Source organism: Chromatocurvus halotolerans (genome assembly GCF_004340525.1).
Classification (GTDB): Bacteria; Pseudomonadota; Gammaproteobacteria; order Pseudomonadales; family Halieaceae; genus Chromatocurvus; species Chromatocurvus halotolerans.
The window spans coordinates 1-57,671 of the sequence record NZ_SLWX01000017.1; the positions used below are offsets into that span (position 1 = coordinate 1).

Annotated in this window: 54 protein-coding genes and 1 tRNA gene (1 of these 55 running past the window's edge); 25 read left to right on the forward strand and 30 right to left on the reverse strand. The window is 60.2% G+C overall.

Annotated features, from left to right (window positions below):
• Positions 1-1,120: 1,120 nt before the first annotated feature.
• The gene (locus tag EV688_RS14595; protein WP_117319244.1) at positions 1,121-2,470 is read right to left on the reverse strand and encodes a sigma-54 interaction domain-containing protein; all 1,350 of its coding nucleotides are present in this window, start codon (positions 2,468-2,470) and stop codon (positions 1,121-1,123) included.
• Positions 2,471-2,728: 258 nt separating this feature from the next.
• Here EV688_RS14595 and EV688_RS14600 point away from each other — a divergent pair, with 258 nt between their 5' ends.
• The 3 genes from EV688_RS14600 to EV688_RS14610 are packed head-to-tail and all read left to right on the forward strand — an operon-like array spanning position 2,729 to position 7,088.
• On the forward strand, positions 2,729-3,664 hold the full coding sequence (locus EV688_RS14600; RefSeq protein ID WP_117319243.1) for an MBL fold metallo-hydrolase: 936 nt from the start codon (positions 2,729-2,731) through the stop codon (positions 3,662-3,664).
• Positions 3,661-5,358: a bifunctional protein tyrosine phosphatase family protein/NAD(P)/FAD-dependent oxidoreductase gene (locus EV688_RS14605; RefSeq protein WP_117319242.1), complete on the forward strand. Its 1,698-nt coding sequence runs from the start codon at positions 3,661-3,663 to the stop codon at positions 5,356-5,358. Before EV688_RS14600 ends, EV688_RS14605 begins: the two co-directional genes overlap by 4 nt.
• Entirely contained in the window at positions 5,355-7,088 is a 1,734-nt protein-coding gene (locus EV688_RS14610; protein WP_117319241.1) for a SulP family inorganic anion transporter, read from the forward strand. The genes EV688_RS14605 and EV688_RS14610 overlap by 4 nt, the downstream gene beginning before the upstream one ends.
• Here EV688_RS14610 and sohB read toward each other — a convergent pair whose 3' ends face one another.
• Together sohB and nudC are read right to left on the reverse strand one after the other, a co-directional pair.
• Complete coding sequence (gene sohB / locus EV688_RS14615; protein WP_117319240.1) at positions 7,089-8,174, reverse strand: protease SohB; 1,086 nt, start codon at positions 8,172-8,174, stop codon at positions 7,089-7,091. It lies immediately after the preceding gene.
• A gap of 37 nt (positions 8,175-8,211) precedes the next feature.
• On the reverse strand, positions 8,212-9,030 hold the full coding sequence (gene nudC, locus EV688_RS14620) for an NAD(+) diphosphatase (protein WP_117319239.1): 819 nt from the start codon (positions 9,028-9,030) through the stop codon (positions 8,212-8,214).
• 203 nt (positions 9,031-9,233) lie between these two features.
• Between nudC and EV688_RS14625 the strand changes: the two genes are divergently transcribed.
• From EV688_RS14625 to EV688_RS14665, 9 genes are read left to right on the forward strand one after another with little or no spacing between them, the layout of a single operon-like run.
• On the forward strand, positions 9,234-9,707 hold the full coding sequence (locus EV688_RS14625; RefSeq protein WP_117319238.1) for a Na+/H+ antiporter subunit E: 474 nt from the start codon (positions 9,234-9,236) through the stop codon (positions 9,705-9,707).
• Complete coding sequence (locus tag EV688_RS14630; protein ID WP_240624432.1) at positions 9,708-9,980, forward strand: MrpF/PhaF family protein; 273 nt, start codon at positions 9,708-9,710, stop codon at positions 9,978-9,980.
• A 3-nt stretch (positions 9,981-9,983) separates the two neighbouring features.
• Positions 9,984-10,307 carry a monovalent cation/H(+) antiporter subunit G gene (gene mnhG, locus EV688_RS14635; protein ID WP_117319237.1) on the forward strand — a complete coding sequence of 108 codons (324 nt, stop codon included), beginning with the start codon at positions 9,984-9,986 and terminating at the stop codon, positions 10,305-10,307.
• Entirely contained in the window at positions 10,304-11,305 is a 1,002-nt protein-coding gene (locus tag EV688_RS14640) for a Na(+)/H(+) antiporter subunit B (protein ID WP_117319236.1), read from the forward strand. The genes mnhG and EV688_RS14640 overlap by 4 nt, the downstream gene beginning before the upstream one ends.
• Positions 11,302-11,649 carry a cation:proton antiporter subunit C gene (locus EV688_RS14645; protein ID WP_117319235.1) on the forward strand — a complete coding sequence of 116 codons (348 nt, stop codon included), beginning with the start codon at positions 11,302-11,304 and terminating at the stop codon, positions 11,647-11,649. Before EV688_RS14640 ends, EV688_RS14645 begins: the two co-directional genes overlap by 4 nt.
• Positions 11,649-13,124: a monovalent cation/H+ antiporter subunit D family protein gene (locus tag EV688_RS14650; RefSeq protein WP_240624431.1), complete on the forward strand. Its 1,476-nt coding sequence runs from the start codon at positions 11,649-11,651 to the stop codon at positions 13,122-13,124. Before EV688_RS14645 ends, EV688_RS14650 begins: the two co-directional genes overlap by 1 nt.
• Positions 13,121-14,587 (forward strand): proton-conducting transporter transmembrane domain-containing protein, encoded by a 1,467-nt coding sequence (locus EV688_RS14655; protein WP_117319233.1) that lies wholly within the window; start codon positions 13,121-13,123, stop codon positions 14,585-14,587. The genes EV688_RS14650 and EV688_RS14655 overlap by 4 nt, the downstream gene beginning before the upstream one ends.
• A 5-nt stretch (positions 14,588-14,592) precedes the next feature.
• Complete coding sequence (locus tag EV688_RS14660) at positions 14,593-14,886, forward strand: hypothetical protein (RefSeq protein WP_117319232.1); 294 nt, start codon at positions 14,593-14,595, stop codon at positions 14,884-14,886.
• Positions 14,879-16,591: a Na(+)/H(+) antiporter subunit D gene (locus tag EV688_RS14665; protein ID WP_117319231.1), complete on the forward strand. Its 1,713-nt coding sequence runs from the start codon at positions 14,879-14,881 to the stop codon at positions 16,589-16,591. Before EV688_RS14660 ends, EV688_RS14665 begins: the two co-directional genes overlap by 8 nt.
• On the opposite strand, the gene dnaQ is transcribed toward EV688_RS14665, so the two are convergent.
• A complete protein-coding gene (gene dnaQ, locus EV688_RS14670) occupies positions 16,556-17,305 on the reverse strand; it encodes a DNA polymerase III subunit epsilon (protein ID WP_117319230.1) in 750 nt (249 codons plus the stop codon). The genes EV688_RS14665 and dnaQ overlap by 36 nt on opposite strands.
• 40 nt (positions 17,306-17,345) lie before the next feature.
• Positions 17,346-18,128, reverse strand: coding sequence for a class I SAM-dependent methyltransferase (locus tag EV688_RS14675; RefSeq protein ID WP_117319229.1), 783 nt, complete (start codon positions 18,126-18,128; stop codon positions 17,346-17,348).
• 74 nt (positions 18,129-18,202) lie between these two features.
• On the opposite strand from EV688_RS14675, the gene gloB reads away from it, so the two are divergent.
• The 3 genes from gloB to EV688_RS14690 all read left to right on the forward strand — a co-directional run bounded on the left by gloB (position 18,203) and on the right by EV688_RS14690 (position 21,515).
• A complete protein-coding gene (gene gloB / locus EV688_RS14680) occupies positions 18,203-18,976 on the forward strand; it encodes a hydroxyacylglutathione hydrolase (protein WP_117319228.1) in 774 nt (257 codons plus the stop codon).
• Positions 18,973-20,316, forward strand: a complete 1,344-nt coding sequence (locus tag EV688_RS14685) for a LysM peptidoglycan-binding domain-containing protein (protein WP_240624430.1) — start codon at positions 18,973-18,975, stop codon at positions 20,314-20,316. Before gloB ends, EV688_RS14685 begins: the two co-directional genes overlap by 4 nt.
• Positions 20,317-20,414: 98 nt before the next feature.
• Positions 20,415-21,515, forward strand: a complete 1,101-nt coding sequence (locus tag EV688_RS14690; RefSeq protein WP_117319226.1) for a 3-deoxy-7-phosphoheptulonate synthase — start codon at positions 20,415-20,417, stop codon at positions 21,513-21,515.
• A 44-nt stretch (positions 21,516-21,559) separates the two neighbouring features.
• Here EV688_RS14690 and nfuA read toward each other — a convergent pair whose 3' ends face one another.
• A complete protein-coding gene (gene nfuA, locus EV688_RS14695) occupies positions 21,560-22,135 on the reverse strand; it encodes a Fe-S biogenesis protein NfuA (RefSeq protein WP_117319225.1) in 576 nt (191 codons plus the stop codon).
• Between the two features lie 140 nt (positions 22,136-22,275).
• On the opposite strand from nfuA, the gene metH reads away from it, so the two are divergent.
• Positions 22,276-25,980, forward strand: a complete 3,705-nt coding sequence (metH, locus tag EV688_RS14700) for a methionine synthase (RefSeq protein WP_131917687.1) — start codon at positions 22,276-22,278, stop codon at positions 25,978-25,980.
• 12 nt (positions 25,981-25,992) lie between these two features.
• Positions 25,993-26,265, forward strand: coding sequence for a DUF2970 domain-containing protein (locus tag EV688_RS14705; RefSeq protein WP_117319223.1), 273 nt, complete (start codon positions 25,993-25,995; stop codon positions 26,263-26,265).
• 31 nt (positions 26,266-26,296) lie between these two features.
• Here EV688_RS14705 and EV688_RS17605 read toward each other — a convergent pair whose 3' ends face one another.
• Positions 26,297-26,413 (reverse strand): methionine synthase, encoded by a 117-nt coding sequence (locus EV688_RS17605; RefSeq protein WP_205686708.1) that lies wholly within the window; start codon positions 26,411-26,413, stop codon positions 26,297-26,299.
• Positions 26,414-26,610: 197 nt separating this feature from the next.
• Between EV688_RS17605 and EV688_RS14710 the strand changes: the two genes are divergently transcribed.
• Positions 26,611-28,281, forward strand: a complete 1,671-nt coding sequence (locus EV688_RS14710) for a nitrite/sulfite reductase (protein ID WP_117319222.1) — start codon at positions 26,611-26,613, stop codon at positions 28,279-28,281.
• Positions 28,259-28,726 (forward strand): DUF934 domain-containing protein, encoded by a 468-nt coding sequence (locus EV688_RS14715; RefSeq protein ID WP_117319221.1) that lies wholly within the window; start codon positions 28,259-28,261, stop codon positions 28,724-28,726. Before EV688_RS14710 ends, EV688_RS14715 begins: the two co-directional genes overlap by 23 nt.
• A 34-nt stretch (positions 28,727-28,760) precedes the next feature.
• Here EV688_RS14715 and EV688_RS14720 read toward each other — a convergent pair whose 3' ends face one another.
• Both EV688_RS14720 and EV688_RS14725 read right to left on the reverse strand, forming a co-directional pair.
• Positions 28,761-29,690 (reverse strand): electron transfer flavoprotein subunit alpha/FixB family protein, encoded by a 930-nt coding sequence (locus EV688_RS14720; protein WP_117319220.1) that lies wholly within the window; start codon positions 29,688-29,690, stop codon positions 28,761-28,763.
• Positions 29,687-30,439 carry an electron transfer flavoprotein subunit beta/FixA family protein gene (locus EV688_RS14725; RefSeq protein WP_117319219.1) on the reverse strand — a complete coding sequence of 251 codons (753 nt, stop codon included), beginning with the start codon at positions 30,437-30,439 and terminating at the stop codon, positions 29,687-29,689. Before EV688_RS14725 ends, EV688_RS14720 begins: the two co-directional genes overlap by 4 nt.
• 235 nt (positions 30,440-30,674) lie before the next feature.
• Here EV688_RS14725 and EV688_RS14730 point away from each other — a divergent pair, with 235 nt between their 5' ends.
• The 5 genes from EV688_RS14730 to EV688_RS14750 all read left to right on the forward strand — a co-directional run bounded on the left by EV688_RS14730 (position 30,675) and on the right by EV688_RS14750 (position 36,700).
• On the forward strand, positions 30,675-31,802 hold the full coding sequence (locus EV688_RS14730) for a sulfotransferase (RefSeq protein WP_162883978.1): 1,128 nt from the start codon (positions 30,675-30,677) through the stop codon (positions 31,800-31,802).
• Positions 31,799-32,941: a glycosyltransferase gene (locus EV688_RS14735; RefSeq protein ID WP_117319217.1), complete on the forward strand. Its 1,143-nt coding sequence runs from the start codon at positions 31,799-31,801 to the stop codon at positions 32,939-32,941. Before EV688_RS14730 ends, EV688_RS14735 begins: the two co-directional genes overlap by 4 nt.
• Entirely contained in the window at positions 32,938-33,678 is a 741-nt protein-coding gene (locus tag EV688_RS14740) for a DUF2334 domain-containing protein (protein ID WP_276309897.1), read from the forward strand. Before EV688_RS14735 ends, EV688_RS14740 begins: the two co-directional genes overlap by 4 nt.
• Entirely contained in the window at positions 33,675-34,931 is a 1,257-nt protein-coding gene (locus EV688_RS14745; RefSeq protein WP_117319215.1) for a valine--pyruvate transaminase, read from the forward strand. The genes EV688_RS14740 and EV688_RS14745 overlap by 4 nt, the downstream gene beginning before the upstream one ends.
• Positions 34,932-35,041: 110 nt before the next feature.
• Positions 35,042-36,700, forward strand: coding sequence for an electron transfer flavoprotein-ubiquinone oxidoreductase (locus EV688_RS14750; protein ID WP_117319214.1), 1,659 nt, complete (start codon positions 35,042-35,044; stop codon positions 36,698-36,700).
• A 30-nt stretch (positions 36,701-36,730) separates the two neighbouring features.
• Here the strand turns inward: EV688_RS14750 and EV688_RS14755 are convergent, their stop codons facing one another.
• From EV688_RS14755 to EV688_RS14855, 21 genes are all read right to left on the reverse strand, one after another.
• On the reverse strand, positions 36,731-37,267 hold the full coding sequence (locus EV688_RS14755) for a DUF1285 domain-containing protein (protein ID WP_117319213.1): 537 nt from the start codon (positions 37,265-37,267) through the stop codon (positions 36,731-36,733).
• Positions 37,268-37,353: 86 nt separating this feature from the next.
• On the reverse strand, positions 37,354-39,231 hold the full coding sequence (locus EV688_RS14760) for a SurA N-terminal domain-containing protein (protein WP_117319212.1): 1,878 nt from the start codon (positions 39,229-39,231) through the stop codon (positions 37,354-37,356).
• 167 nt (positions 39,232-39,398) lie between these two features.
• Complete coding sequence (locus EV688_RS14765) at positions 39,399-39,674, reverse strand: HU family DNA-binding protein (RefSeq protein ID WP_117319211.1); 276 nt, start codon at positions 39,672-39,674, stop codon at positions 39,399-39,401.
• A 127-nt stretch (positions 39,675-39,801) separates the two neighbouring features.
• Positions 39,802-42,216, reverse strand: coding sequence for an endopeptidase La (lon, locus tag EV688_RS14770; RefSeq protein ID WP_117319210.1), 2,415 nt, complete (start codon positions 42,214-42,216; stop codon positions 39,802-39,804).
• Between the two features lie 101 nt (positions 42,217-42,317).
• Positions 42,318-43,607: an ATP-dependent Clp protease ATP-binding subunit ClpX gene (gene clpX, locus EV688_RS14775; protein ID WP_117319209.1), complete on the reverse strand. Its 1,290-nt coding sequence runs from the start codon at positions 43,605-43,607 to the stop codon at positions 42,318-42,320.
• An 84-nt stretch (positions 43,608-43,691) separates the two neighbouring features.
• Positions 43,692-44,330, reverse strand: coding sequence for an ATP-dependent Clp endopeptidase proteolytic subunit ClpP (gene clpP, locus EV688_RS14780; protein ID WP_117319208.1), 639 nt, complete (start codon positions 44,328-44,330; stop codon positions 43,692-43,694).
• Between the two features lie 59 nt (positions 44,331-44,389).
• A complete protein-coding gene (gene tig, locus EV688_RS14785; RefSeq protein WP_117319207.1) occupies positions 44,390-45,715 on the reverse strand; it encodes a trigger factor in 1,326 nt (441 codons plus the stop codon).
• A gap of 86 nt (positions 45,716-45,801) precedes the next feature.
• Positions 45,802-45,886 (reverse strand) — tRNA-Leu (locus EV688_RS14790).
• A gap of 180 nt (positions 45,887-46,066) precedes the next feature.
• A complete protein-coding gene (locus EV688_RS14795) occupies positions 46,067-47,134 on the reverse strand; it encodes a beta-N-acetylglucosaminidase domain-containing protein (RefSeq protein WP_117319206.1) in 1,068 nt (355 codons plus the stop codon).
• A gap of 296 nt (positions 47,135-47,430) precedes the next feature.
• Positions 47,431-47,781: a PilZ domain-containing protein gene (locus tag EV688_RS14800; protein WP_117319246.1), complete on the reverse strand. Its 351-nt coding sequence runs from the start codon at positions 47,779-47,781 to the stop codon at positions 47,431-47,433.
• 34 nt (positions 47,782-47,815) lie between these two features.
• A complete protein-coding gene (locus EV688_RS14805) occupies positions 47,816-48,805 on the reverse strand; it encodes a DNA polymerase III subunit delta' (RefSeq protein WP_117319205.1) in 990 nt (329 codons plus the stop codon).
• A complete protein-coding gene (gene tmk / locus EV688_RS14810) occupies positions 48,802-49,452 on the reverse strand; it encodes a dTMP kinase (RefSeq protein ID WP_117319204.1) in 651 nt (216 codons plus the stop codon). Before tmk ends, EV688_RS14805 begins: the two co-directional genes overlap by 4 nt.
• A 1-nt stretch (position 49,453) precedes the next feature.
• Positions 49,454-50,479: an endolytic transglycosylase MltG gene (mltG, locus tag EV688_RS14815; protein WP_117319203.1), complete on the reverse strand. Its 1,026-nt coding sequence runs from the start codon at positions 50,477-50,479 to the stop codon at positions 49,454-49,456.
• Positions 50,467-51,309: an aminodeoxychorismate lyase gene (gene pabC / locus EV688_RS14820; RefSeq protein ID WP_117319202.1), complete on the reverse strand. Its 843-nt coding sequence runs from the start codon at positions 51,307-51,309 to the stop codon at positions 50,467-50,469. The genes mltG and pabC overlap by 13 nt, the downstream gene beginning before the upstream one ends.
• 24 nt (positions 51,310-51,333) lie before the next feature.
• Complete coding sequence (gene fabF / locus EV688_RS14825) at positions 51,334-52,575, reverse strand: beta-ketoacyl-ACP synthase II (RefSeq protein ID WP_117319201.1); 1,242 nt, start codon at positions 52,573-52,575, stop codon at positions 51,334-51,336.
• 113 nt (positions 52,576-52,688) lie between these two features.
• Positions 52,689-52,925 carry an acyl carrier protein gene (gene acpP, locus EV688_RS14830; protein ID WP_117319200.1) on the reverse strand — a complete coding sequence of 79 codons (237 nt, stop codon included), beginning with the start codon at positions 52,923-52,925 and terminating at the stop codon, positions 52,689-52,691.
• A gap of 108 nt (positions 52,926-53,033) precedes the next feature.
• Positions 53,034-53,786, reverse strand: a complete 753-nt coding sequence (fabG, locus tag EV688_RS14835) for a 3-oxoacyl-ACP reductase FabG (protein WP_117319199.1) — start codon at positions 53,784-53,786, stop codon at positions 53,034-53,036.
• A gap of 1 nt (position 53,787) precedes the next feature.
• The gene (gene fabD / locus EV688_RS14840; RefSeq protein WP_117319198.1) at positions 53,788-54,750 is read right to left on the reverse strand and encodes an ACP S-malonyltransferase; all 963 of its coding nucleotides are present in this window, start codon (positions 54,748-54,750) and stop codon (positions 53,788-53,790) included.
• A 121-nt stretch (positions 54,751-54,871) separates the two neighbouring features.
• Positions 54,872-55,054, reverse strand: coding sequence for a 50S ribosomal protein L32 (rpmF, locus tag EV688_RS14845; RefSeq protein ID WP_117319197.1), 183 nt, complete (start codon positions 55,052-55,054; stop codon positions 54,872-54,874).
• 18 nt (positions 55,055-55,072) lie between these two features.
• Complete coding sequence (locus EV688_RS14850) at positions 55,073-55,618, reverse strand: YceD family protein (protein ID WP_117319196.1); 546 nt, start codon at positions 55,616-55,618, stop codon at positions 55,073-55,075.
• Between the two features lie 103 nt (positions 55,619-55,721).
• Positions 55,722-56,675 carry an RluA family pseudouridine synthase gene (locus EV688_RS14855; protein WP_240624429.1) on the reverse strand — a complete coding sequence of 318 codons (954 nt, stop codon included), beginning with the start codon at positions 56,673-56,675 and terminating at the stop codon, positions 55,722-55,724.
• Between the two features lie 550 nt (positions 56,676-57,225).
• On the opposite strand from EV688_RS14855, the gene rne reads away from it, so the two are divergent.
• Positions 57,226-57,671, forward strand: the 5' portion of a protein-coding gene (rne, locus tag EV688_RS14860; protein ID WP_117319195.1) for a ribonuclease E. It continues 2,533 nt past the right edge of the window; 446 of the gene's 2,979 nt are visible here — the first part of the coding sequence; its start codon is at positions 57,226-57,228; the stop codon falls past the right edge of the window.

The window sequence follows — 57,671 nt, forward strand, 5'->3', positions numbered from 1 at the left end:
TCGGTCACGATAAAACGGAATGGGCGGTCACGATCACCCGGAACAGGCGGTCACGATGAAACGGAATGAGTGGTCACGTTGGTCCGGAATACGCAACGGTGCGAGGTGCAGCGCCGCCACTGCCTGCTATGGCGGAACACCAAACAAACCCAACCTAGAAGTACTTACCCTGACATCAGACACACCAGCGCGGCGAAGCGCGTCATGAGCGGTGGCGAAGTTACCCGGCGATGCACCGATTCCGATTTGAGCAGAGTTGAGCTTTGTCGTGCGGCAAAATGTTGTAAAAAAAGCGCGGAAACTGCCGGCAAAGAAATGACCAATCCGAAATTTTCTTAGTCTCGCCGGGGCAGGCTGGACGTCGGCCGGGAAAAGAAGATGCGTAAAAAAATCAATAGGATAGGGGGTTTTCCCGTCGTTTCATGGGTGGGTTCTGCTGAATCTCACCGTTGCATGTAGTCCCACAATAACTGCTGTTTGACACACAGGCTGTGGATACTTTCGTGATAAATCTCATATTTAACATAATATATATTATACGCACTTGTGGATAAGACAGCGGATTAGCCTGGAGCCTATGCCCATAGGGGAAATCATCAAACAGGTCTGCTGCGTCTATTCCCCGGTCAGGACCGTGCTGTCCTCAAGGCCGTATTCAGAGGCCGCGCAGGCGCTCGGAACTGCTGCAAACGTTATCGCGCTGAGCGATGCTATCGCTGGGACGTGCAGCGCGCTGACCGATGTCGTTGCTGGCATCCATAATTCGAGTCTCCGCGGCTCCTCTGTCCCGTGCGGCGTTCCCAGTGATGGATCTGGATCCCACGCGAAGGCAAGGCGATGCGCACGGCTCTCGCTATGAATGACCGGGCTCGGCAATTAAATGCTGCATCGAAGGGGTGCTGGTTGCTCTTCGAGCAGTCGTCAACCAGCGCCGCCTGAGAACCTTGATGAGCTTTATAAAAAAGGTATTTAACAGAGGGTTGGCGATTATAGGTGATGTGCTATCTAGATAAGCCTTCGCCGGCCCATGACCTGCCGCTCCATCGTCGAGCTGCTGTCTGCGCCGTTAATAATAACAATATGTTAAATAGATAGCGTAAAGAATGAGCGCATCCTCCCGCTAGCCCTTGGCCGCCAGTCTGCGATAAAGGCTTCTTACGCTGATCCCCGCGGCCTGTGCCACGGCATCCTTGTTGCCGGCAAACTGTCGCATCAGAAAATCGAGGTGCTGACTTTCGACTTCTTGAAGCGTCTTCACGCCAGCTCCGGAGTCCGGTGCCTGCTGTAGCGATGCGGCGCCGGATGCAACGGCGTCGGCCTGCAGCGCCTGGCCAGTAATTGCCCGCTCTACCACGCTGCGATCGATCACGTTCGAGTTGCCAATAATGGAGCAGCGGGTGACGATGTTGCGCAGTTCCCGGACGTTTCCTGGGTAATCGTGGCTGCGCAAGCGCTGGATTGCCGATTCGGTGAAGTGCATGCCGATACCCTGCCCCGTCGCCCTCAGAAACGTGTTGGCCAGCAGCGGTATGTCTTCAGGTCGCTCCCGTAATGCGGGTACCCGTACCGGAAAAACATTGATGCGGTAGTACAGGTCCTGGCGAAAGCGTCCTTCCGCAACCATGCCGTCGAGGTCCTTGTGGGTGGCGCACACCAGACGAAAATCTGCGTGACGCACATCGGTGCTTCCCACTTGCCGATAGGTGCCCGTTTCTATCAGGCGGAGCAGCTTTACCTGCAGCGGCAGTGGGACATCTCCGATTTCGTCCAGGAAAAGGGTACCGCCGTTGGCCGCTTCAACCAGTCCTGCCTTGTGATAGTTGGCCCCGGTGAAGGCGCCGCGGACATGGCCGAAGAGCTCGCTTTCAAACAGGGTTTCCGTGAGGCCGGCACATTCCAGCGTGACCATCTGTGCCCGATGGCGAAGGCTGTTGCGATGCAGCGTGTGCGCTGCAAGCTCCTTCCCTGCCCCGGACTCGCCCGCCAGCAGCACTGCTACGTCCGAACGTGCAACCCGGGAAATCACGGAAAGCATGGCATTGAACGCCGGCGATTGTCCGGCCATATCCTGGCTGGCTGCCTGTTCGCCCGCCGTGGGCAGTGGCCGCAGCAGCTCAATGAAGAACGCCAGCTCTCCCGTTTCGTCCGCGATGGGGAGCATCTCGACATCGACATGCTCGCGCCCTTTCGGTGTTTCGTGAATATGAAGCACCCGCTCCCGCTCGCCCGAGGCGGTCGCGGCGGCCAGTGGGCAGGTCTCTCCCGCCTCGTCGCAGGGACGGTCGTAGCCATGGGAAACCGCATAGCAACGTGGCAGTGTGGCGGCGGTTTCGGGAAGCCCGAAAGCCTCGCGGTACAGGTCATTGGTCGCCAGGATCTCATAGTTGCGACTTACCAGAATTGCCGGGCTCTCGTAGCCATCGAGCATTCGGGCATAAGTGGGATCTATGTCACTGGCAATCAGATTCATCTTGTCATTACTGGCAAGCGTGGCTGTCAATTATGGCGGGAAACGCCGGGAGTCGCCACAATCGTGACCCACCAGCCCCCCGGACAGCCCCGGGGATTCTGAAATAACCAGCGATATTACAATGGGATACGATCGATTACGGGCTTTCTTTTGTCCGCTGGCACAGAGGTTGCAGGTGCTCACTATGAGCACTTTTGCATATGCAGCCCGTTGTTGAGATCGAGACATGATGGCTGCCCACAGAGGAGACAGATGTCCATGACTCAGACACACGCAAGCGCTACCGGGATTCCCGCCGTGATTCCCTTCTTTGATGAACCGACCAACACGCTCACCTATATCGTACGCGACCCGGGCAGCAAGCACTGTGCGCTGATCGATTCCGTGCTGGACCTCGATTACGCGTCAGGCACGATCAACTACGAGGGAGCGGACCGTGTTATCGCCTACGTCCGTGAACACCAGCTGACACTGGACTGGATTCTCGAGACCCACGTTCACGCGGACCACCTCTCCGCCGCACCCTATGTCAAGCAGGAACTCGGTGGACGCATCGCGATCGGCAACCACATCTGCACAGTACAGGAGACTTTTGGCAATATTTTTGATGCGGGGCCAGGTTTTCGGGATGACGGTTCCCAGTTCGATGTGCTGCTCGCTGAAGGTGATGCGATCGAGATTGGGGGGGTTACCGGGTATGCCATGCACACGCCTGGACACACGCCGGCCTGCATGAGCTATGTGATCGGTGATGCGGTTTTTGTCGGCGATACCCTCTTCATGCCTGACTACGGGACCGCGCGCTGCGATTTCCCGGGGGGTGATGCCGGGACGCTGTATCGCTCCATCAAGCGCATACTGGCGCTACCCCCGGAAACGCGCATCTTTGTCTGCCATGACTACCTGCCCAACGGGCGCGAGCTGGAATTCGAGACAACGGTGGCGGCAGAGCGGGAGAGCAATATCCACGTCAGGGATGGGATAAGCGAGGCAGAGTTTGTCGACATGCGGGAAAAACGCGATGCGACACTTGGCATGCCAAAGCTCATACTGCCGTCATTGCAGGTCAACATGCGAGCGGGGCATATGCCGCCACCGGAGACGGATGGTCGGTTTTTCCTTAAAGTACCGCTGAATGCCTTCGGCGGTCCGGCACTGTCCAGGCTCGCCCCGGATCAGGAGACAGGCGTATGAGCATGAACGTTATCAAGGTCAGTGACGAGTTTTCCGTATCCCCGCAAATCCAGCTGCAGGACATCGAGACACTGGCGTCCATGGGCGTCAAATCACTGCTGTGCAGTCGACCCGACGGGGAGGCCAACGACCAGCCCACCTTCGCCGAGGTCGAGTCGGCGGCACGCAGGTTCGGTCTTGAGGTGGCGCACGTGCCGGTCATTTCCGGCAAGGTCAACGAGGAGAATGTGGATGAATTCCTGTCGGCGTTCGAAGCGCTCGACAAGCCCGTGCATGCATTCTGCCGGACCGGAACGCGCTCCATGACCCTCTGGAGTCTCTATCAGCGACGTCTTGGCGTTAGCGACGAGGTGCTGCTCTCGCGTGCCCGTGACCATGGCTTTGACCTTGCCGAAGCTCTGGGTATTGCCGTAGATGCGCCATCGGCCGAGGGTGTCGGTCGACGCAGGGATCATTTCGATGTGGTCATCGTGGGAGCCGGCGCCGCAGGGATTTCTGTCGCCTCCAGTCTGCGTGCCCGAACCCAGGACCTGTCCATTGCCATTATCGACCCCGCGCAGGTGCACTACTACCAGCCGGGCTGGACGCTGGTCGGCGCCGGGGTGTTCACCCAGGAGGAAACCGTCAAGACCACGGCATCGCTGATTCCCCATGGCGTCACCTGGATACAGGCTGCAGTGGGGAACTTCGAGCCGGAGGAGAACCGGGTTCTGCTCGAGGATGCCCGTCCTATTTACTACGACCGCCTGGTTGCCGCACCGGGAATCAAGCTCGACTGGAACGGCATTGACGGACTGGTGGAAACCCTGGGGCAGAACGGTGTCACCTCCAATTACCGCTTTGATCTGGCGCCCTATACCTGGGAGCTGGTGAGTTCACTGCGCCGCGGTCGTGCAGTGTTCACGCAGCCGCCGATGCCGATCAAGTGCGCCGGCGCACCGCAGAAGGCGCTTTATCTGTCCGCGGACCACTGGAAGCGCAGCGGTGCGCTGCAGGATATGGAAATCGCCTTCTATAATGCTGGCCAGGTTCTTTTCGGGGTGAAGGAATACGTACCGGCCCTGATGGAATATATGGAAGCCTACAACGCAGAGCTTAACTTTGGCTTCCGCCTTGTCCGCGTTGACGGGCCCGGGCGCACGGCCTGGTTTGAAACAACGAACGACGCGGGCGAGACCGTAGAGGTATGCACCGAGTTTGATATGCTGCACGTCTGCCCCCCCCAGGTTGCCCCCGACGTGGTGCGTGAGAGTCCGCTAGCCGATGCGGCGGGCTGGATCGATGTCGATCAGAACACGCTGCAGCATAAAACCTACGAAAACGTCTGGGGCGTGGGCGATGCCATGAATGCCCCGAACGCAAAGACCGCCGCCGCAGCGCGAATGCAGGCGCCAATTGTTGCCAACAACCTGCTGCAGCACGCCGGCTTTGCGGCGGGTGTCTCTCACTACAATGGCTACGGGTCCTGTCCGTTGACCGTTGAGCGTGGCAAGATAGTGCTCGCGGAATTCGGCTACGGCGGCAAGTTGCTGCCCAGTTTTCCGCGCTGGATCATCAACGGGCAGAGACCGTCTCGGATGGCGTGGCTGCTGAAGGAGCGGATCCTGCCGCCGGTCTACTGGAAAGCCATGCTGAAAGGACGGGAATGGATGGTAAACCCAGAGCGAAGCAAGCCGGTCTCCTCTGACGCATGAAGCTCAATCCCGGGCGGTGGCTGCCGCCAATGGAATGGCTTCGCAGCTATCACCGCGGGATGGCCGCGAACGACCTGCTGGCTGCTGTCATCGTTACGGTGATGCTGATACCGCAGTCACTGGCCTACGCCCTGCTCGCCGGCCTGCCGGCGGAGATGGGCCTGTATGCCAGCATCCTGCCGCTGGTGCTCTACGCCATCTTCGGAACCAGTCGCACCCTTTCGGTGGGCCCCGTGGCGGTCATCTCGCTGATGACGGCCACCGCGGTCGGAAAGGTGGCTGCCGGCGGTAGTGCCGATTACGCCAGCGCGGCAGTTGCCATGGCGATGATATCCGGACTCATGCTGATCGGCATGGGGCTACTCCGTTTCGGCGAACTGGCCAACCTGCTTTCCCACTCCGTGGTCAGTGGCTTCATCACGGCATCGGGGATCATCATCGCGGTCAGCCAGATCCGGCACATTGCCGGCATCTCCGGACACGGTGACAACCTCCCTGCCCTGTTCGGCAGTATGCTGGGCGAACTTTCAGGGTTCAGTCTGCCCACGCTTCTGGTCGGTGTGGGCGCCCTGCTGGTATTACTGTGGATACGGCGGGATCTCGCCAGGCTTCTGCAGGCCGTCGGCGTTCCGGCGGCGGTCGCTGACATCTTTGCCAAGGCGGGGCCCGTTCTGGTGATCGCCGTCACCACCTGGATCAGCTATAGCGCCGGCCTGGAGGCGCAGGGTGTTGCCGTGGTCGGCGTTGTACCGAGCGGCCTGCCCGCGTTCAGCACGCCGGTATTCAGTGTGGCGCTGTGGTCGGAGCTGGCGGTGTCGGCATTGCTGATCAGCCTGATCGGGTTTGTCGAATCGGTGTCTGTGGGCAAGACCCTGGGCGCGAAACGCCGGCAGAATATCAACCCCAATCAGGAGTTGGTGGCGCTGGGTGCGGCAAACGTAGCGTCCTCCCTGTCTTCAGGATTTCCGGTAACGGGTGGGTTCTCCCGCTCTGTAGTGAATTTTGACGCGGGCGCGCAGACCCAGATGGCCGGTGTCATGGCAGCACTTGGCATTGCCCTGGCCACGCTGTTTCTGACGCCGGTTCTGTATTACCTGCCGCAGGCAACCCTTGCGGCCACCATTATCGTCGCGGTGACCTCGCTCATTGATGTTGCGCTGCTGCGTCGCGCCTGGCGGTACTCTCGGCGCGACTTTATCGCGGTGACCGTGACGATCGCCGCGACGCTGGCTCTTGGCGTGGAGCTTGGTGTCCTCGCCGGCATTGTGGTGTCGGTAGCGCTGCACCTGCACAAGACCACGCGTCCGCATATCGCCATTGTTGGAGAGGTTCCCGGCACGGAGCATTTCCGCAACGTCATGCGCCACGATGTCATTACTTACCCCTCCATCGTGTCGATACGCGTTGACGAGAGCCTGTATTTTGCCAATGCCAGCTATCTGGAAAACACGGTCTACGCCATCGTGGCTGGTCGGCAGGACCTTCGGCATATCATTCTGCAGTGCACCGCCGTAAACGAGATAGACCTGAGTGCGCTGGAAACCCTGGAGCAGATTGATCACCGCCTCCGCGAGCAGGGTATTGCCCTGCATCTGAGCGAAGTGAAGGGACCTGTCATGGACGCGCTGCGTCGCACGGACTTCATCGATTCCCTCAGCGGCCAGGTTTACCTGTCACAGCACCAGGCCGTGGAATCGCTGCGTCCGCTCGGGGGGGTGGCGGTGGAGTAATCAGTGCAAACGGCGGGAGACGCCGTACTGCCAAAGCCGCAGCAGACTGCGCTCCACGGCTGACCCGGCAGCCATGCCAAGTTTCTCCTGCCAGTTGCGCTTGCGAACAAAGCGGATCTCGAAAACGTCACTGCCCTCAAGCCGCGCCTGTATCGTGGCATCTGACGTCGCCAGCTCATCGACCAGGCCCTCGTCAAGGGCCTGCTGTCCGTACCAGATCTCGCCGGTGGCCACGCGGTCGATATCCAGTGCCGGACGGTTGTCCTTCACGAAATGCTTGAACAGCGCGTGGGTCTCTTCCAGTTCCTCAACGAATTTTTCCCGGCCCTTGTCGGTGTTTTCACCGAACAGCGTCAGCGTGCGCTTGTATTCTCCGGCGGTGAGTAACTCAAAATCGATATCGTTCTTTTTCAGCAAGCGATGAAAGTTCGGCAGCTGCGCAAGAACGCCGATGGAGCCGATAACGGCGAATGGCGCTGCGATGATGCGATCGGCAACGCAGGCCATCATGTAGCCGCCACTGGCAGCGACCTTGTCCACGCAGACTGTCAGGGGAGTCCCGGCGTCACGGATACGACGCAGCTGGCTGGCAGCCAGGCCATAACCATGCACGACACCGCCGGGGCTCTCCAGACGCACCAGGACCTCATCCCCCTTCTTGAGTTGTGGCACGATGGCCGATATTTCCTCTCTCAGGTTGTCCGTGGCAGAGGCGTGGATATCGCCGTCGAAGTCGAGTACGAAGAGCACCGGGCGTTCGCGCTGGGGCTCATCCGCCGGCGACTCCTGACCACTGCCCCCTTTTTTTGCCTTCAGCGCCTTCTTGCGTTGTTTGACCTTCACTTTTTCGGCTTTTTTTCGGGCCTTGGTGGCAGCTTTCCAGGTCTGTGGGTCGTTGATGGCGTGGTTGAGCGTGTCGCTGACATGTTCGGCGCGCTGGTTGATCCGGGTTATCTCGATATGACCATCATGGTCGCCGCGCTGCCGCTGCGAAATGGCCACGAGACCCAGCGCCAGTAAGAGAATGAGGACAAGGAGTGTGACAGCCTGCGCCGCGAACAATCCCAATTCGGATAAAAACTCCATGCAATGAGCTCCTGCCGCAAGGGCATTAAGACGGTGCTTACCGGGTTGATACTCGGGTAACGTGGTAACGAATCAATTGCCCCGCAATGGAGGTTTCCGGCGGGACAGGCGGCAAATCACTATAATGATACCAGTCTGCCTCGGCGATTTCCCGCGGATCACAGCATATATCGCCGCTTCGGTAGTCGGCGAAGTAGCCAAGCATCAGCTGACTGGGGAACGGCCAGGACTGGGAGTCGAAGTAGCGAATATCGTCGACGTCGATGCCCACTTCCTCCCTGACCTCGCGCCGCAGACACTGCTCTGCACTCTCCCCGGCTTCAATAAACCCGGCCAGAGTACTGTACATGGGACGTCGAAACCGGGTGTGCCGCGCGAGGAGAAGATACTCGCCGCGCGTGACCAGGACAATAATGCAGGGCGAGATGCGCGGGTAAACCGACATTTCACACCGCTGACACCGCATGGCACGCTCGGCGGGCAGGATCTCGGTAGGATTGCCGCAGCGTCCGCAGTACTGATGGTCGCGCTCCCACTCAAGCAGCTGCAGTGCGCGTCCGGCAAGGGCGAACAGGGCATCATCGACGCGCCCGAGCAGCTCATACAGCGTGCCTACCTGATGGCGCAGCGGATCGACTTCCTGCAGATCGTCGATTTCCAGCGCGAAACAGGGCTGATTCTGCCAGTGGCCAATGAATTGTTCACGCCGGATCTGCCAGCCATTGGCGGTGAGGTCGGCGTCAGTGAGCACGCAGGGTTGCCGGGATCGCATGTCGCTGATCAGCTTGCCGCCCTGAAAAACCACGTGCAAAGCGTTGTGCCTGGAATCGGGTGGTTGCTTGTCGAGGTCGAACATATCTCTGTTACGAGCCTTTCATCTGACGGACCGGACATGGTAGGTGCGCGGCCCCCGGCGGGCAAGCCGCAGCCGCCAACGCGCCCCTATCATGCTTTTTTCTTCCACATATGATCGGGTAGGTGCTGGACCTGCGTATGGCACTGCGTGTAATCTCCCCAACCTTCCAATAACAGGCACGACGGACGGAACCTCAAATTGCCATGAGATCACTCCTGACATTGATTACGGTGCTGGTTGTTTTCTGGGTCAGCAACTCGGGGATGTTCAAGCCCTTGCTGCTGTGCCTGGGCGTGGCGTCGATTGCCCTGACCGCCTGGCTGACGTGGCGCCTGGGTATCCTCGGCGGCGGCAAGCGCCCTATCAGTATGGTCCGTCTGCCACGTTACTTTGCCTGGCTTGCGATACAGGTGGTGCAAAGCAATATTGATGTCGTACGCCGCGTCTGGACCGGTCGTGCAGCAATTTCACCGACCGTTGCACGCGTTCCGCTGCCGGCACTGAGTGATGCGGGCAAGGTCATCTACGCCAACTCGATCACGCTGACGCCGGGCACAGTTGCCATGGATGTAGATGCACCGGGCGGCACATTGCTGGTGCACGCGCTTAGCCGGGACGGCATCGCCGATCTCGAGTCAGGAGAAATGGCCCGACGTGTCCAGGGCCTTGAGCGCTGAATGGCCATGCTCGCAGCCATCGCCATCTCCCTCCTCGTTGTCATGGCGATCGCCATCGCCCGGGCGCTGACCGGGCCGACAATTTATGATCGCATTCTTGCCGTCAACCTGTTCGGTACCAAGACGGTTCTGCTCATTGCCGTGGTCAGCGTCTTTGCGGGCAGGCCCGATTATCTCGACATTGCCCTGGTCTACGCCCTTATTAATTTTATCAGCATCATCGGTGTACTCCGCTATTTCGAGTACGGCGGCAAGCCGACGGAAGGGCAGTGAGTTATGGATAGCGTCATCGCCATTGCCGGCGGAATTTTTGCGGTGCTCGGCATCGTGCTGATTCTTACCGGGGGTCTGGGCGTCATGCGCCTGCCCGATTTTTACACGCGCATGCACGCGGCGGGGGTCACGGAAACGCTGGCGGCGTTTTTTATCGTGGTAGCGCTCATGCTGGAGGTTGGTTGGGGAATCGGCTTCTTCAAGCTGCTGTTCATCATGCTGTTTGTGTTGATTACCAGTCCGACGGCGAGTCACGCGCTGGCCAAGGCGGCCCGGCACGGTCGTCTTCGCGCCCATGGCGACGATCCGGAGGCGGGTTCTTCATGATTGATTTTGCGTTTGTCGTGGATATCGTCGTTCTGGCGCTGCTGCTGGTCACCGCAGTGGCGATTGCCCGAATGAAGGATCTGTTTGCCATTGTCATGCTGTCGGGCATATACGGGCTGCTCTCCGCTGCGTTCTTCGTGTCACTCGACGCCGTCGATGTTGCATTCACCGAGGCCGCCGTCGGCGCCGGTATCTCGCCTCTGCTGTTTCTCTCCGTCCTCAAGCTGACCGGGCGCTACGAGAACGGTTCCCACTCTCACGCGATATTTGCACTGGTGCTGGTTGTGGTCACCGGACTCGCTCTGGTGGTGGGTACTCTGGACATGCCCGCCTTCGGTGATCCTGACAGTCCTGCCAGCAGCCATGTCGCGGTGCGCTACCTTGAAGAGTCCGGGCGGGAAATCGATATCCCGAACGTGGTCACATCCGTGCTTGCCAGCTATCGCGGTTACGATACGTTCGGTGAAGCCGTCGTGATCTTTACCGCTGCAGTCGGGGTGCTGTCCCTCCTCGGTCTGCTGTCAGGACCGCGCGAGGGTGGCGAGAGTCCGGTGCGTATGGGAGATCACCTGGTGCTGCGACTGGTCAGTGAAATGCTAATCCCGCTGATACTGCTGTTCGCGCTCTACGTACAGTTCCACGGAGAATACGGGCCCGGCGGAGGTTTCCAGGCGGGCGTGATCTTCGCTGCGGCGATCATTCTGCACAGTATGCTGTTCGGCTTGCAGCCAGCACAGCGGGTCGCCCGTCCTCCCGTGCTGCGTGCGCTCGCTGCCCTCGGCGTTCTCGTCTATGGCAGCGTTGGTGTTGTCAGCATGCTGTCCGGCGGCACCTTCCTTGATTATTCGGTCCTCAGTGAAGACCCCGTGAGTGGGCAGCATCTGGGAATTATCGTCATTGAGCTGGGCGTCGGTGTCACGGTGGCGTCGACCATGATTCTGATCTTCTTTGCCTTTACCTCGCGGTCGGATGCCGCGCACCCGGAGACCTCGCGGTGATCCTGGATCTCTATAATTACTGGGTTGTCATCGCCCTGATGATGGTCGGTTTCTACAGCGTTATCGTGCGCGGGAATCTGATCAAGAAGCTCATCGGCCTGAACATCTTCCAGACGTCCGTGTTCATTTTCTATATCAGCGTGGGAAAGGTCGATGGTGGGACGGCGCCGATTCTCGTGGATGGCGTCACGCTATATTCAAACCCCCTGCCCCACGTCCTCATATTGACGGCGATCGTGGTCGGCATCGCCACCCTGGCACTCGCGCTCGCCCTGGTTGTTCGCATCAAGGACGCCTACGGCACCGTTGAAGAAGAAGAAATCCGGGAGATCGACGAACAGTGATGGTGCACCTTCCAGTCCTGCAGGTCGTCATTCCGCTGATGGCCGCTCCGGCCCTGCTATTGCTCAATCGACCCTGGCAATCGTGGCTGCTGACGTGTCTTGTCACCATCACGGCCTTCGCCATCAGCGTTTCCCTGCTGGGGACCGTCTACAGCACGGGAACCATCAGCTACGAGCTGGGCGGCTGGGAGCCGCCCTGGGGGATTGAATACCGTATTGATCTGCTGTCGGCCTATGTGCTTCTCATCGTGTCAGGTGTTGCGGCACTGGTCGCGGTGGCATCGCGGCAGGGTCTGGATGCCGACGTTGCGACCGACAAGCAGCCCACACTGTACGTGCTTTATTGTCTGTGCCTTGCCGGTTTGCTGGGTATTGTCGCTACCGGCGATCTGTTCAATGTGTTCGTTTTTCTCGAGATCTCATCGCTGTCCACCTATGCCCTGATCGCCATGGGCCCACACCGACGCGCCCTGTGGGCTTCCTACCAGTACCTCGTGGTGGGCACAATCGGCGCCACATTCCTGCTGATCGGCATTGGCTTTATTTACAGCCTCACGGGCACGCTCAACATGCAGGATATCGCCGCGCGGCTGCCCCTGGTCGATGCAGACCGCACGGTGCACACGGCGTTTGCATTTATCGTTGTCGGGGTCTGTCTGAAACTGGCCCTCTTTCCGCTGCACTTCTGGCTGCCGAACGCGTATACCTACGCACCGTCGATCGTCACGGCATTTCTCGCCGCGACATCGACAAAGGTTGCGGTATACCTGCTTATACGTCTGCATTACTCGATTTTTGGCGCCAATTTCGCACTGGATGTCCTGCCGCTCAACCTGCTGTTTCTCATACTCGGACTGGCGGGCGTGTTTGCGGCGTCTCTGGTGGCTGTGCAGCAACCAAACGTCAAGCGGCTGTTTGCGTATTCCAGTATCGCCCAGATTGGCTACATGATCGTAGGCCTGGGGCTGGGGACGGTGATCGGACTGCAGGCAACCCTGCTGCATCTGTTCAACCACGCGCTCATGAAGGGCGCACTGTTTCTGGCGATCGCCGGCGTGGTCTACCGCGTTGGCGGCTCGGACCTCGCCCACTTTGCGGGTCTCGGCCGGCTGATGCCGTGGACCATGGCAGCCATAGTCATCGGCGGTCTCAGCCTGATTGGTGTTCCGCTGACGGTGGGCTTCATCAGCAAGTGGTATCTTGTTCTGGGCGCCATTGAGGCTGGACTCTGGCCCGTTGCCGGACTGGTGCTGATTGCCTCCGTTCTCGCACTGTTCTATGTCTGGCGGATCGTCGAGGTGGCCTATTTTGAGTCCCCGACCGCGCTCACCGAGAGCGCCCGCGAGGCCCCGCTGGGCATGTTGCTGGCGACGTGGGTACTTGTCGGCGCGAACATCTACTTTGGTATCGATACTGAGCTGACCCGGCAAACCAGCGAACTTGCCGCACAACACCTGATGGGAGGCCAGCCATGATGGGGGCGCAACAGGTGCTTCAATGGGTTGTTCTGCTGCCGGCGATGGCGATACCACTCCTGCTGCTGGCGCGTCACTACCCCAACATTCGCGAAGGCGTGTCACTGCTGGCCTCAATCACGCTGTTCGCCCTGGTGACGATGCTGTACCGTGATTTCACCGCCGGTGGCAGTGCCGAAGCTGTCTGGATAGCCATCATGCCTGGCCTCGAAATCAGCTTCAGGGTCGATGCGCTGGGTGTGCTGTTTGCGCTGGTCGCCAGCTTTCTCTGGATCGTCACTACGCTTTATGCCATTGGCTACATGCGGGCCCACGCCGAGGACAACCAGACTCGCTTTTACGTCTTTTTTGCCGTTTCCATTGCGTCTGTCATGGCTATCGCGTTTTCGGCGAACCTGTTCACGCTGTTCATTTTCTACGAAATGCTGACCCTGGCCACCTACCCGCTGGTGACCCATGCGGGCACGGCAAAGGCACGCGCCGGCGGGCGTACCTACCTGACTATTCTGGTGGGAACGTCGATTGTTTTTTTCCTGCCGGCCATTATTGCCACCTATGCCATCAGCGGGTCTCTCACGTTCACACCCGGTGGCGTTTTCGCCGCCGACACGTCGCCGGTTCTGCTGGGTGCGCTGCTGGTACTGTTCATATTTGGTATCGGCAAGGCTGCGATCATGCCATTCCATCGCTGGTTACCCGCTGCGATGGTAGCCCCGACGCCGGTGAGCTCGCTGCTGCACGCAGTCGCGGTGGTCAAGGCGGGCGTTTTTTCCGTGATCAAGGTCGGCGCGCTTATCTTTGGCCTCGATACGCTGGCTGGTCTCTGGTCTACTGACCTGCTGCTCTACCTCTGCGCATTCACGGTTATCGTCGCTTCTCTGGTGGCAATGCGCCAGGACAATCTCAAGGCCCGTCTGGCGTATTCCACGGTAAGCCAGCTGAGCTACATGACGGCTGGGGTTCTTCTCGCGACAAGCACCGGTCTGCTCGGCAGCAGTATGCACATCGCCATGCACGCCTTGGGCAAGATCACCCTGTTTTTCTGTGCGGGCGCCATCCTGGTGGCGGCGCACAAGAGTGATATCAGCCAGATGCGTGGCCTCGGTCGACAGATGCCGTTTACCATGATGGCCTTCTTCGTTGGCAGCCTCAGTATTATCGGTCTGCCGCCCACTGGCGGCACCTGGAGCAAGTGGTACCTTATTACGGGGAGCCTGGAGGCCGATCAGCTGGCTCTGGTGATTGTTCTCATGCTTAGCTCCCTTCTGAATATTGCTTACCTGCTGCCGATTCCACTGCGCGCTTTCTTCCCGGGAGAGGCACACCCGGTTGAGGGTCCGGTGGGTATTCGCGAGGCACCGCTGCCGTCCCTGATCGCCATTGGAATTACCAGCCTGATGTGTCTTCTGCTGTTTCTGTTCCCGCAGCGCCTGTATGACCTGGCCAGCGCCGTCGGAGGGTGAGCATAATGAAAGATGAAAAAACGTATTTCTTCGATCGGCCGGAAAACGTGGCGCGCCTCCTTCGGGTATTCTACGGGGTCTGCATCATCCTGGCTGTGCTGGACTTCGTGATTCATCGCCATGTGTATCATGCGTGGGAAAATCTCTGGCTGTTCTATCCGATCTACGGCTTCGTCGGCTGCGTTCTGCTCGTGCTGGTCGCGAAGTGGATGCGCACCTTCCTGATGCGCGACGAGTCCTATTACGAGGATCTTGAGCGGGCGAGAACGGATTCCTCGGGAGATTCGCGTGATGCCTGAGTCCTTGCCACCGTTCCTCATATTCTATGTTGTGGCCCTGCTTGCACTGCCTGCGCGCGGCATTCTGCGCACTGTGCTTATGCTGTCAGCCCCGGTTCTGGGTGCCTGGTGCGTCTGGCAGACACCCGAGGGCAGCTATGGCGTTCTTCAGGTGCTGCAGTTCGAACTCACGCTGCACCGCGTGGATCGGCTGGCGACCCTGTTCGGTTACCTGTTCAATCTTGCCGCCTTTATTGCCTTCGTCTACGCACTGCACGTGCGCGACCGGGTTCAGCAGACGGCCAGCATACTTTACGCGGGAAGCGCTCTCGGGGCGGTCTACGCCGGCGACCTCATAACGCTGTTCGTTTTCTGGGAGATGCTGGCGTTGACCTCGGTTTTCCTGGTCTGGGCGCGGCGCACCGATCGTGCGTACCGCTCCGGCATGCGCTACCTGATTATTCAGGTCCTGTCCGGGCTGCTGCTGCTCGGGGGCGTTATCGCCTATGCCGCTGACGGAAATTCACTGTCGTTTGATTACATCGGCCTCGAGGGTTTCGCCAGCTGGCTGATACTGCTGGCATTCGGGATCAAGTGCGCCTTCCCTTTCATGCACAACTGGCTGACCGATGCCTATCCCGAGTCTACCCCTACCGGTACCGTTTTCCTGAGCGCATTCACGACCAAGGTGGCGGTGTACGCCCTGGCCCGAGCGTTCCCGGGCACTGAACTGCTGGTCTATGTCGGTGCGACCATGGCAACGTTCCCGATCTTCTTCGCGGTGATCGAAAACGATCTGCGCCGGGTGCTGGCTTACAGTCTCATCAACCAGGTGGGTTTCATGGTAGTCGGTATTGGCATCGGGACCGCACTGGCGATCAACGGCGCGGTGTCGCACGCCTTCAATGACGTCATATTCAAGGGGCTGCTGTTCATGTCCATGGGCGCGGTCCTGTACCGCACCGGCAAGATCAATGGTTCCGAGCTTGGCGGCCTTTACAAGACCATGCCGAAAACGACCGTGCTGTGCATCGTAGGCGCGGCCTCTATATCGGCATTTCCGCTGTTCAGCGGGTTTGTCAGCAAGTCCATGGTAATGAGTGCGGCGCTGGCCAACGATTTTCATATCGTCTGGCTGCTGCTTCTTTTTGCGTCGGCAGGGGTATTTCACCATGCGGGCATCAAGATTCCTTATTTTGCGTTCTTTGCCCACGACTCTGGAATCCGCACCCAGGAAGCGCCCACCAACATGCTGGTAGCCATGTCGCTTGCTGCCGCGCTGTGCATAACCATTGGTGTTTTCCCGGATTTCCTCTACCGCCTGCTGCCCTACGACACCGGCTATAATCCGTATGACGCGACGCACGTCCTTGCACAGACCCAGTTGCTGTTTTTCTCGGCACTGGCATTCGTCTGGCTCAACCTGCGTGGCATGTATCCGCCCGAGCTGCCGTCCACGAACCTGGACGCCGACTGGCTGTATCGGCGCCTCGCGCCGTCGGTGATAGGCCATACAGCCTCAATGGTGGCGAGGTGGGATGCGGGAATGCGGAGCTCAGGCAGACTCGTACTGGTGCGTGCCGCCCAGCTGGTCAATCGACATCACAGCCCCGGCGGTTTTCTTGCGCGCACGTGGTCCACGGGCAGCGCTGTTTTCTGGGTGGTGGCAATCCTTGCAGTCTACCTGCTGTTATTTGCTGTCGGCGACGGTATGGCTCTGCGCTGATCCACCGGTATGCCATTGCAGCGTGACGCCACTGCTTTTTTCAATGGCGGCCAGCGTTGCAATGTGGGCGGACACTTCCGCGTCTGTCGGGCGGATAACCGTGAGTCTCGGCCGCTGTTCTGACAGGGGCCTGACCCGGCTCTCACTGCCGCCCTCGCTGCGACTCTCCGCGTCATCCGAAAGATGCAGGGTGGTTTGCCCCCCAGTCATCGCCAGATAGACGTCCGCCAGTATCTCGGCATCCAGCAGCGCGCCGTGCAGGTCGCGGGTCGAGTTATCAACCGCATAACGCGAGCACAGCACGTCCAGGTTGTTGCGCTGACCGGGGTGCTTGTGCCTTGCCATCTGCAGCGTATCAATAATATGGCAGTGTGACTCGATGCCGGTGTAGCCCGAGCGATAACGCTGCAGCTCACTGTCCAGAAAGCCGACGTCAAAGGGTGCATTGTGAATGATCAGCTCGGCATCGCCGATGAAGGTCAGGAAGGCTTCAGCGATACGCGCAAAAACCGGCTTGTCGGCAAGGAATTCCGGGGTTATGCCATGGACTTCCATGGCGCCTGCATCGATGTCGCGGTCGGGGTTGATGTACTGATGGTAGTGACGGCCCGTCAGGCGCCGATTGACCAGCTCAACGCAGCCTATTTCGATAATCCGATGCCCCTGGCTGACCTCAAGGCCAGTGGTTTCCGTATCCAGAACAATCTGTCGCATGGGTTTCCGTCGTGTTGTGAGCGTGAGTATCCGGTGACGTTCAGGCAGCGCGATTCTTGCTGCTTTGGCGATTTGGCATGCCCGAGGGTGTCGGTGCCGGGTTGGCGACACCCAGACCGATCAGTGACCGCCGCCGCGCCAGCCGCTGCACGGGGCGGCGTATATTCGGCACCTGCTTTATCGCATGTGCCAGGTACACCGAGCCAATCGGCAGCTGGTGGCGATTGAGCGCTGCATTCAGCGCAGCGGCCGTTCGATGAAAGCGTCCACTTCCCCAGGGTGGCAGCGGATACAGATGATCAAAGCATTCGACTTTGCAGCCAACTAGATGCAGCCAGTCGGTCAGGCGATACTGGCTGACGGGACGGCGGGTGCGCCACAGCGAGTTCCCTAATGCGCCACGCAGTCGTTGCGAGGCACCCTTCAGACTGTAGGGGTTGAAGCCCACGATCAGCAGGTGCCCATTCGGCGTCAGTACGCGCTGCATTTCACGCAGGCAGTTATGCGGATTGTGGCAGAAATCAAGCGTGTGCAGCGCGACGACGATATCAATACTGTCGGACTCCAGCGGCAGCTCCGCGCATTCGCAGGGCAGTGTCACGCCGCCCAGACCTTCAGCGCCGGCGATGATCTTGTGGTGTATACGACTGTCATTCAGCAGGCTGCGTCCCGGCAGAGGGCCGAGCTGCAGGATGTGGTATCCGAAAGCCGTTTCCAGGAGCGGGCGGCTGCGTGCGCGGATCTCTGCAAACAGACGCTCTCCGGCGTCTCTGGCGTACCAGGTTTCCAGTTGCTGCGAAATCTCGCTAAACTCTTGTGCCATTTGCTGCTCGACGCTGATCGGTGTATCAGATTAGCCAGCAATGAGCCTGCAATGCAACCACTGGAGTTCAAGCTTTGAGAACCGTTCGCCCGATCAGGGCCTTCAGCGACAATTACATCTGGCTCCTCGAGGCAGACGACGGCCGGGTCGTCGTCGTGGACCCGGGCGATGCCGACCCGGTAGCCGACGAGCTTTCCTCACGGCAGCTCACGCTCTCTGCAATTCTCGTCACGCATCATCATTTTGATCACACCGGGGGGGTGGCCGAGCTCGCCACCGCCTGGGGTTGCCCGGTATACGGCCCTGCAAATCCGGCAATTGCGGCAATCACTCACCCGGTTGCCGCGGGAGATCAGGTCGAGGTCCTCAATTACCGGTTTGAGGTCATTGCCGTCCCCGGCCATACACTGGATCACATCGCCTACTTCGAGGCCGGAGAAGAACCGCTGCTGTTCTGCGGCGACACGCTCTTTGCAGGGGGCTGCGGACGCGTCTTCGAGGGCACTTACCCGATGATGTTCGAGTCATTGCAGCGGCTGGCGATGCTGCCGGACGAGACCCGGGTTTACTGTGCCCACGAATATACCCGGGCCAATCTCGCCTTTGCCAAAGCTGTCGAGCCGCACAATGCTGAGCTCGCAGAGAGGATTGCCCGTGTCGACGAGCTGCGGGACGATGGCCAGCCCACTGTGCCGTCGCTGCTTGCCACTGAGCTTGCGACTAATCCCTTCATGCGATGTTCGCAAACGAGTGTCATGCAGGGCCTGGCGGCCTCTGGCCGGCCCGCGGACGGAGCACCGGAGGATTGCTTTGCCGAGCTGCGGCAATGGAAGGATAATTTCCGATGAGGCTAATGCCGTCGTTCGGGCGAGTCGGTAGTTTTCTGCCAGCACTGCTGCTCTCGGCCTGCCAGGGGCTTGGCCCGATGGTGTCCGAGTCTGAACGGGAAGAGGATACCGTGAGCACGCGGGTCGCCGTTGTGGATACGCTGCTGGTGCCGGCAACCCCGGAGGCACCGCCAGAGGACCTTTGGGAACGCATGCGTCGCGGTCTGGACTGGCGTCATGAGGACAATCCCGCGGTGCGCAGTGCACGCGATGCCTATCTGGCGCAGCCACTGTATCTTCAGGTGGTCGGTCAGCGGGCTCAGCGCTACCTTCATTACATCGTGGAACAAGTCGAATCCCGCGGCATGCCAATGGAGCTGGCACTGCTGCCACTGGTGGAGAGTACGCTTGATCCCTTTGCCGTATCGCCGCAGCAGGCAGCGGGCCTGTGGCAGATCATGCCCGCGACCGCGAAGTATCTCGGTATGCAAACCGACTGGTGGTATGACGATCGTTTCGACCTTCGCGATTCAACACAGGTGGCGCTGGACTATCTGGAGGGCCTGCATGCAGACTTTGACGGTGACTGGCTGCTTGCGCTGGCCGCCTACAACGCGGGCAAAGGCCGGGTCTCCAGCGCCGTTCGGCGCAACGCCGCCCGCGGCCAACCCACCGACTACTGGTCACTCTCGCTGCCGCGGGAAACCCGTCACTATGTGCCGCGATTGCTGGCACTGAGCGAGATCATACGCAACGCTGACGACCTCGACCTGGAGCTCCCACCGGTGGCCAACGCGCCTGCCTTCATTGCCGTTTCAACCGGTGGACAGATCGAGCTGCAGCGAGCGGCACAGCTCGCCGGTGTGGAAATCGCGACATTGCGCAACTACAACCCGGGACACCTGCGCTGGGCGACAGCACCCGAGCGCGACGAAATACTGCTACCCGAGCTGCATGCAGAGCGTTTCAGCAGGGCCCTGGCCACACTTCCCGTGGATGAACGGGTAAGCTGGTCGCACTATCGCATCCGCTCCGGTGACAACCTCGGTGTGATAGCGCGCCGCTTCGGCACACAGGTAGAGCTGCTGCGGGAGGTCAACGGGATCGAGGGCCACTTCATCCGCGCAGGCGATACCCTTCTCATCCCGCGCGGTGGCAACTGGCGCGGCAGTCTGGACATTGCCCGAAGACCCGATATCGAACGCGAGCGCGCCTACCGCGTGCGCAGCGGAGACTCCCTGTATCGCATTGCCAACCGCTTCAACGTGACCATTGATGAGCTGGTGAACTGGAACAAGATCGATCCGTCAGACTATCTTCGGCCGGGTCAGACGCTGACGCTTTTTGTCAGTGGCGGTTAAATTGTCGTCAACGTCTGCGCTGTCAAGGTCCACCCTGCCCTGTTACCATGCCCACCGAAAGAGTTATCAGTCGGCAAAGAGCCCTCAGGAAGTGCCATATGAGCGACAGTTCGCCCGTCCACAACATCAACGTCGCATCCCAGGAAGTTCTTATCACGCCGGAAAAGCTCAAGGCAGCGCTGCCGCTCAGTGATGCAGGCAGAAGTGTCGTGACATCCAGCCGTGAGGCAATATGGGATATTCTTGACGGTCGCGATCAGCGACTGTTCATTGTGGTGGGGCCCTGCTCCATCCACGACCCGCTGGCGGCCATGGATTACGCGCGTCGACTGAAGGCGCTGGCTGAGGAGCTCTCAGACACGCTGTACATCGTGATGCGGGTCTATTTTGAAAAACCACGCACCACGGTGGGTTGGAAAGGTCTGATCAATGACCCGCACATGGATGATTCGTTCAAGATCGAGGAGGGTCTGCACATTGGCCGCAGGCTGCTCCTCGAGATTCTAGAGCTGGGTCTGCCAACCTCCACGGAGGCTCTGGACCCCATCTCACCCCAGTACCTGCAGGACCTGATCACCTGGTCTGCGATCGGTGCGCGAACTGCCGAGTCACAGACGCACCGGGAAATGGCCAGTGGATTATCCTCACCGGTCGGTTTCAAGAACGGCACAGACGGCAACCTCGATGTGGCGACGAATGCACTGAAGTCTGCCGCCAGACCGCACCGCTTTCTGGGCATCAATCGCCAGGGGCAGGTGTCGGTATTCACGACCCGCGGTAACCGCTACGGTCACGTCGTGCTGCGCGGTGGCAGTAATGGTCCCAATTATGACTCGGTGAACATCAAGCTTTGCGAGGACGCGCTGTCAGCCGCAGGATGCCCGTCCAACATCATGGTGGACTGCAGCCATGCCAACTCCAACAAGCAGCCGGAGTTGCAGCCGCTGGTGGTGGAGGATGTGGTCAACCAGATAAAAGAGGGGAACCGGTCTATTGTCGGCCTGATGCTGGAGAGCAATATCAACGCCGGTTCACAGGCCATTTCCGGCCTTCCGGACACACTGAAGTATGGCGTTTCCGTGACAGACGCCTGTATCAGCTGGGAAGAGACAGCTCGCTGCCTGCGGGATGCGGCAGACAAACTGAAGGATGTTCTTCCTGGACGCCGATCCCCTGACGAGGCGCGTAAAGCCGGTTGATTGATCGCGGCGGCCAGGACCCGTACCGCCGCGCTGTCTCCGGATCAATAATAGGCCTGGGAACGATCCGTGTGGTCGGTCATGTCGCGAACACCCGAAAGGTCGGGGATCTGATCCATGAGCGTCCGCTCCACGCCGTTTTTCAGTGTGATGTCCACTGCGCTGCAGCCCTGACAGCCGCCGCCGAACTGAAGCACAGCGAAATTGTCATCGGTCACCTTGATCAGTGACACCTCACCGCCGTGGGCTGCGAGTGATGGGTTGACCTCGTTGTACAGCAGATAATTGATGCGATCTTCCATGGTGCTGTTTTCGTCAACCCGCGGCATTTTGGCGTTGGGTGCCTTGATGGTGAGCTGGCCACCCATGCGGTCCTTGGCGTAGTCGACCAGTGCGTCCTCGAGAAAAGGTACGCTGCGAGGATCGAACCAGGCCTTGATGCGGTCGAACTCGTGAACCGTATCCTCGTCCTTGATCTCCCCCTCGCGACAATAGGCAATGCAGGTCTCGGCGCGCGGCGTTCCCGGCTGGTTGATAAACACGCGTACCCCTAGTGCATCGTCCTGCTTTGACAGCAATTCTGCGAGATATTCCTGTGCCGAATCGGTGATCGTGATCATAAGCCCCTGCTTCCTGACTAAATTACTCGGGTATTATAGCAAAGGCAGGGCCGCTGTCTCTACCTGCGTGCCCTGCCCGACAACTTTTTGTCTCGGGGTCTGCTAAACTTGCACACTTTTTAACACAGATGACACTTATTATGACGGCTGCCCAGAGTCCCGACATTTCCCCTGGACGCCATGCGGAGCAACAGCTGCGCGATGCGCTCGAACAACGCATTCTGGTAATCGACGGTGCCATGGGCACGATGATTCAGGCAGAAGGCCTCTCCGACGATGATTATCGCGGTGAGCGCTTTGCCAGTTTTGCCGGCGATCTCAAGGGCAACAACGACCTTCTGGTGCTGACGCGCCCGGACCTTATCGCACGCATTCATCGCGATTTCATCGACGCGGGTGCCGATATCATTGAGACCAACAGCTTCAACTCGACCGCGGTGGCACAAGCAGATTACGGGCTGTCCGAGCTTGTGACGGAGCTGAATCTGGCGGCGGCGCGTATTGCGCGGCAGGTTGCCGATGAAGCGATGGCAGAGGACGCGTCCCGACCCCGCTTTGTCGCCGGGGTTCTCGGACCGACACCCCGTACCGCGTCAATTTCGCCGGATGTCAATAATCCCGGTGCACGCAATATTGATTTCGATACGCTGGTGGCGGACTACGCCGAAGCCGCTGCAGCGCTGATCGAGGGCGGTGTCGATCTCCTGCTGATCGAAACCATCTTCGACACCCTCAACGCCAAGGCAGCCGTGTTTGCCTGCCAGCAGGTTTTCGATGGTCTTGGCTACAGCCTGCCGCTGATGATCACGGTGACGTTTCCGGACACCAGCGGTCGACTGCTGTCCGGGCAGAACGCCGAGGCGTTCTACAATGCCATTGCCCACGCCCGTCCGCTGATCATCGGCAGCAACTGCGGCCGCCGCTTCAAGGAAGTGCGACCCTTTCTCGAAGAGCTGTCCAATGCCGCCGAATGCTATTTCAGCGCCCACCTGAACGCAGGGTTACCCAATGCCTTTGGCGAGTACGACGAGCAGCCCGAGGAAATGTTCGAGGATTTTCAGGGCTTCGCCCGGCGCGGCTTCCTCAATCTCGCCGGTGGCTGCTGCGGCACCACCCCCGCCCACATTGCCGCGGTGGCGAGAGCGGTGGCAGATGTGCCGCCGCGGGGAATTCCGCAGCGTGCACCTGCCTGTCGACTGAGTGGGCTGGAAGCCTTCAACATCGATGCCGACAGCCTGTTCGTCAATGTCGGTGAGCGCTGCAATGTCACCGGATCTGCACGCTTCAAGCGCCTGATCATGAACGGCGACTTCGAGGCCGCCCTCGACGTCGCCCGCATACAGGTCGAGGATGGCGCCCAGATCATCGACATCAACATGGATGAGGGCATGCTCGACTCTGAGGAGGCGATGGTGACATTCCTTAACCTCGTTGCCTCTGAACCGGATATCTCCCGCGTACCCATCATGGTGGATTCCTCCAAGTGGAGCATTATCGAGGCGGGCCTCAAGTGCATCCAGGGCAAGGCCATCGTCAACTCCATCAGCCTCAAGGCGGGTGAGGAGGAGTTCCTGCATCAGGCGCGTCTGTGTCAGCGCTATGGCGCGGCAGTGGTGGTCATGGCCTTTGACGAGGACGGTCAGGCAGATACGCTGCAGCGCCGCAAGGATATCTGCAGGCGCTGTCACACCCTGCTGCGCGAGCGCCTGGACTTCAACCCCAACGACATCATCTTCGATCCGAACATTTTTGCGGTCGCCACCGGTATCGACGAGCACAACAATTACGCCGTCGACTTCATTGAGGCCGCCCGCTACATCCGCAGCGAGTTCCCGGGGGCGCTGGTCTCCGGGGGTGTATCCAATGTGTCGTTCTCCTTCCGCGGCAATAACACGGTACGCGAAGCGATCCATTCCGTATTTCTGTACCACGCCATCCGCGCGGGCATGAACATCGGTATTGTTAACGCCGGCCAGCTGGCGGTGTACGACGAGTTGCCGGTGGAACTGCGCGACGCTGTCGAGGACGTCATCCTGAACCGTCGCGATGACGCGACCGAGCGGCTGCTGGAGCTCGCGGAAAAATATCGCGACGATGGCAAGACGGCGGTGCGCAAGGAGGACCTGTCCTGGCGCGAGTGGCCGGTTGCAAAGCGACTTGAGCACTCTCTGGTAAAAGGCATCAACGGCTATATCGAGGAAGACGCGGAAGCCGCCAGGCAGCTTTTTGACCGCCCTATCGAGGTGATCGAGGGGCCGCTCATGGACGGCATGAACATCGTTGGTGACCTCTTCGGCGAGGGCAAGATGTTCCTCCCACAGGTGGTCAAGAGTGCCCGCGTGATGAAGCAGGCCGTGGCCTACCTGCAGCCCTATATCGAAGAAGAGAAATCCGAGGGCGCGCAGACCAACGGCCGCATTCTGATGGCCACCGTGAAGGGCGATGTGCACGACATCGGCAAGAACATCGTCGGCATCGTTCTCCAGTGCAACAACTTCGAGGTGATAGATCTCGGCGTCATGGTGCACTGTGAGAAAATTCTCACCGTGGCAAAGGAAAAAAACGTCGACATGATCGGCCTCAGTGGCCTCATCACGCCGTCACTGGACGAGATGGCGCACGTGGCGGCGGAGATGCAGCGGCAGGACTTCCACGTTCCGCTGATGATTGGCGGGGCGACAACCTCGAAGGCACACACTGCGGTCAAGATTGCCCCACAGTACAGCAACGACTGTGTGGTGTACGTCCCCGACGCCTCGCGCAGTGTCTCTGTGGCCACACATCTTGTGAGTGACCACAAGGCAGAGTTTGTCGAGGCGCGCCGGCAGGAATATGTCGAGGTACGTGAACGCGTGGCCAATCGCAAGCCACGTGCCCGTCGCCTGTCTTTTGGCGCCGCCGTCGATCACCGCCTGACACTGGACTGGAGCGCATACCAGCCACCGGTGCCGCAACTGTCGGGACTCAAAGTCATCGAGGACTACCCCCTGGAGAGCCTGGTAGAGACCATCGACTGGACCCCGTTCTTCATCACCTGGGAGCTTGCCGGCAAATACCCGGCAATCCTCGAGGATGCAGTGGTGGGTGCACAGGCACGCGACCTCTACCGCGACGCCCGCGAGATGCTGGACAGGATTGTCCGTGAAAAGTGGCTGACGGCGCGTGGGGTTGTCGGATTCTGGCCTGCCAATGAGCGGGATGGTGATATTGTGCTGTTCGACAGTGACCAGCGCGACAGCGAATGCGCCCGGCTGCATCCCCTCCGCCAGCAGGTGGAGAAACCCGGTGGCGATCCCAACCTGAGTCTCGCGGACTATATTGCCCCCATGGGGACGCCGGACTTCATCGGCGGATTCTGCGTGACGACCGGACACGGTGTCGCCAGTCGCGCGGCCGAGTTCGAGGCCGCCAACGATGATTACAACAGCATTCTGCTGAAGTCGCTCGCAGATCGCCTGGCGGAGTCATTCGCCGAGTGTCTGCACCGTGAGGTGCGCCGGGAGCTCTGGGGCTATGCGCCGGACGAGGCGCTGGAAACCAACGACCTGATACGTGAACGTTATCGCGGCATCCGGCCCGCCCCCGGCTACCCTGCCTGTCCGGACCACACGGAAAAAGCCACCCTGTTCCGCCTGCTGGACGCAGAGGCGAACTGCGGCGTTACGCTGTCGGAAAGTTACGCCATGGACCCCGCCTCGTCCGTCAGCGGCTGGTACTACTCCCATCCCGACTCGCGCTACTTCGCCGTCGGAAAAATCGGCAACGATCAGCTGGAAAGCCTCGCGGAGCGCAAGAACATGCCACGTGAAGAGCTTGCACGCTGGCTGTCACCGAATCTCGAATAAGGTCACTCACAGATGCAGGATAAACGACACACCGACGGTGATGCGCCGGAGCCTCACAAGCGCGATGAAGAGTCACCTGAGGAACCGCCCAGAAGCCTGAAACCGCGGCAGATCATCAGCAGTGTGTTTGCTGCGGGTCTGGGCGTACAAAGCAGCAAGAATCGCGAGCGCGATTTCACGGAAGGGAACGCCGGCCTCTTCATCATTGCGGGCCTGGTATTTACCGCGCTGTTTATCGGCGGTGTCTATCTGGTGGTGCAGGTGGTATTGAAGACCGCCGTGTAGCGTTCTGCCAGACACCACCCGATACCCAGGCTCAGGTGGGCATGCCACCGAGCCATATCGCCATGCCCACCACGACAATGGTGATGATGGCGGTTGCGGCGATGGCATCGGCGGTGCCATCTCTCGAGCCGTTATCCTGTTGTGCCATGACTGTCTTTCTCCGGATTCATCGTGCTGTCGACGCGACATGCCCCGACAAGGGTCAAACGGCGCAAGTATACCAGCCGCAGCGCGCTGCAGAAGACCTCTCCGGTGGGTTCTATCGTTAGGAAAAAATAGAATATCTGGTGATTCTTTTATTCTGTTACAGTGCCGCACTTTCCCGATTGAAGCGCCGGATACCCGATGTACGCCTACGACCACTATGACCAGCAACTCGTGGATGAGCGTGTTGCACAGTTCCGTGATCAGACCTCGCGCTATCTCGCCGGTGACCTTACGGATGCCGAGTTCCTGCCGCTGCGTCTGCAGAACGGCCTCTACGTGCAGCGTCTGGCACCCATGCTGCGTATCGCCGTGCCCTACGGTCTCCTCAGTGCGGTACAGGTACGCAAGCTCGCGCAGATCACCCGCGACTACGACAAGGGTTATGCGCATATCAGCACCCGACAGAATATCCAGATCAACTGGCCAAGGCTTGAGGACGTGCCTGACATTCTTGCGGAGCTTGCAAGTGTTCAGATGCACGCCATACAGACGAGCGGCAACTGTATTCGCAACACCACCACGGACCAGTTCGCGGGCGTGGCTGCGGATGAAATCGAGGATCCGCGTCCTTATTGTGAAATCATCCGGCAATGGTCAACGCTGCACCCGGAATTCGCCTTTCTTCCGCGCAAATTCAAGATCGCCGTATGTGGCAGCCACGAAGATCGCGCTGCCATCCACGCTCACGATATCGGGCTGGAGCTGCACGCCAATAGCGCCGGGGAAATGGGCTTTCGTGTCCTTGTGGGAGGCGGCCTTGGCAGGACACCGGTTATCGGCAGCGAAATCTGCCAGTGGCTGGAGAGGCGCCACCTCCTGAGCTACCTGGAGGCGATCCTTCGCGTCTACAACAAGCACGGACGCCGCGACAACAAGTACAAGGCTCGCATCAAGATTCTGGTCAAGGCGATGGGCGTCGACGCGTTCCGTCGTGCGGTCGAGACGGAATGGGCATCGCTCAAGGACGGCCCGACAACACTGACCGAGAGCGAAATGGCACGCATGGCGACGTTCTTCACCCCGCCGCCCTATGAGCAACCTGACGCGATGTCCGACAAGGCTGCCGTCGCCGCGGCTGCGGCGGCAGAGCCGCTGTTTGCCAACTGGCTCCGGCGCAATACGGTGGCTCACCGGGTGGATGGCTACCGCGCGGTCACGGTATCCTTGAAGGCAACCGGGAACCCGCCCGGGGACGTATCCGACAGCCAGCTTGACCTGCTGGCCGACCTCTGTGAGCAGTTCAGCTTTGGCGAGCTACGAACCACCCATCAGCAGAACATTGTCCTGGCCGATGTCCGCGAGCGCGATCTGCACGCGCTGTGGCGGTCGCTGCAGGCCGGCGGACTGGCGAGCCCCAATGCGGGTTATCTCACCGACATCATCTGCTGCCCTGGCGGTGACTTCTGCTCGCTGGCCAACGCCAAATCCATACCGGTGGCCGAGGCCATACAGGAGCGCTTCGATGATCTCGATTACCTGTATGACATGGGACCACTCGAACTGAATATCAGCGGATGCATGAACGCCTGCGGACACCACCACATCGGCCATATCGGCATCCTCGGTGTCGACAAGAAAGGTGAGGAGTTCTACCAGGTGTCCCTTGGCGGCAGCCAGTCAAAGGATGCCAGCATTGGCAAGATTCTCGGACCATCTTTCAGCCGTTCAGAGATGCCGGACGTGATCGAGACGATCCTGTCAGTCTACGTGGCCGAACGCCTTGAGGACGAAACCTTCCTGCAGGCCTTCCGCCGGATTGGCATGCAACCGTTCAAGGAGCGTGTCTATGCCCGCGTTGATCCGCAATAACACGATCGTCAGTGACGAGTGGTGCTTTGATGCCTCGGACAGCGACGGCATCGGCCGCAGGCGGGCGTACTCACTGTCTGAGTGGAAAGAAGATGGTCGTCCCGCCCATGCAGGGGTGCAGATGGAGCCCGGAGACGACTGCCGGGAGCTCGCGGAGGCATTGCCACGGCTGGAGTTGATTGCCGTTCACTTCCCGGCGTTCACGGACGGGCGTGGTTTTTCGATGGCACGCGAACTGCGTGATCTGGGGTACCGCGGAGAACTCAGGGCACGTGGCCACATATTGCCGGACCAGATGCACTTTCTGCACCGCTGTGGCTTTGATGCCTTCCAGCCCGATGACAGCTCACGGCTGGGGGCCTCTCTGGAACGACTGCAGGGGTTCTCGGAGCACTACCAGGCAGCTGTCGACCAGCCCCTGCCGCTTTTCCGACGCCGCGGGTGACCCGCGGAGGGCCGCCACCCGGCGGCGCTCCAGGTCAGAGTTTGGACTCGAGCTCCGGCAGCGCCGTGAAGAGATCAGCAACCAGCCCGTAATCCGCCACCTGGAAAATGGGGGCATCATCATCCTTGTTGATCGCCACAATGGTTTTCGAGTCCTTCATGCCCGCCAGGTGCTGTATCGCGCCGGAAATGCCGACCGCGATGTAGAGGTCCGGCGCGACAATCTTGCCCGTCTGCCCTACCTGCATGTCATTCGGCACAAAGCCGGCATCGACGGCGGCGCGGGAGGCGCCGATGGCGGCACCCAGCTTGTCGGCAATGCCCTCGAGCATCTTGAAGTTCTCGCCGTTCTGCATGCCGCGCCCGCCTGAGATGACGATGGGCGCTGCCGTCAACTCCGGTCGGTCAGACTGTGCAATTTCCTGACTGATGAACTCGGACAGACCTGCGTCGTGCACTGCGTCAACCGCTTCCACGCTCGCCGAGCCGCCGTCTGCCGGCGCGGGATCAAAAGCGGTGGTGCGCACGGTGATGACTTTCTTGGCGTCGGAACTCTGAACCGTGGCGATCACGTTGCCGGCGTAGATGGGCCGCTTGAAGGTGTCCGCAGACTCCACGGCGATAACGTCGGAGATCTGCGCGACGTCCAGCAGTGCCGCAACCCGCGGCATGATGTTCTTGCCGTTGGTCGTCGCCGCCGCAACGATGTTGTCGTAGGGCGCTGCAACTTCCGCTATCAGCAGACTGACGTTCTCCGCCAGCTGATTGCCATATACGGCATTGTCGGCACACAGCACCTTGCCCACGCCGCCGATCGCCGCGGCCGCTTCGGCAGCGGCCGAGCAACCGGCACCTGCAACAAGAATATCGATGTCAGCACCCAGTGCCTGGGCTGCCGCCATGGCGTTGAGCGTGGCGGGGCTCAAAGATTCGTTGTCGTGTTCTGCAATTACCAGTGTGCTCATCCGATCACCTTTGCTTCGTTCTTGAGTTTGTCGACCAGCTGGTCGACATCTTCGACCTTGATGCCCGCCTTGCGCTCTGCCGGTGGCTCGACCTTGACCAGCGTCAGGTGCTTGCTCACCTCGACGCCGAGATCACCGGGCGTGAGGACATCCAGCGGTTTCTTCTTGGCCTTCATGATGTTGGGTAGCGAGGCATAGCGAGGCTCATTGAGGCGCAGGTCGGTTGTGATGATGGCGGGCAGACTGAGGCTGAGCGTCTGCAGTCCACCGTCGATTTCCCGTGTGACTTTCAGACGGTCACCGTCTACCTCGACCACCGAGGCAAAGGTGCCCTGGGCCATGTTGGCGAGTGCCGCGAGCATCTGCCCCGTCTGGTTATTGTCACCGTCAATCGACTGCTTGCCGAGGATGACAAGCTGCGGTTCTTCCTTGTCGATAACGCCTTTCAGGAGCTTGGCAACCACCAGCGGCTCGACCCCGCCCTCAGTCTCCACCTGAATGCCGCGGTCGGCGCCCAGGGCGAGTGCAGTGCGAATCTGCTCCTGGCAGGCTTTTTCGCCAATGGAGACGGCGACGATCTCGGTTGCCACGCCGGCTTCCTTGAGCCGGACGGCTTCTTCCACGGCGATTTCGCAGAAGGGGTTGATGGACATCTTGACATTATTCAGGTCAACATCTGTGCCATCGGCTTTGGCGCGGACCTTGACGTTGTAGTCAACGACGCGTTTAACAGCGACTAGAACCTTCATGCAGTCTCCATTTATTGCTTGGTCGGGATAATTGGGATGGCGCGCCCTCTCACGATCGCCAGACCGGGTCGTAACCGGAAGGAGCACAAAATTGGCGACACATGGTGCCGAGTTTCCCTACGCTGGTCAATACTAGCGGGAAGTGGCGTGCAATGCCCACTGCCTGCCATCCCGGGGTACAGGCGACCGCCCAACCCGCGTACACTGCGCCCTCCAGTTGGGACGAATGAAGGCAGTGAGACAGCTATTCCTTGAGAGTTTGCAACGCTATGGCCGCTGGTACGCGCTGGCCTTCCTTCCCGGGCGCCACGCTGGCGCGGCACTGACCGGCCGACGCCTGCTGTTCCTGCTGGCCCTGCCGCTATTTTTCGCCGTCCAGTTGATGCACTGGCTATGTCTTGCACTGGACGAGCTGTTATTCCCCGGCTATCGCCGTACCCCCGTCACGGCACCGATCTTTATTACCGGCATTCCGCGCAGCGGCACCACCTACCTGCACCGCGCCCTCGCTGCCGAGGATGAGTTCTGCGTATTCACCACCTGGGAGGTACTGCTGGCCCCATCCGTCGTGCAGCGTCGCTGCGTGCAGGCCATGGCTGCCGTTGACCGCTGGCTGGGTTCGCCGGGGCTCCGGCTGCTGAACACGCTGATGCGCCGTTTCGGCAAAGACCTTGATGACATTCACCCGGTATCGCTTGCCGCACCCGAGGAGGATTACCTGCTGCTGCTACCCGCTGCTTCCTGTTTCTTCCTGTTGCTGGCATTTCCCTTCGATCCCTGGTTAAGCCGGCTGCCGACACCGGAGCGGCTGACGGAGAACGGCAGGCAGCGCCTTTTGGGCTTTTACCACTGCCTTCTGCAACGGCATCTGTATGGGGCGCCAGAACCGCGAAGACTGCTGTCAAAGAACGCGGCGTTCGCGGGCTGGCCACCCTACCTGCTGGCGCAATATCCCGATGCGTGCATCATTATCTGTGCAAGGCACCCTGAGGCCGCGCTGGCTTCGCAGCTCAGGGCACTGGCGCCGGCCCGGGCGATTTTCGGTACGGATGCCGGTGGCGAGACGACCCGGGCGCTGTTTACCGATCTTTATGGCGATTTTTATCGAGCCATTGCCAGTTTTCTCGAGGCGGCTCCCGCGGCCAGCGTGCGTCTTGTCATTCAGGAGGACATGCGAGCCGATTCGGCAGCCGTGCTCCGCGGGGTAAGGGACTTTGTCAGGGGTGGGTTGGCTCCAGACAGCCTGTCGTCGGCGACAGTCGCCGCGGCATCGTTCATCCCTGACAGCGCGACCCACGACGACGCTCACCTCGCCTTCCGGCAAATGCTCGGCTCGCCGCTGCGACTCAGGATTCCACTGTGAGTCGTATACCGACAAACCGCGGTTCTTCGGTCCGAGCCGCGTTTTTCTCGGACGCACTGCCAGAGCGCAACGGAACCGGGGCCTACTATCACGACCTTCTGCCCCAGCTGGCCGCGCAAGGTGTCTGTCCCCGGATCTACCAGACAGACACCGATGGACAACCTCGTCTGCTATCGATGCGTATGCCCGGCGATCGACAGCAGAGACTGGCCGTGCCGCCGATCACCGCTATCCAGCGATCCTTGCGGCAGCTGCAGCCACAGGTCGTGATTGTCGCTACCCCGGGGCTGTTCGGCCTCTACGGCATCTGGGTTGCGCGGCGCCGTCGGCTGCGTCTCCTCGCCGCATTCCATACGGATTTTGAGCGCCTGGCGACCATGTACTGGACGCCACTGCCACGCCTTTTCTTCGCTTCTGTGCTGCGCTGGGCCAATCGCGTGGTGTGCCGCGCTGCCGACTGCGTGCTTGTGAATAACGAGGCGCTGCTGCCGCTTGTCAGGGACCTCGGCGCTCGCGATGCACGGGTGATCGGTACCCCGCTGCCCGGCGAGTGTCTGCATTTGCCCGCTGCCATACCGGACACGCTCACCCGTGTCTGCTTTGCTGGTCGCATGGCGCCGGAAAAGAATATCGGGCGCATCATCGACGCAGCGGCATGCCTTCCCGAGATCGAGTTTCTGCTGATCGGTGATGGCCCTCTGCGCAGTGCGCTTGAGCTCCGCGCCCGCGGACTCGCCAATGTGCATTTCACGGGCTGGCTGTCGAGACAGGCACTGATAAGCGCCCTGGATTCCTGTAGTCTGTTGCTGTTGCCGTCCGAGTTTGAGACCTTCGGCTCAGTCGCGCTGGAAGCACTTGCGCGCGGCCGACCTGCGCTGGTGTCGGCGGCGGCAGGAATCTGCGCCTGGGATGAGTTGCGTGGTGGCGTGTTGCCGCTGGAGCCAGATAGGGACCTGGCGCAGTGTCTCAGGGATCTCGCCAGTGCGACGCCGGAGGAATGGCGCCAGCGCTCCAGTGCAGCACGCCAGGCGGCCATGGCACTGAACGACGCAACAGTCGCCAGCTGGTCGCGCATCCTGAAGGGCCAGGACGCAACACCAACAGACAATGCCCAGGACGATGCCATGGTGAATTCGTGAAACCGCGAGCGCTGATATCCCTGCATGACGTGATGCCTCACACATTGGCCGACGTGCGAGCGACGCTGGATCTGCTGGCGACGCTGGGGATTTTCAGGGTGTCACTGCTGGTGGTGCCCGGGTTGCCCTGGTCGAAGACAGATCTTGAGGCCCTGCGTGCGCTCGACGCCGAGGGGCACGAACTCGTTGCCCACGGCTGGCAGCACGAGACGAGCCCGAGACGTCCTCTGCACCGGCTACACGCCGTGCTGATTTCGCGCAATGCTGCCGAACATCTGGCGCTCACCCCGGACGACGTCGCGCGCTTGATGTGCCGCAGTCGGCGCTGGTTCGAAACGCACTCGGTGCAGGTGCCGGACACCTATATACCCCCGGCCTGGGCGCTTGGGGGACTCAGCCGCTCCGTTATGGCGTCCCTTCCCTATTCGCGGATAGAGACTCTAAGCGGTGTGCATGTCAGGCAGAGCGATGGCCTTTTTACCCTGCAGCACATGCCGTTGCTGGGCTTCGAAGCGGACTCGGTGACCCGGGCCCGGTTTCTGACCCACTGGAACCGGCTGCAGCTGCGCCTGTCCCGGCGTTTCGGTCGCCCGCCGCGGATTGCGCTGCATCCGGCGGACCACCGCTTGTTCCTGGGCGCACAGTTGCGCGCCATTCTGGCGCTCGGCTGGTCATCCATGCCCTACCGGGATCTGCCCGGCGAAGATCCCTGCCCGGGCGAGAGGGCCAGCGCATGAAGCTGAGCGCCTTTGGCGAAAAGTTTTCCGCGCGCTCCGGTGTGGTTGATCTCATGCGCGACCTCGGTGATGCGCTGCACGACAACCCCGATATGCTGTTTATGGGAGGTGGCAATCCCGCGCGCCTTCCGGCTGTAGAAGCCGTCTATCGCGACCGCCTGCGCGCATTGCTCGATGACCCTTGCCAGTGGCAGCGTCTGGCCGGCAGCTACCAGTCACCCGGGGGCGATCGCGGCTTTCGTGAAGCCCTGGCAAACCACCTTCAACGGCGCTACGGATGGACGCTGGGCCCTGACAATATTGCCGTTACCAACGGCAGTCAGTCCGCCTATTTTGTCCTGTACAACCTGTTTGCCGGGCAGATGCCGGATGGCAGTCACCGCAAGATACACCTGCCGCTGTCACCGGAATACATCGGCTATGCAGATGCCGGAATCGGTGTTGATTTCTTCTCGGCGACACCGCCCCGCATTGCGCTGACCGGGGCGCATGAATTCGAGTATCGCCTGGACACTTCGCGCCTGGACATTGACGAGACCGTGGGCGCACTGTGCGTGTCGCGACCGACCAATCCGTCAGGCAATGTCCTGGACACTGACGAACTTGCCGCTCTGGAAGCTCTGGCGGCGGCGCGGGACATCCCTCTCATCGTCGATGGCGCCTACGGTGCGCCGTTCCCGGATATCACGTTTACCGAAGCCGCGCCGCGCTGGAATCCGGGAACGATCCTGACGCTGAGTCTGTCAAAGCTCGGACTCCCGGGTCTGCGCACGGGCATTATCGTTGCGAGCGAGCCCGTGGTGGCTGCATTCAACAGCACGAACACCATTCTTACCCTGGCCAGCGGCGCTTTGGGACCAGCGCTGGCCGAGGATCTGATAAGCAGCGGAGCGCTGCAGGACTTGACGGATGCGACGATCAAGCCCTTCTACCGCGATCGCATGCAGCACGCGGTCGCCACTGCGCAGCGCGCGCTCGCTGGCCTGCCCTACCGCCTGCATCGACCACAGGGTGCGTTTTTTCTCTGGTGCTGGTTCGAGGGCCTGCCGATCAGCAGCGCCGAGTTGTACGAGCGCCTTAAGCGGGCAGGTGTGCTGGCGATTCCGGGAGAGCGCTTTTTCATAGGACTCGATCCTGGCTGGGCGCACACCCGGGAATGCATGAGACTATCCTATGCGCAGGATCCACGCGTGGTCGAGGCCGGCCTGGCCCTGGTGGCGCGCGAGGTGCGGCGCGCTTTCGACGCGGGCTGACACTGGTTTTTGACCTCCGCACTCCCTATAATTGTTATTCCAATCAATGATTTACCCTTATCACGCGGCGGTCTACCCGACACCAGTCACACTGATGCAAGGAAACGTACATGACGGTTGAGCGAGAGTCGATGGAGTTTGATGTTGTAGTGGTGGGCGCAGGCCCGGCCGGCCTGTCCGCCGCCTGTCGCATCATGCAACTGGCGCAGGAGAACGAGCGGGAAGTGTCGGTTTGCGTCGTCGAAAAAGGTTCTGAGGTAGGTGCCCATATTCTCTCCGGCGCCGTGCTGGAGCCGCACGCGCTGGATGAGCTGTTTCCCGACTGGCAGTCAATGAATGCGCCCATTTCCACCCGGGTCAGCGAGGACCATTTCTATTTCTACACCAGCGATCAGAAAGCCACGCGGCTGCCCCACTTCCTGATCCCGAAACCTACCCACAACGACGGCAATTATATTGTCTCGATGGGCAACGTGTGCCGCTGGCTGGCAGAACAGGCCGAGAATCTCGGTGTAGAAGTCTATCCGGGATTTGCCGCGGCTGAAGTCCTTTATCACGAGGACGGCTCGGTGAAGGGTATCGCCACGGGAGATATGGGGATCAGCGCCGACGGCGAACACAAACCCAGCTTTACGCCCGGTATGGAACTGCATGCCCGCTACACTCTCTTCGCCGAGGGCTGTCGCGGCCATCTGGGCAAGGAACTGATCCGCCATTTCGAGCTGGATGCCGGAAAGGATCCGCAGCACTATGGTCTGGGCATCAAGGAGATCTGGGAAATTCCGGCAGAGCAGCACCAGGAGGGGCTCGTTACCCACGGCCTCGGCTGGCCGCTGAAGGAGAGCGGCTCTTCTGGTGGCGCGTTCATGTATCATGCGGAGAACAACCAGGTCTACCTTGGCTTCATCACGGACCTGAACTACAGCAACCCCCATGTATCCCCCTACGACGAATTCCAGCGCTGGAAGCATCACCCGGAAACCGAGAAGTATCTCAAGGGCGGTAGCCGGCTGGGCTATGGTGCCCGCGCCATCACGAAGGGCGGGCTGAACTCCCTGCCGAAGATGCATTTCCCCGGCGGTCTGCTGATTGGCTGTGATGCGGGAACCTTGAACGCGGTGAAGATCAAGGGCAATCACACGGCCATGAAGAGCGGACTTATTGCCGCGGAGGCGGTTGTCGAGGGACTGCTGCAGGGCGACGATGCACCGCAGGACCTGACTGCTTTTGCCACGAAACTGGAAGCGTCCTGGCTTTACAGGGAGCTTTACACGACGCGCAATTTCTCCGGCTTCATGCACAAGTTCGGTTTTCTGTTGGGCTCCGCCATGGTCTGGATCGACCAGAACCTGTTCGGCGGCAGGCTGCCGTTCACCTTGAACGATTCCGTCCCGGATCACGCGACACTCAAGCCCGCAGCGGAGTGCCCGAAAATCACCTACCGCAAGCCCGACAATGTGCTGAGTTTCGACAAGTTGTCCTCGGTATTCCTGTCCAATACCAATCATGAGGAAGACCAGCCCTGTCACCTGACGCTGAAGGATGCAGCGGTCCCGATCCAGCACAACCTGCCCATGTACGACGAACCTGCGCAGCGCTACTGCCCAGCCGGCGTTTACGAAGTGGTAGAAGACGGGGACGGGCACCGCTTCCAGATCAATGCGCAGAACTGTGTCCACTGCAAGACCTGTGATATCAAGGACCCGACCCAGAATATCGTGTGGGTGACGCCGGAAGGCTTTGGAGGGCCCAACTACCCGAACATGTAAGCCGGGGCGGCGATGTTTACTGCCTGTCGGTCATCCGGCCGACGGGCCAAGCACGTAGGACAAGCCGCCACTGCGTATCACGAGGTTGGCGCCACTTTCTTCCGCAGTCTCTACCAGTCGGTACCAGACACTTCTGGCCAGGCTCGCGCTGAGGCCATGGTGACAGACAAGCCAGGGAACGTCGCTGTGTGCTGAGGCGCACAAAGGATGATCTTTCCCGATGACGATGTCGGGACCATGATTGCAGCTGGCGACGAGGGTACCGTCCGACGCATTTCGGGTGATGTCGATCACCTGCAGTGCATGCGCTTCGACCCGTATACGCCATTTTTCCACTGGCGTGACCAGATAATACTGCCCGTCTGCCTCACGTCTCAGAATGCTGCTGAACAGATCAACGATCGCACTGCGCTTGAAGGTGGTGCCCTCGTGCAGCCACTCACCGTCGGCCCTGATCACGATATCAATATCTCCCGACAGCGGCGGGTCCCATTGCTGCAGCGGCGGCGCGGCGCGGTGCCCCGCATCCTTAAGCTGTCTACCGATGTCGTCCAACGGATCGGCCATACTGTAAAATCCCTGATGCCTCTCTCAATGACGCAAATACCGTCGCGATAGGGAAGAACGAGTGGGGCGATGGCGCGGCTGACCCTTCAGTAAACGGTAACCTCTGCCTGGTCCCTCAGCCGCTTCTCGAATTGGCGCTGCACCATGCCGGCATATTCTCCTGCTATGCGATCGGCGAGTCGGGTACGCTGTTCTGTGTCCAGTGCCGCTAGTTGACCGGGCTTGACGCGCGACAGTTCAACGACGTAGAGATCACCATTGTCCGCCCTGGCGCTGTCACGAAGTGGCTGACCCTGCGGGCCGGGCAGCGCGAACCCACGTTGACTCACGACCGCCGGGAGCCTCCCGCTGCTGCGGGTGGTACCCAGTTCCACCTGCCATTCGTAGTCGAGATCCTGAGCTACCTGCTCCATGGTCTCGCCAGCCTCGAGACGCGCAATAATAGCGCGCGCTTCACGCGACGACAGCTCCCTGGCCCGCTCGGCGGCGATGCGTGATGCGATGCGCTCGCGAACCTGCTCGAGAGGCAGGGCCTCCGGCGCGCTGTAGTCGTCAACGTGGACGACGATAAAGCGGTCGGAATCCATTTCCACCACTTCACTGTTATGTCGAAATTCGAGGACGTCCTCGGAAAAGATCGCAGACTGCAGCGCCGGGTCGCCGAAGATACCTTCCTGATTGCCGCGCAGGACGTTGTCCGCCGTCTCGACCTCGAGGTCCATTTCCTCTGCCGGTCCACTCAGGTCCTCGGCGTTGAAAACGAGGTCCCGAAGCTGCTCGACGGCCAGCAACAGTTCCCTGCGTGCATCACCGCTTTGTATCTGCTGCTCGAGCTCTGCGCGCATGTCTTCAAACTGAATGCTCTCGCCGGCGCGGCGCTCAACAACCTTGATCAGGTGAATGCCGGCATCGGTTTCCACCGGTGCGGAAATCTGTCCGGGCTCCAGCGCCGCAATGGCCTCTTCCATCGGCTCGGGGAATGTATCCCCGGCAGTGAACCCAAGATCTCCACCGAAATCCGCCGAGCCGACATCGTCAGAATACATGGCGGCGGCCTCGTCAAACGGCATGCCATCATTGATGGCCTTCTGCGCCTCCTCGATTCGCGTGCTGAAGGCGGATTCCGACTCGTCGCTGCCCTGCTCCAGGAGAATGTGCGCGACCCGGCTCTCTGTCTGGTATTGCGCATCCTGCTTCGCCAGCTCGAACGCCTCACGCAGCTCCTTTTCACTGACCGGCTCACGGAACGCGTCAGCGTTGAGTTCGATAAAGCTGATATCGACGCTCTCCGGCGACATGAACTCATCACTGTTGGCGTCGTAGTAGGCCTGTATGTCGTCGTCACTGACCTGGTCGATCTGGTTGAAGGCATTTAGCGGCAGCATGATGTAGCGAATATCACGCTGTTCCGCGGTAACGGTAGCGCTGGCGCCGAGCTCGGTTGGCGTTGCGAACTCGCTTGCCGACAGGCCCGCCCGAAGTTGTGCCAGCAACAGGTCCTCGCGCAGGCTGCGTTGAAATAGCGCCGGCGTATAACCCGCGCTGGCAAGCGTGTTCTGGTAAAGCGGTGCGGAAAACTGCCCGTCCATCTGGAACTGTTCCATGCTCGCAATAATGGCTCCGACGTCACTGTCAGCCACCACCAGTCCCTGCTTCCTTGCAGCCTGCACCAGCAGTTTGCGTTCTATCAGGCCGTCGATTGCCTGCGCAACGAGGCGCTCGTCGTCCAGCAGCGCCGGGTCGGCGTTGTCGCCCAACATCGACAGCAGGCGACGCTTCTGCAGGTTGACCGTCTGCTGCACTTCCGCTGGGCTGAGTTCCTCGCCGTTTACCTCGGCCACGGCATCCGACCCACCACCGACCAGAAGTGACTCGATACCAAAAATGGAAAAAGAGACGACGATCAGACCGATGATGATCTTGGCCAGTGTGCCTTTACTGTTGGCGCGGATGTTTTGCAGCATGAGGAATCGTGTTTTCCGGGTTCAGTGGTTGATATGGCGTCGCCGGAGCCTAAACAAAAAAAGCGTGCCTTTCCAGCACGCTTTTCAAGAGACTGCCGATGATCACTGTGTGAGACTTGTGATGGCGGGGCTGAGAGGCGATTCGTCAACCTGCCTGGCCGCCGGGCTCAGGAGTTGACGGCGTCCTTGAGTGCCTTGCCGGCCTTGAAACCCGGCACGTTGGAGGGTGCAATCTGAATGGTGGCACCGGTTTGCGGATTGCGTCCCTCTCGACCCGCGCGCGCCTTGACCGAAAAGGTACCGAAACCGACTAGTGCCACCTGGTCACCCTTCACGAGAGCCTTGGTGATGTTGTCGATCACGGCATCGAGTGCCCGGCCTGCATCCGATTTGTTGATGTCTGCATCGGAGGCGATGGCGTCAATAAGTTCTGATTTGTTCACTATGATCCCCTTTGATTCATACTGTTATGCAGGCAGGGCCTGCGCTGCTCTGGGAAGATTTACGGGTACCGCGAAGAGCCACGAACTCTATAACACGGCACCCGGAATGGTCAACAGAAAGCCCTGCTTAATGTGTGTTTATGCGGGCTTCGTCGGCGTCTGACGAGGCATCCTTGCCCGGCTGCACAGCACCTGCCAGATACTCCTTGTCGCTGAGGGGTTCTGGCGTCTTCTCCAGTGCGATCGCCAGCACTTCATCGATCCATTTCACGGCAATGATTTCAAGATCCTGTTTGATGTTATCCGGCACTTCCTTCAGGTCGCGCTCGTTTTCCTTCGGAATAATCACTGTCTTGATACCGCCGCGGCGCGCCGCGAGAAGTTTTTCCTTGAGACCGCCGATGGGCAACACCTCGCCACGGAGCGTGATTTCTCCAGTCATGGCAACATCAGCGCGCACCGCAATGTGCGTTGCGACAGAGACCAGCGCCGTGCACATGGCGACACCGGCGCTCGGTCCGTCCTTCGGTGTTGCGCCCTCGGGCACGTGTATGTGGATATCGTGCTGATCGTGGTAATTTGCCGGTATGCCCAGCATCTGCGATCGACTGCGGACGACGGTTCCCGCTGCCTGTATCGACTCCTGCATGACGTCACCAAGTGACCCGGTCTTGACGTAGCGTCCCTTGCCCGCAACGGATGCGGCTTCAATCGTGAGAAGTTCGCCGCCGACCGAGGTCCAGGCAAGCCCTGTCACCTGCCCTATCTTGTTCTCCTCTTCGGCAATGCCGTAGTTGTACTTGCGTACGCCCAGCAGATCCTCAAGGTCGTCCGGTGCCACCGTCTTGCCGCTTTCGGCCTCACCCGTGGCAATTGCCTTGACCATCTTGCGACAGACTTTCGCGATCTGGCGCTCCAGTGAGCGAACACCCGCCTCTCTCGTGTAATAGCGGATAATGTCGATAACCGCTTCCGCTGCCAGCGTCACCTCGTCGGTCTTGAGTCCGTTGAGCCTGGTCTGCTTGGGAATCAGGTAGCGCTGCGCGATGTTGAGCTTTTCATCCTCCGTATAGCCGGGTATCCGTATGACCTCCATACGGTCGAGCAGCGGCGTCGGAATATTCATGGTATTCGACGTACAGACAAACATCACGTCGGACAGGTCGTAGTCGACCTCCAGGTAGTGATCATTGAAGGCGTGGTTCTGCTCGGGATCCAGGACTTCCAGCATTGCGGACGCGGGATCACCCCGGTGATCCATCCCCATCTTGTCCACTTCATCCAGGAGAAACAGCGGGTTGCGAACGCCAGCCTTGGCCATTTTCTGCAGGAGTTTTCCTGGCATCGAACCGATGTAAGTCCGACGATGCCCGCGAATCTCGGCTTCGTCGCGCACCCCACCCAGCGCCATGCGCACGAACTTCCGGTTCGTCGCCCTCGCCAGTGACTCCCCGAGAGAGGTCTTGCCGACCCCGGGAGGACCGACGAGGCAGAGTACAGGGCCTTTCAGCTTGCGAACGCGCTTTTGCACAGCGAGGTACTCGAGAATGCGTTCCTTCACCTCCTCAAGACCGTAGTGATCCTTCTCCAGGATATCACTGGCGCGCTTGAGGTCATGTTTTACCTTGCTTCGCTTTGACCAGGGTACGCTCACCATCCAGTCGATATAGCTGCGGACCACCGATGCTTCAGCGGACATCGGCGACATCATTTTCAGCTTGCTCAATTCGCCCATGGCCTTTTCACGGGCCTCATCGGGCATTTTCGCTTCCTGAATGCGTGCCTCCAGGTCGTCTGCCTCGTTCGGCACATCGTCCATGTCACCGAGCTCTTTCTGGATGGCCTTCATCTGCTCATTCAGGTAGTACTCGCGCTGGCTTTTCTCCATCTGTTTCTTGACCCGACCACGGATGCGCTTCTCGACCTGGAAGAGGTCGATTTCGGCTTCCATCAGGCCCATCAGATGCTCCAGCCGCTCCTTGACGTTGGAGATTTCAAGAATGCGCTGTTTTTCCTCCAGGTCGACCCCCATGTGGGCCGCGATAGTGTCTGCGAGACGGCCGGGGTCATCTATGCCTGACAGCGAGGTGAGCACCTCTGCCGGAACCTTCTTGCTCAGGTTGACGTACTTTTCGAACTGCCCCGCCGTGGAGCGCAGAAGCCCTTCACCCTCCGTTCCTGCGGGTTCGTCGCTCTCTATTTCACGAACACCGGCGATCGCAAACGGACCGTCATCGTTGATGAAATCGACCGCTGCACGATAGCCGCCCTCGACCAGCACCTTGATAGTGCCATCCGGGAGCTTGAGCAGCTGCAGGATGTTCGAGACCGTGCCAACCTGATAGATGTCATCGACGCCAGGATTGTCTTCTGAGGCGTTGCGCTGTGCCACAAGCAGCACCTGCTTGTCGCTCGCCATGGCTTCTTCAAGCGCATCGATGGACTTTTCCCGACCGACGAACAGCGGCAGGACCATATGTGGATACACAACCACGTCGCGCAGTGGCAACAGTGGCAATTCAATTACGGTGGTGTCACCCATAGATGTCTCCGGGTCTGTCAGCATTGCTACTGAGATGGGGCCATATTGTGAGAAAACAAGATGACCGGGGTTGCAGGCTGGGACGCCGCCGGGCGGCGGCGTCAGTCGTCTGTGGACGCTGCCCTGGCGGGCTCGCTGTTCTGGTAGACCAGCAGTGGCTCGGAGTCGCCGTGTATGACGGACTCGTCAATGACAACCTTGGCAACGTCGTCGCGGGACGGAATGTTGTACATGGAGTCGAGCAATACCCCTTCGAGTATCGAGCGCAGACCACGGGCTCCCGTCTTGCGCTCCATGGCACGCTCGGCGATGGCCCGCAGACCGTCTTCCCGGAAATCAACCTCAACACCCTCCATTTCGAAGAGCTTGCTGTACTGTCGTGTCAGAGAATTCTTGGGCTCGGTCAGAATCTGCATCAGGGCAGCGACGTCCAGTTCCTCAAGAGTTGCAATGACCGGCAGGCGGCCCACAAACTCGGGAATCAACCCATACTGCACCAGGTCATCTGGCTCAAGCTCGAACAGCAGCTCGCCCACGTTGCGCTTATTATCCTTGCTTTTGACCTCGGCGCCAAAGCCAATGCCACCCTTTTCCGAGCGGTTGCGGATGACCTTGTCAAGACCGGCGAATGCCCCGCCACAGATGAACAGGATGTTGGCCGTGTCGACCTGCAGAAACTCCTGCTGGGGGTGCTTGCGACCCCCCTGGGGTGGCACCGATGCGACGGTGCCTTCGATAAGTTTCAGAAGCGCCTGCTGCACGCCCTCACCAGAGACATCGCGAGTGATCGACGGATTGTCCGACTTGCGTGAAATCTTGTCGATCTCATCAATATAGACGATGCCGACCTGCGCTTTTTCGACGTCATAATCACACTTTTGCAGGAGTTTCTGGATGATGTTTTCGACATCCTCACCAACATACCCTGCTTCTGTGAGCGTCGTGGCGTCCGCTATCGTGAACGGAACGTCCAGCAGTCGCGCCAGCGTTTCGGCCAGGAGCGTTTTGCCGGAGCCAGTGGGTCCGACGAGCAGTATGTTGCTCTTGCCCAGTTCGACGTCCTCGCCGCGGGAGGTACCGTAACGCAACCGCTTGTAGTGGTTGTAAACCGCTACCGAGAGCACCTTCTTCGCGCGCTGCTGTCCGATGACGTATTCATCAAGAATGGCATTGATTTCCTGGGGCACGGGCAGCCGGTCCTGCTTGTCGTCAGCATTCGCCTCCTGCACCTCTTCCCGGATAATATCGTTGCACAGATCGACGCACTCGTCGCAAATAAATACCGACGGCCCCGCGATCAGCTTGCGCACTTCATGCTGGCTCTTGCCACAGAAGGAGCAGTAGAGGAGTTTTCCGCTGTCGTCTCCGGATCCGGAGGATTCCTTACTCATTTATCCGCCTATTGCCACGTGCTGGATGTGTCTCTTGTCGCCCTAAGGTTGAAGTTTTTCACCGGGCTTTGCAAGTGTGAGGGCTCAGGCCTTGGCCGCGTCCCGTGAGCTGACAACGGAATCCACCAGGCCATAATCGCGGCTTTCCTCGGCACTCATGAAACGGTCCCGTTCGGTATCGCGCTGAATCGTCTCCAGCGGCTGTCCGGTGTGATCCGCCATGAGCCGATTGAGTCGCTCGCGGATGAGCAGGATTTCGCGGGCGTGGATCTCGATGTCACTCGCCTGGCCCTGGGCGCCGCCCATGGGCTGATGAATCATCGTTCGGGCATTGGGCAGTATGAACCGCTTGCCCTTGGCGCCACCGCCGAGCAGAAAGGCGCCCATTGACGCGGCCTGGCCGATACACATGGTGCTGACATCGGGCTTGATGAACTGCATGGTGTCGTAGACGGAGAGTCCCGCGGTCACTGACCCGCCCGGTGAATTGATATACAGGTGCACGTCCTTGTCAGGGTTCTCCGATTCGAGAAAGAGAAGCTGAGCGACGATGAGGTTGGCCATGTGGTCATCCACCGCACCCACCAGGAAGATCACACGTTCCTTGAGCAGACGGGAGTAAATGTCGTAGGAGCGCTCACCACGCGCGGTTTGCTCCACGACCATGGGAATCAAGCCGATGTTGGTAATTGTGTCCACTGTTGCGCCTGTTTGTTGCGACATGTTGACGTGTCCTTGGCGGGCCGGAGTCTCGCTCTGGCCGGGTTGAAGAGTGCTAGGGATCAGCCGTTTGCCTGCTGGCCCTGGCTGATGGCTTCCTGGTAAGTGCAGGGCTGTTCCGTAATCGTCGCCTGCTCAAGCAGTTTTTCCACCACCTGGTCTTCCAGAACTTTGGATTCTACGTTGGCCAGCTGCTCTTGGTTTGCGTAATACCAGTTGATCACCTCTTCGGGATCCTGGTAGGTGGAGGCCATTTCCTCGATCTCCTGGCGAACGCGATCAGCGTCTGCCGTCACCTCGAGCTTATTTATCAGTTCTGACAGCAACAGACCCAGCTTGACCCGTCGCTCCGCGCGCTCGCTGAACATGTCGTCAGGCAGCAGTGACTCCAGGTCGAGGTCCTGCCCCGCCGCGCCGCCAAACTGCTGGAACATCTGCTGTCGCAGCGTCCCGACCTCCTGCTTGATGAGCGCCTTCGGTATGTCCAGATCGGTGTGGGCCTCCAGCAGCGCATCCATCACCTGCTGCTTGACCCGCGCCTCCACCGCATTGCGCAATTCGCGTCGCATGTTGTCAGCGACCTCCTGGCGAAACGCGGCCTCGTCGTTGCTTTCAACTCCATAGCTGGCAAACAGCTTCTCATCCAGCGGCGCCGGTTGCAGCGCCTTGACATCCTTGACCGCGATCTTGAACTCCACGGCGGCACCTTTTAATTCCTCGGCGTGATAGTCGTCGGGGAAGGTCAGCGACAGGGTTTTCTCGTCACCCGCCTGCATCCCCTCGACCCCTTCCTCGAACCCGGGAATCATGCGGCCCGAGCCCAGCTCGAGCTCCGCGTCCGTGGCGCTGCCACCCTCGAACTCCTCGCCGTCGCGAGTTCCCGTGTAATCGATGATGACCTTGTCTTCCGCCGCTGCGGGACGCTCGACGCTCTCCCAGGAGCCCTGTTGCTTGCGGAAAATGTCGATGATGGTGTCGACATCTTCATCGGAGACATCGGCAGCCGGCTTCTCTACGGCAAAACCCTCGATGTCCTTGACCGCGATTTCGGGGAAGACCTCAAACGTGGCGACGTACTCGAGGTCGCGACCGGCTTCAATACTGCGGGCCTCGATCGCCGGCTGCCCCGCCGGTCGCAGATTCTCCTGAACGACGGCATCCTGGAAGGTCTGGCTCATCACTTCACCCAGAACTTCCTGGCGTACGCCCTGGCCGAAACGTTGACGCATCACTTTCAGCGGCACTTTGCCGGGTCTGAAGCCGGGCAGTCGCACGTTCTTGACGGCCTTTTTCAGACGATTGTCGACTTCCGCGTCCACGCGCTCTGCCGGCACGCCCACGGTCAGACGGCGCTCGAGGCCCGACGTCGTTTCTATAGAGACCTGCATGGTGTTTCCTCACGTAAACAGCGCAGATCCCTGCAGACCTGCGCGCTGTTATTGAGCCGCGATGCCCGCGGACTGCTGCTGTTTAATGGTGCGGAAGGAGAGACTCGAACTCTCACGCCTTGCGGCACTGGAACCTAAATCCAGCGCGTCTACCAATTCCGCCACTCCCGCATGATCTGCCTGACCCACCGGCACATTGTCCTGCTACCCACAACCGGCAGGGCCGCAACCCCGACAAGGATCGTGTTCAGACAAAGCTGGATTGCGTGCTGGCGGGTGCTTTTCAAGGGCGTGAATTCTGCCACAAGGCCGGTTGCCATTCAACCGGCTTTTGGCCGGCTCCGGATGCCCTCAATCGGTAAGGCAGGCGGGGTCGAACGTGTAGTCTCCTCGCAGCCAGGCCACCACCTCGCGGGCCGCCGGGGTGGCCAGGGCATCGTATTCCTGCAGCAGTGCCTGTCCGTTATGTTCGAGAAGCTGCTCGCGGTCGCGTTCGCGAAACAGCCTTGCATCGCGCTGCAGGCTCGCGTAAGTGGCGTTACCGAGGGTTTCGGCCAGCCAGCCATGCCTGTCGAGCGAGGCATCATAGAGGCTGGCCAGTCCCGCGAGAGCCGGCAATGTCAGCCTGGGCTGATTCATGCCGTTACACAGATGACCTCGCGTGACGCCGCGCAGATTATCGGCGTCCCGCATCGGCGGTGGCTCCAGATAAAGATGGCGTGATCGGGCTGCCCCATCGTTGACCGGATAATTGTCCCACAGCGTGACAGGACGCCGAAGTTCAGCGTTGATGGCGTCGAGCTCTGCCGCGTGCAGTGCATCCGCGCAGACCCGGTCACCCGTCCAGAAAATATCGACCTGCTCTGGTAGCGCGGCGCCCAGATCGCGCCAGTATCCCCGAGGCCGTGCGCCAAAAACGCGCTCCAGCACAGGGTCACTGGAGTAGTATGTCGGGCAGACCGCCACGCGCTCGGCGCAGCTCCATGCCAGGCAATCGGCAACAATATCTGCCTGTCGCGCTGCCAGATCCGTCTGGTCACCCGGCATGTCGTCGAACAAAATGGCCAGAAACGGCGCTTCGAGCGTATTGAGACGCTCTATTTTTTCCTGCAGGCGGCCGCGCTGAACCGGGCTGTAATCGGCGTACAGGGAAAAAGGCGACAACCCGATACCGAAGGTGATGCCGGCCTTGCGGTGCTGTTCCGCAAGACTGCGCAGCAGGCGCCACTCACCGTCCGGCCAGTGCCCGGTCCAGGCCCGGCGGAGATAGCGGTCTGCCTTTGGAGCATACAGATAGCAGTTGAGACCGAGCTCAGCGAGCCATGTGGCATATAACGACCTGAGTTCCGTCGGCCAGGCGGTACCGTAGAAACCTTCGATCACGCCTCGCAGGGGCGGTAGGTTGGCGGTCGCGGCCATACCAAATATTCCTGGGTTTGATTAACGTTGGTTTTATATAACTAATAGTGCTAGTTTTTTGCGCTGAAACCTGTGGAAAATTACCTGAATTGAGCGATACTTGCATTGTGACCGGATTTCCTGTGGGTTTCCTGGTCGCCAGAGTCCACCCAATGACTCTGCGAAGGGAGAAATTCCTTTATGTTTCACTCCTAATGGTCTTGTTGGGCTCCTTCTTGGAGCCCATTTTTTTAATCAAAAAAATCCGGATAATTAATAGGTTGCGAGCTTTATCTGCAGCCAATTGTAAGCTGCGACTACATGGTGTGTGTCGGTTTTTCCGACTTCAGGGCTCCCGCCAGGTGCTCCTCTATCTTGGCGTTCGCGGCAGCGTCCTGCTCGGAAAACTGCACACCAATGCCGGCTGTGCGATTGCCTTGAGCGCCGCGCGGGGTAACCCAGACAACGCGACCGGCAATCGGGATTTTTTCCGGCTCTTCCATCAGGGTCAACAGCATGAAGACTTCGTCACCGATGTCATAGCTTTTGTTGGTGGGGACGAAGAGGCCGCCGTTCTTCACGAATGGCATATAGGCGGAATAGAGAACCGCCTTGTCCTTGATGGTCAGTGACAGGATACCCTGACGACTGTTGTGTGGCTCGTTCACGTCAATTATCACCTGTCATGCAAGGGACGTCAGTCTAGCACCTGGATGGACCCGACCCCAAAATACCCGCCAACTCGCTCGCCAGCGCAGCGCCCAGCAGTTCCTTCTGTGGCGTTGCCCCGCCCGCTATCGCGCGCTGCAGATCACGCAATCGACTGTCGAGCGCAAACAACGCGTGTGCCCGTTGTCCGCGCAGTTCGTCACAGGGCAACTCCCGGAGATGGCGATGCAGACGGACAAGCAGCCCACTGACTGCCGCACCGGGATCCATTCCGCTGAGCATGGTTGCCACGTCTGTCGGCTCTCCCTCGCCGTCGAACAGTCGGGAAAACATCTGCTCTTGCGCTTCTGCCTGATCCAGCGCGCCGTCAACTCTCAGCAGGAGATCCGCCTGCAGCGGAATCCCGTCCGCCGCCGCCAGCGCGCTCTTCGCCAGCTGCCGGTCGCCACTGAGCATCGCCAGCCAGGTGAGTGCGGGCTCGTAGGCCGGCGCTGGCAGGCGCACATGCTGACAGCGTGATCGTATCGTTGCAGGCACGCCGGCTGGCGAGCGCGTGATCAGGAGGATGAGGGTGTTCTCCGCAGGCTCCTCCAGGCATTTCAGAAAGGCGTTGGCGGCAGCCAGAGTCATGCCATCGGCGGGATGGATCACCAGAATCTTGTATCTGCCAAGCGCGCTGGTCTGCGCACTGAAGCGGATAACATCGCGGATCTGGTCAATTCCCACCCCCCTGGCTTTGCCTGCGGGCCCCACCCAGCGCCAGTCGCTGTGACCGTTACCCTGACTGAGCAGGCAGGTCTTGCACTGGCCGCAATTGGATCCCTGAACCGGCGCCTGGCACAGAAGATAACGCGACAGTGCCGTGACAAAGCGCCGCCGGCCAGTGCCCTCCTCGCCGCTGACCAGCAGCGCATGAGGAAGGCGGTCATTCTCCGCCAGAGCCGTCAGGCCCTCCCAGGCATCTCGCTGCCACGGCAGGGGCGTACTGATCGCATCGTGTCCCGAAGTGTCGGCGGGCGTCATGTTCCGCTCTCCTCGCTCCAGCAGCGCACCAGATCCCGTCCGATTTCCTCAAGCTGCGAGGTTACCGACTCCAAAGGTTGCGACGCATCGACAAGCCGATAGCGCCCGGAGCTTTCCCGGGCAAGACGCAGGTAGGTATCCCGGACACGCTGGAAAAAAGCCTGCTGCTCGCGCTCGAAACGGTCAAGCTCTCCGCGACCCCGCGCCCGCTCAATGCCGGTTTCCACGGGGGCATCCAGCAGCAGGGTACAGTCCGGGTGCAGATCACCCTGTACCAGTTCCTCAAGCTGCTGGACCCACTGCATGGGCAACTGTCGGCCGCCGGCCTGATACGCGTAGGAGGCATCGGTGAAGCGGTCGCAAAGAACCCATATCCCCTGCTCCAGGGACGGGCAGATTTTTTCTGTCAGATGCTGCGACCGGGCAGCGAACATGAGCAGGAGTTCTGCCAGCGGGTCCACCGGCGAGTCGCGAACGGACAGCAGTACCTGTCGGATCTCCTCCCCGAGTGGCGTGCCCCCAGGTTCCCGAGTCACCTGAACCGGAATGCCTGCGGCACCAAGGTAACGCTGCAGATACTCCAGCGCAGTCGATTTTCCGACTCCCTCGCCACCCTCAAACGTAATGAAAAGGCCCCGTGTTGTCATGTCACCCCCGTGGCGGCTGTGAGCGGTAGTCGGAGCGTCGCTGCAGCTGGTACTGCTGCACCGCGCGCTGGTGCTCTTCCAGCGTGTCACTGAACACGTGCGTGCCATCGCCTCGGGCGACGAAATACAGGGCGCTGCCCTCTTCCGGGTTGAGTGCCGCGTACAGCGCAGCTAGCCCGGGCAGTGCGATCGGCGTCGGTGGCAGACCGCCGTGGCGATAGCTGTTGTAGGGATTGTCGATATCCCTCAGGTGGGCCCGGGTGAGATTGCCGTCGAAGCCGGCGCCAAGTCCGTAGATGACGGTGGGGTCGGTCTGCAGACGCATGCCGCTCTGAAGCCGACGGACAAACACACCGGCCACCTGTCGGCGCTCCCGCGACACGCCGGTTTCCCGCTCCACAATGGATGCCATGATCAGTGCGTCATAAGGTTGGTCATAAGGCAGCGGGAGGCTGCGCTCATTCCACAGCCGGTGGAGTGCCGCCATGAGGTCCTCGTGCGCTCGGCGCAGGACTTCCCAGTCCGTCGTCCCGCGCTCATAGCGATAGGTTTCCGGAAGGAACAGCCCCTCCGCGGATTCTCTGCCTTCTGCAAGCGCCAGCAGGCGGTCGTCCGCAGGCCCGGAGAGGATGCTTGTCAGGCCGGGCGCATGACGGAGGATGGCCAGCGCCCGGTCGAGGGTAATACCCTCGGGCAGGGTTACGGTGTAGGAAATTACGTTGCCGCGGCCGATATGCGCCAGCACCTGCGGCGTCGTCAGGCTGCCCTCAAGTCGATACTCGCCGCTCTGCAGGCGTGCGTCGAGTCCCGTGAGACGTCCATACCAGTTCAGCAAGAGCCTGCTGCGAATGATGCCATCCTCCGCCAGGCGACGTGACAGGGATGACAGCGTATCTCCGGGGGTCACCTCAAGGTAGTAGCCCTCCTCCGGCATCGCAACCGGCTGCTGCCACTGGGTCCACACTGCATAGCCGGCGGCACCGAGTACCAGTGACGCGACAATACAGAGCAGGATCAGGCGGCGCATGTCAGCAGACGCTCCCGGTACAGCGCCTGCAGGCGCTCGATGGTGGGGTACCGACGCCAGCGCCGGTCGCCATAACGCCCGATGGGCTGGTAGCCACGCAGACTGTTGCAGTAGAAAGCCTCATCGGCAGAGGCAACCTCGGCCGCCGTTATTGTCACCTGCAGGCAGTCAAGCCCGAGTGCCGGAGCGAGTTCATCCAGGACCAGACGCCTGCGCGTGCCCAGGATGCCGCAGTCGGCGAGTGTGGGCGTCAGCAGCTGATTGTCCTTGACCAGGAAAATATTGCCGCTGATGACAGAGATTGCACTGCCGCTCGTGTCCGTCATGAGCATCTCATCGAGCCCCTTCTGCTGCCTTTCACGAGCTGCCAGAACCTGCTCCAGACGGTTGAGGTGCTTGATACCGGCAAGCAGGGGCTGTTTCGCCAGTGTGACGCTGCAGAGACCGACATTCGCGGGTGCCAGGGCGGGCTGCCCGGCGCTGTCTGCACAGGATGTCTGCACGATGCAGGTCGGCCACGCCGGCTCCGGCGGGGCGTAGCCTCGCATTCCCGTTCCCCGGGTAAGCGTCAGGCGCATAACGCCGGTGACCGGACAGTCATCCAGCGCTGTTCCGATGTAATCCCGCACGGGGCTGTGTGCCTCACTGTGAAACTCCAGCTGCTGCAATCCCTGATGCAGGCGCTCCAGGTGATAGCTGAGCCAGGGAATGTTTCCGTCGATAATCGGCATGGTCTCGAACAGACCGTCACCGTAATCGAGCCCCCGATCCGGAAGGGGCAAGGCGGTCACCACCTCGCCGTTGATCCATGTGCGTGTGGCCGCGGACAAACCGGATAGCCGTCTAGGAGGCCACTAGCTCACCCGACTGAAAACGAGTGAGCCATTGGTACCGCCGAAACCGAATGAATTTGACAGCGCGTGCCTGATGGAGCGTTGCTGCGCGGTGTTTGGCACGTAATTGAGTCGACAGCCTTCATCAGCATTATCAAGGTTGATCGTAGGGGGTGCGACCTGGTCGCGCAATGCCAGAATCGTGTAGATAGCTTCAACCGCACCGGCAGCACCCAGCAGGTGACCGATCATCGATTTGGTGGAACTCACCGCGACGGACTGGGCCGCGCTGCCCAGCACAGATTCTATCGCGCGACTCTCGGCAAGGTCGCCCGCCTGCGTGGATGTGCCATGGGCATTGATGTAGTCGATGGCGTCCGGCGCCAGACCGGCATCGCTCAGGGCATTTGTCATGGCGCGGGCAGCGCCGCGTCCGTCTTCTGGCGGCAGGGTCATATGATAGGCATCGCCACTCATACCAAAACCGCTGACCTCGGCATAAATGTGGGCGCCTCGCGCTTTTGCGGATTCGAATTCCTCCAGCAACAGAACGCCGGCGCCGTCGCCGAGGACAAAGCCATCCCGGTCCCGGTCCCAGGGTCTCGAGGCCGCCGCAGGATCGTCGTTGCGCGTGGACAGGGCGCGCGCGGCGGCAAAGCCCCCCAGACCCACTGGCGTTGTTGCCATTTCCGCGCCGCCCACCAGCATGACGTCGGCATCGCCCTGCGCAATCAGCCGCGCACCAAGGCCGATGTTGTGCGTGCCGGTGGTGCATGCGGTAACAATCGCCAGGTTCGGTCCCTGCATGCCGTACTTGACAGACAGGTTGCCGCTGATCATGTTGATGATTGAGCCCGGCACGAAGAAAGGGGAGATTTTTCGTGGGCCGAAGCTGTTGACGATTTCCGTGTTTTTTTCAATCTGGCCGATACCGCCGATGCCCGAACCGATGGCACAACCGATTCGCGTCGCGTTGGCGTCGCTGATTTCAAGACCCGCATCCTGCATGGCCTGAATGCCCGCGGCCATTCCATACTGGACAAACACGTCCAGCTTCCGCGCCTCCTTGGGAGACAGGTAGGGGGATACGTCGAAATCACGGACGCTTGCACTGAAGCGGGTACTGTAGGCGCTGACATCGAAAGCCGTGATGTCCGCCGCTCCACTCTTCCCTGCCAGTATGCTGTCCCAACTTGCCTCGACCGTGTGCCCGACTGATGTCACCGCACCCATGCCCGTCACAACGACTCTTCTGCCGATCACAGGTTCGCTCCTTGCCCGGTGATGCCTCTATCCTGATGTGAAGCACAATCGCCTTTCATAAAAAAAGCCGCCTCATGATGCAGAGGCGGCTTTCCGACAGGTGATTACATCTTTCAGGCGAGATTGGCGTTGATGTAGTCGATAGCGAGCTTGACCGTCGTGATCTTCTCGGCTTCCTCGTCCGGAATTTCGGTCTCAAACTCTTCCTCGAGTGCCATGACCAGCTCTACCGTGTCGAGGGAGTCTGCACCGAGGTCCTCGACGAAAGAGGCTTCTGTCTGAACTTCGTCCTCTTTGACGCCAAGCTGCTCGGCGACGATTTTTTTCACGCGTTCTTCAATGCTGCTCATGATCGTAGATTACTCCTGCTTCTGTTGGGAACCCAAACCTCACCCGGTTCGAGCGTCGATTTTACAAGTTTTTTTCGGGTAGTAGTACTACTTTTCAGGGCGTGCGTGTCACGCCATATACATGCCGCCGTTGATGTGGATTGTCTCACCGGTGATATAGGCTGCTGCGTCGCTGCACAGAAACCCGACGAGAGCGGCGATTTCGTCCGGTGTTCCCAGTCGTCCCAGCGGGATCTGACCGAGCATCGCGTCTCTTTGCGACTCGGTCAACCCGCGGGTCATGTCAGTATCGATGAACCCGGGTGCAACACAGTTGACGGTAACATTCCTGCCGCCGAGTTCCCGTGCCAGTGCCCGGCTGAAACCGCCGGCGCCGGCCTTGCTTGCCGCGTAGTTACTCTGGCCTGCGTTGCCCATGGCACCGACCACTGAAGTCACGTTGACGATCCGTCCCCAGCGCGCCCGGGTCATGCCTTTCATGCACGCCTTGCTGACACGATACAGCGCACTCAGGTTGGTGCTGATCACGTCGTCCCACTCGTCAGCCTTCATGCGCATCAGCAGATTGTCGCGCGTGATGCCGGCGTTGTTGACCAGCACCAGGGGGGCGCCCTGATCTGCCGTTATTCGCGAAACCAGGTGGCTGACTGCGTCGGCATCGGTGACGTCGAGCGCCATGCCAAGCCCGGGGGTTTCTGCCACGCCCAGAAATTCGGAGATTGCCGCGGCGCCGTCCTCCGAGGTTGCGGTGCCGACTACTGTGTGTCCACTTGCGGCGAGCTGTTCGGCAATCGCGCGGCCGATACCTCTGCTGGCACCTGTCACCAGTGCAACTCTTGCTAGGGTTTCCGCGTCCGTCATTTTACTCTCCCGGGTGCGAGTTGTTTTTGTCGATCAGTGACTGAATACCCTCTGGCGTATCCAGGGGGAAGCTGTCGATGGTCTTGTCAATGCGCCGGTTAAGGCCACAGAGAACACTGCCTGGCCCGCACTCGCCGAATCGGGTCATCCCCGCGTCGACCAGCGCCCGCACACAGTCGGTCCACATGACCGGCGATGCGATCTGCGTGGTCAGCAGTTCACGAATACGATCGGGGTCCGGCTCGCTGCGGGCATGGACATTATGGATGACAGGAATCTTCGGCGACGTGATGGGCAGGTCCGCGAGGATGTCGGCAAGCTTCTCTCCGGCCGGCTGCATCAGCGTGGTGTGGAAAGGCGCGCTGACAGGCAGCGGCATCACGCGCCTTGCACCCGCAGCCTTGAGCGCCTCAGAGGCGGCCTTCACCGCGCCGGCGTGTCCGGCAATGACGACCTGACCCGGGGCGTTGAAATTGACCGGTGCAACGACGCTGTCATGGGCTGCAGCGGCTTCATCGCAGATGCGCTTTATGTCGGCATCATCCATGCCGAGAACCGCAGCCATGGCTCCCTCCCCCACCGGTACGGCGGATTGCATGAATCTCCCGCGCTCGCGCACGAGTTGCAGTGCGTCCGCAAACTCGAGACTGCCGGCGCAGGTCAGTGCTGAGAACTCCCCCAGGCTGTGGCCCGCCAACATGGCCGGCGCTTCGCCGCCCTGGGCATGCCACAGACGCCAGACGGCAACGCTACTGGCGAGGAGCACCGGCTGTGTGGTCTCCGTCAGGTTCAGCGCGTCCTGGTCGTCCCCCGCGATGAGCGCCCAGACATCGTAACCCAGAGCCTGCGACGCCTCCTCGAACGTGGCCCTGACGTCGTCGCTCAGCGTGTAGGCAGCTGCCAGCATTCCGGTTTTCTGCGATCCCTGCCCGGGAAAAACAAAGGCGAGAGAGCCGTGCGTCATATGCCGATCCTTTTCTTATCATGTCACCATAAAAAAACCACCGGCGAGCTCGTCCAGAGCCTGGCGGTGGTTTGCTGATCCCGCGGTGCCCGCTCTGGCGAAAGAGCAGGCCGGGATCGGTTCAGTCTTCGCTGCCGGTGTCGACAACCTTCTTGCCACGGTAGAAGCCGTCTGCTGTCACGTGGTGCCTGCGGTGGCTTTCTCCGGATACCGGATCGACACTCAGCGTGCTGCCGGTCAGACTGTCATGCGAACGACGCATACCGCGACGCGAGCGCGTCTTTTTGTTCTGCTGTACTGCCATGGTCTTCTCCTGCCTGGATTAATGATCAAGATCGCGCTTCAATTGCGCCAATATGTTGAACGGGCCATCTGTCTCGGCTTTCTGCGCCGGTTTGTCATCGTCCGCCGCCGCGGCGGTATGTTCAGCCCCTGTCAGCTTTTCGATACAGGTCTTTTCCTCGTGATAGCTATAGACGGGTATTGCCAGCACCAGTTCATCTTCTACCACCGCCCACAAATCGATCTCCCGTGCGGCCAGCACGGGTTCGAGGCCTTCAGGTAACCCCGCCGCCTGCTCGTCCGTCCTGACCACGGCCAACCTGCTATTCGCATCGAGTGGCCGCTGGAATACTTCAAGGCAGCGCTGGCAGCGCACACTGATACTGGCGTTCACGCTCACAGACAGCACGGTTCTGCCCTCGTCGTCGAGGTCGCAGCTGATCACAGCGTGAATATGCCCTTCGTCGGCCGCGAGCAATCCCCGCAATCGCTGAAGATCTGCAGGCATTACGCTACCTTCAAAGTACGCCTTGTGCATGGCTGGTTTACGCAGATCCAGCGTGCGCGGAAGGGGGGTCGCCGACATAGGCGCGCACTATAGGGGCAGTCCCGGCCTTTGTCAAAAAAAAACGAGGCAATACAAGTAGTTCAAACTCTCTGCCGAGGCTGCCGGCAAAACAGGCTGCCAGCTATTGCTGTGGTGCCCGATCGAGCAGGGCCACGAGCTCGTCGTCAAGCGCCGCGTTGAGGTCATACATCTCATCACCGAGGCGAAAGCGCAGTCGCTCTGCGTGCAGAAACAGTCGCTGCAGCCCCAGCGCGCGGGTCAGCGCCGCACTGTCCTCGTTCTGATATTTGTCATCGCCGAGAAGTGGAAAGCCGGCGTGCCGGGCGTGTATACGGATCTGATGCGTGCGTCCGGTTATCGGGCTCGCCCGGAGCAGTGTCGCATTGCCGACATAGCGCACCACCGAGAACGCCGTCTGTGATGGCTTGCCGCCCTTGGCGACACGCACCATTCGCTCACCCGACTGCAGCGTATTCTTTTCCAGTGGCGCCTCGATAAGCGTGAGATGTCGTGGCCAGTGGCCGGCTGCCAGCGCGAGGTAATCCTTGGTGACACCCGTACCGCGAAGCAGACCGTGAAGCTCCCGCAGAGCCGCGGGCTGTCGGGAAACCAGAATGAGTCCTGAGGTATCGCGATCAAGGCGATGAACCAGCTCGAGATGGCGGTCCTCGGGGTAGATCTGCCGCAGGCACTCGATCAGACCGAAGTCGAGCCCGCTGCCACCGTGCACCGCCAGGCCGGAGGGCTTGTTGACGACAAGCAGTCGTTCATCCCGCCGGATGATGCGGTCGGCGAGGCGTTCAGACCAGTAATAAGGTACGACTGCCGCCTCCCTGCGGCTGGCCTGGTGCAGGGGTGGCAGCCTGACGACGTCACCGGCCACCAGACGATAGTCGGCCCGGGCGCGGCCCTTGTTTACCCGGATTTCACCCTTGCGCAGAGCGCGATAAAGGCGAGTCTTGGGAACGCCGTGCATTTCCCGGATGAGGAAATTATCGAGTCGCTGACCGTCACTGCGCTCATCGACGGTGCGATGGCGGACGCGGGGCGCATCAGTGGCGGGGCCTTCGGTCAAAACTCTTACCTCTTATATTTGAGTGGGTCGGGCTTTGCTGCTATTCTCCGCGCCTAGCGTCGGCGCGTCACTGTATACATCACGGCACAGCCGGACAACCCGTCATTGCAGGTACGGCCAGTTATCGTGTGCCCTACCCACAGACGGTGTCGATGCGAAGCACCTGGCCCTGGTCCAGGGGTTGGCCGGGGACGGCGAGAACCAAGACTTTACTGCTTCCCTCCCCCGCCTTGAAACCCCGGATAGCGCACGGGATTGAGAAAAGGTTACAGGTAGGCCGGAATTACGCAGACATGATCACCCGGGTTCCGCAGTTCGACGCGGGAACCCGGGTTGGCCATCGGGATATGGCAACGCAGGATCGCCAGCGGGCGTTCACTGCGCGAAAATACCAAGCAGTTTTTGCAAAAAAGTAGTGAGGACGTCGCGGAACGGCGTCGGATAAGCGGTAGATTATCGAAACGGGGCCTGCATTATTGATGCAGGACTTCTGTGTTAGCAGAACTGGTCCTGGCTTTCCGGCTCGCCTGAAAACAAGGTGAGTCACCCTATGAAGAAAATGCTTATCAATGCCACGCAGCCTGAAGAGATGCGTGTCGCACTGGTGGATGGTCAGCGTCTCTACGATCTGGATATCGAGAACCGCACCCGCCTGCAGAAAAAATCCAATATCTATATCGGTAAAATCACCCGCGTGGAACCCAGCCTGGAGGCGGCGTTTGTCGACTTCGGCGCGGAACGTCACGGGTTTCTACCGCTGAAGGAGATCGCCAGAGAATACTTCTACCGCAGTCCCGGCGATGCCGACGGCCGCGCGAAAATCCGCGATGTCGTCAAGGAAGGCACCAAGGTTGTTGTTCAGGTCGACAAGGAAGAGCGAGGCAGTAAAGGAGCCGCGCTGACAACGTTTATCAGTCTTGCCGGTCGCTACATGGTGCTGATGCCCAACAACCCCCGCGCCGGTGGCATATCCCGCCGCATTGAGGGGGATGACCG

Excerpts from the sequence above, each read along its gene's own strand:
- EV688_RS14595 (WP_117319244.1), bottom strand. The coding sequence starts at position 2,470 with ATGAATCTGATTGCCAGTGACATAGATCCCACTTATGCCCGAATGCTC.
- EV688_RS14600 (WP_117319243.1), top strand. The coding sequence starts at position 2,729 with ATGACTCAGACACACGCAAGCGCTACCGGGATTCCCGCCGTGATTCCC.
- EV688_RS14605 (WP_117319242.1), top strand. The coding sequence starts at position 3,661 with ATGAGCATGAACGTTATCAAGGTCAGTGACGAGTTTTCCGTATCCCCG.
- EV688_RS14610 (WP_117319241.1), top strand. The coding sequence starts at position 5,355 with ATGAAGCTCAATCCCGGGCGGTGGCTGCCGCCAATGGAATGGCTTCGC.
- sohB (WP_117319240.1), bottom strand. The coding sequence starts at position 8,174 with ATGGAGTTTTTATCCGAATTGGGATTGTTCGCGGCGCAGGCTGTCACA.
- nudC (WP_117319239.1), bottom strand. The coding sequence starts at position 9,030 with ATGTTCGACCTCGACAAGCAACCACCCGATTCCAGGCACAACGCTTTG.
- EV688_RS14625 (WP_117319238.1), top strand. The coding sequence starts at position 9,234 with ATGAGATCACTCCTGACATTGATTACGGTGCTGGTTGTTTTCTGGGTC.
- EV688_RS14630 (WP_240624432.1), top strand. The coding sequence starts at position 9,708 with ATGGCCATGCTCGCAGCCATCGCCATCTCCCTCCTCGTTGTCATGGCG.
- mnhG (WP_117319237.1), top strand. The coding sequence starts at position 9,984 with ATGGATAGCGTCATCGCCATTGCCGGCGGAATTTTTGCGGTGCTCGGC.
- EV688_RS14640 (WP_117319236.1), top strand. The coding sequence starts at position 10,304 with ATGATTGATTTTGCGTTTGTCGTGGATATCGTCGTTCTGGCGCTGCTG.
- EV688_RS14650 (WP_240624431.1), top strand. The coding sequence starts at position 11,649 with ATGGTGCACCTTCCAGTCCTGCAGGTCGTCATTCCGCTGATGGCCGCT.
- EV688_RS14655 (WP_117319233.1), top strand. The coding sequence starts at position 13,121 with ATGATGGGGGCGCAACAGGTGCTTCAATGGGTTGTTCTGCTGCCGGCG.
- EV688_RS14660 (WP_117319232.1), top strand. The coding sequence starts at position 14,593 with ATGAAAGATGAAAAAACGTATTTCTTCGATCGGCCGGAAAACGTGGCG.
- EV688_RS14665 (WP_117319231.1), top strand. The coding sequence starts at position 14,879 with ATGCCTGAGTCCTTGCCACCGTTCCTCATATTCTATGTTGTGGCCCTG.
- dnaQ (WP_117319230.1), bottom strand. The coding sequence starts at position 17,305 with ATGCGACAGATTGTTCTGGATACGGAAACCACTGGCCTTGAGGTCAGC.
- EV688_RS14675 (WP_117319229.1), bottom strand. The coding sequence starts at position 18,128 with ATGGCACAAGAGTTTAGCGAGATTTCGCAGCAACTGGAAACCTGGTAC.
- EV688_RS14685 (WP_240624430.1), top strand. The coding sequence starts at position 18,973 with ATGAGGCTAATGCCGTCGTTCGGGCGAGTCGGTAGTTTTCTGCCAGCA.
- EV688_RS14690 (WP_117319226.1), top strand. The coding sequence starts at position 20,415 with ATGAGCGACAGTTCGCCCGTCCACAACATCAACGTCGCATCCCAGGAA.
- nfuA (WP_117319225.1), bottom strand. The coding sequence starts at position 22,135 with ATGATCACGATCACCGATTCGGCACAGGAATATCTCGCAGAATTGCTG.
- metH (WP_131917687.1), top strand. The coding sequence starts at position 22,276 with ATGACGGCTGCCCAGAGTCCCGACATTTCCCCTGGACGCCATGCGGAG.
- EV688_RS14705 (WP_117319223.1), top strand. The coding sequence starts at position 25,993 with ATGCAGGATAAACGACACACCGACGGTGATGCGCCGGAGCCTCACAAG.
- EV688_RS17605 (WP_205686708.1), bottom strand. The coding sequence starts at position 26,413 with ATGGCACAACAGGATAACGGCTCGAGAGATGGCACCGCCGATGCCATC.
- EV688_RS14710 (WP_117319222.1), top strand. The coding sequence starts at position 26,611 with ATGTACGCCTACGACCACTATGACCAGCAACTCGTGGATGAGCGTGTT.
- EV688_RS14715 (WP_117319221.1), top strand. The coding sequence starts at position 28,259 with ATGCCCGCGTTGATCCGCAATAACACGATCGTCAGTGACGAGTGGTGC.
- EV688_RS14720 (WP_117319220.1), bottom strand. The coding sequence starts at position 29,690 with ATGAGCACACTGGTAATTGCAGAACACGACAACGAATCTTTGAGCCCC.
- EV688_RS14725 (WP_117319219.1), bottom strand. The coding sequence starts at position 30,439 with ATGAAGGTTCTAGTCGCTGTTAAACGCGTCGTTGACTACAACGTCAAG.
- EV688_RS14745 (WP_117319215.1), top strand. The coding sequence starts at position 33,675 with ATGAAGCTGAGCGCCTTTGGCGAAAAGTTTTCCGCGCGCTCCGGTGTG.
- EV688_RS14750 (WP_117319214.1), top strand. The coding sequence starts at position 35,042 with ATGACGGTTGAGCGAGAGTCGATGGAGTTTGATGTTGTAGTGGTGGGC.
- EV688_RS14755 (WP_117319213.1), bottom strand. The coding sequence starts at position 37,267 with ATGGCCGATCCGTTGGACGACATCGGTAGACAGCTTAAGGATGCGGGG.
- EV688_RS14760 (WP_117319212.1), bottom strand. The coding sequence starts at position 39,231 with ATGCTGCAAAACATCCGCGCCAACAGTAAAGGCACACTGGCCAAGATC.
- lon (WP_117319210.1), bottom strand. The coding sequence starts at position 42,216 with ATGGGTGACACCACCGTAATTGAATTGCCACTGTTGCCACTGCGCGAC.
- clpX (WP_117319209.1), bottom strand. The coding sequence starts at position 43,607 with ATGAGTAAGGAATCCTCCGGATCCGGAGACGACAGCGGAAAACTCCTC.
- clpP (WP_117319208.1), bottom strand. The coding sequence starts at position 44,330 with ATGTCGCAACAAACAGGCGCAACAGTGGACACAATTACCAACATCGGC.
- tig (WP_117319207.1), bottom strand. The coding sequence starts at position 45,715 with ATGCAGGTCTCTATAGAAACGACGTCGGGCCTCGAGCGCCGTCTGACC.
- EV688_RS14795 (WP_117319206.1), bottom strand. The coding sequence starts at position 47,134 with ATGGCCGCGACCGCCAACCTACCGCCCCTGCGAGGCGTGATCGAAGGT.
- EV688_RS14805 (WP_117319205.1), bottom strand. The coding sequence starts at position 48,805 with ATGACGCCCGCCGACACTTCGGGACACGATGCGATCAGTACGCCCCTG.
- tmk (WP_117319204.1), bottom strand. The coding sequence starts at position 49,452 with ATGACAACACGGGGCCTTTTCATTACGTTTGAGGGTGGCGAGGGAGTC.
- mltG (WP_117319203.1), bottom strand. The coding sequence starts at position 50,479 with ATGCGCCGCCTGATCCTGCTCTGTATTGTCGCGTCACTGGTACTCGGT.
- acpP (WP_117319200.1), bottom strand. The coding sequence starts at position 52,925 with ATGAGCAGCATTGAAGAACGCGTGAAAAAAATCGTCGCCGAGCAGCTT.
- fabG (WP_117319199.1), bottom strand. The coding sequence starts at position 53,786 with ATGACGGACGCGGAAACCCTAGCAAGAGTTGCACTGGTGACAGGTGCC.
- fabD (WP_117319198.1), bottom strand. The coding sequence starts at position 54,750 with ATGACGCACGGCTCTCTCGCCTTTGTTTTTCCCGGGCAGGGATCGCAG.
- rpmF (WP_117319197.1), bottom strand. The coding sequence starts at position 55,054 with ATGGCAGTACAGCAGAACAAAAAGACGCGCTCGCGTCGCGGTATGCGT.
- EV688_RS14850 (WP_117319196.1), bottom strand. The coding sequence starts at position 55,618 with ATGTCGGCGACCCCCCTTCCGCGCACGCTGGATCTGCGTAAACCAGCC.